The 51351-nt window shown below is 59.7% G+C and carries 53 protein-coding genes, 1 tRNA gene, 6 pseudogenes and 1 CRISPR repeat array; of the genes and pseudogenes, 35 read left to right on the top strand and 25 right to left on the bottom strand.

What is annotated here, in order from left to right:
* The 4 genes from A37A_RS18665 to A37A_RS19775 all read left to right on the top strand — a co-directional run.
* Positions 1 to 251, top strand: a 251-nt coding sequence (locus A37A_RS18665) for a zinc ribbon domain-containing protein (RefSeq protein WP_155996569.1), incomplete at its 5' end; no start/stop codon positions are given.
* Between the two features lie 244 nt (positions 252 to 495).
* Positions 496 to 1677 carry an ISL3 family transposase gene (locus tag A37A_RS0100375; protein ID WP_018289571.1) on the top strand — a complete coding sequence of 394 codons (1182 nt, stop codon included), beginning with the start codon at positions 496 to 498 and terminating at the stop codon, positions 1675 to 1677.
* A 30-nt stretch (positions 1678 to 1707) separates the two neighbouring features.
* Complete coding sequence (locus tag A37A_RS0100370; RefSeq protein WP_018289570.1) at positions 1708 to 2718, top strand: lipopolysaccharide assembly protein LapB; 1011 nt, start codon at positions 1708 to 1710, stop codon at positions 2716 to 2718.
* A gap of 152 nt (positions 2719 to 2870) precedes the next feature.
* A complete protein-coding gene (locus A37A_RS19775; protein ID WP_020493808.1) occupies positions 2871 to 3221 on the top strand; it encodes a hypothetical protein in 351 nt (116 codons plus the stop codon).
* Between the two features lie 72 nt (positions 3222 to 3293).
* Here the strand turns inward: A37A_RS19775 and A37A_RS21935 are convergent.
* Positions 3294 to 3624 (bottom strand): annotated as a pseudogene (locus A37A_RS21935) (AbrB/MazE/SpoVT family DNA-binding domain-containing protein).
* A 1087-nt stretch (positions 3625 to 4711) separates the two neighbouring features.
* Here A37A_RS21935 and A37A_RS0100335 point away from each other — a divergent pair.
* The 3 genes from A37A_RS0100335 to A37A_RS20950 all read left to right on the top strand — a co-directional run bounded on the left by A37A_RS0100335 (position 4712) and on the right by A37A_RS20950 (position 6430).
* Positions 4712 to 5116: a GNAT family N-acetyltransferase gene (locus A37A_RS0100335; protein ID WP_018289565.1), complete on the top strand. Its 405-nt coding sequence runs from the start codon at positions 4712 to 4714 to the stop codon at positions 5114 to 5116.
* Between the two features lie 435 nt (positions 5117 to 5551).
* Positions 5552 to 5674 (top strand): hypothetical protein, encoded by a 123-nt coding sequence (locus A37A_RS21665; RefSeq protein ID WP_255324838.1) that lies wholly within the window; start codon positions 5552 to 5554, stop codon positions 5672 to 5674.
* Positions 5675 to 5992: 318 nt separating this feature from the next.
* Positions 5993 to 6430, top strand: a complete 438-nt coding sequence (locus tag A37A_RS20950; protein ID WP_018289564.1) for a DDE-type integrase/transposase/recombinase — start codon at positions 5993 to 5995, stop codon at positions 6428 to 6430.
* Here A37A_RS20950 and A37A_RS0100325 read toward each other — a convergent pair.
* On the bottom strand, positions 6403 to 7791 hold the full coding sequence (locus A37A_RS0100325) for a dihydrolipoyl dehydrogenase (RefSeq protein WP_018289563.1): 1389 nt from the start codon (positions 7789 to 7791) through the stop codon (positions 6403 to 6405). The genes A37A_RS20950 and A37A_RS0100325 overlap by 28 nt on opposite strands.
* A 446-nt stretch (positions 7792 to 8237) precedes the next feature.
* Between A37A_RS0100325 and A37A_RS20945 the strand changes: the two genes are divergently transcribed.
* From A37A_RS20945 to A37A_RS21930, 10 genes and pseudogenes are all read left to right on the top strand, one after another.
* Positions 8238 to 8654 carry a Druantia anti-phage system protein DruA gene (locus tag A37A_RS20945; protein ID WP_018289561.1) on the top strand — a complete coding sequence of 139 codons (417 nt, stop codon included), beginning with the start codon at positions 8238 to 8240 and terminating at the stop codon, positions 8652 to 8654.
* A 77-nt stretch (positions 8655 to 8731) separates the two neighbouring features.
* On the top strand, positions 8732 to 9355 hold the full coding sequence (locus A37A_RS20940) for a hypothetical protein (RefSeq protein ID WP_231363703.1): 624 nt from the start codon (positions 8732 to 8734) through the stop codon (positions 9353 to 9355).
* On the top strand, positions 9356 to 9628 hold the full coding sequence (locus tag A37A_RS0100310; RefSeq protein WP_020493805.1) for a DDE transposase family protein: 273 nt from the start codon (positions 9356 to 9358) through the stop codon (positions 9626 to 9628).
* Positions 9629 to 9826: 198 nt separating this feature from the next.
* Complete coding sequence (locus A37A_RS0100305; RefSeq protein ID WP_018289559.1) at positions 9827 to 10183, top strand: hypothetical protein; 357 nt, start codon at positions 9827 to 9829, stop codon at positions 10181 to 10183.
* A 259-nt stretch (positions 10184 to 10442) separates the two neighbouring features.
* Positions 10443 to 12293, top strand: coding sequence for a cbb3-type cytochrome c oxidase subunit I (locus A37A_RS0100300; RefSeq protein ID WP_051076263.1), 1851 nt, complete (start codon positions 10443 to 10445; stop codon positions 12291 to 12293).
* 455 nt (positions 12294 to 12748) lie between these two features.
* Entirely contained in the window at positions 12749 to 12958 is a 210-nt protein-coding gene (locus tag A37A_RS0100285) for a hypothetical protein (RefSeq protein ID WP_018289555.1), read from the top strand.
* A complete protein-coding gene (locus A37A_RS0100280; RefSeq protein ID WP_018289554.1) occupies positions 12955 to 13266 on the top strand; it encodes a hypothetical protein in 312 nt (103 codons plus the stop codon). Before A37A_RS0100285 ends, A37A_RS0100280 begins: the two co-directional genes overlap by 4 nt.
* Positions 13220 to 13564: a hypothetical protein gene (locus A37A_RS0100275; RefSeq protein WP_155996366.1), complete on the top strand. Its 345-nt coding sequence runs from the start codon at positions 13220 to 13222 to the stop codon at positions 13562 to 13564. The genes A37A_RS0100280 and A37A_RS0100275 overlap by 47 nt, the downstream gene beginning before the upstream one ends.
* A 78-nt stretch (positions 13565 to 13642) precedes the next feature.
* Positions 13643 to 14209 (top strand): transposase, encoded by a 567-nt coding sequence (locus A37A_RS14760; protein ID WP_231363702.1) that lies wholly within the window; start codon positions 13643 to 13645, stop codon positions 14207 to 14209.
* Between the two features lie 27 nt (positions 14210 to 14236).
* Positions 14237 to 14818 (top strand): annotated as a pseudogene (locus A37A_RS21930) (beta-class carbonic anhydrase).
* A gap of 61 nt (positions 14819 to 14879) precedes the next feature.
* On the opposite strand, the gene A37A_RS0100260 reads toward A37A_RS21930, so the two are convergent.
* From A37A_RS0100260 to A37A_RS14745, 13 genes and pseudogenes are all read right to left on the bottom strand, one after another.
* The gene (locus A37A_RS0100260) at positions 14880 to 15101 is read right to left on the bottom strand and encodes a DUF2892 domain-containing protein (RefSeq protein WP_018289549.1); all 222 of its coding nucleotides are present in this window, start codon (positions 15099 to 15101) and stop codon (positions 14880 to 14882) included.
* A 336-nt stretch (positions 15102 to 15437) separates the two neighbouring features.
* Positions 15438 to 15830, bottom strand: a complete 393-nt coding sequence (locus A37A_RS20340) for a hypothetical protein (RefSeq protein ID WP_018289548.1) — start codon at positions 15828 to 15830, stop codon at positions 15438 to 15440.
* 475 nt (positions 15831 to 16305) lie between these two features.
* Positions 16306 to 17007 (bottom strand): hydrogenase expression/formation C-terminal domain-containing protein, encoded by a 702-nt coding sequence (locus A37A_RS0100250; protein WP_018289547.1) that lies wholly within the window; start codon positions 17005 to 17007, stop codon positions 16306 to 16308.
* Between the two features lie 1120 nt (positions 17008 to 18127).
* Positions 18128 to 19168: a group II intron reverse transcriptase/maturase gene (gene ltrA, locus A37A_RS14750; RefSeq protein ID WP_343122718.1), complete on the bottom strand. Its 1041-nt coding sequence runs from the start codon at positions 19166 to 19168 to the stop codon at positions 18128 to 18130.
* A 372-nt stretch (positions 19169 to 19540) separates the two neighbouring features.
* Positions 19541 to 21899: direct repeats of the CRISPR family, unit length 32 nt; unit sequence GTTTCAATCCACGCCCCCGTGAAGGGGGCGAC.
* Positions 21900 to 22110: 211 nt separating this feature from the next.
* On the bottom strand, positions 22111 to 22401 hold the full coding sequence (gene cas2, locus A37A_RS0100235; RefSeq protein ID WP_018289545.1) for a CRISPR-associated endonuclease Cas2: 291 nt from the start codon (positions 22399 to 22401) through the stop codon (positions 22111 to 22113).
* A gap of 9 nt (positions 22402 to 22410) precedes the next feature.
* The gene (gene cas1c, locus A37A_RS0100230; protein ID WP_018289544.1) at positions 22411 to 23445 is read right to left on the bottom strand and encodes a type I-C CRISPR-associated endonuclease Cas1c; all 1035 of its coding nucleotides are present in this window, start codon (positions 23443 to 23445) and stop codon (positions 22411 to 22413) included.
* Positions 23442 to 24122 carry a CRISPR-associated protein Cas4 gene (gene cas4 / locus A37A_RS0100225; RefSeq protein WP_018289543.1) on the bottom strand — a complete coding sequence of 227 codons (681 nt, stop codon included), beginning with the start codon at positions 24120 to 24122 and terminating at the stop codon, positions 23442 to 23444. Before cas4 ends, cas1c begins: the two co-directional genes overlap by 4 nt.
* A 3-nt stretch (positions 24123 to 24125) precedes the next feature.
* A complete protein-coding gene (gene cas7c, locus A37A_RS0100220) occupies positions 24126 to 25079 on the bottom strand; it encodes a type I-C CRISPR-associated protein Cas7/Csd2 (RefSeq protein WP_018289542.1) in 954 nt (317 codons plus the stop codon).
* Complete coding sequence (gene cas8c, locus A37A_RS0100215; protein ID WP_018289541.1) at positions 25076 to 26830, bottom strand: type I-C CRISPR-associated protein Cas8c/Csd1; 1755 nt, start codon at positions 26828 to 26830, stop codon at positions 25076 to 25078. Before cas8c ends, cas7c begins: the two co-directional genes overlap by 4 nt.
* Positions 26827 to 27495, bottom strand: a complete 669-nt coding sequence (gene cas5c, locus A37A_RS0100210; RefSeq protein ID WP_018289540.1) for a type I-C CRISPR-associated protein Cas5c — start codon at positions 27493 to 27495, stop codon at positions 26827 to 26829. The genes cas8c and cas5c overlap by 4 nt, the downstream gene beginning before the upstream one ends.
* 76 nt (positions 27496 to 27571) lie before the next feature.
* A complete protein-coding gene (locus A37A_RS0100205) occupies positions 27572 to 29836 on the bottom strand; it encodes a CRISPR-associated helicase/endonuclease Cas3 (RefSeq protein ID WP_018289539.1) in 2265 nt (754 codons plus the stop codon).
* Between the two features lie 236 nt (positions 29837 to 30072).
* Positions 30073 to 30216, bottom strand: a complete 144-nt coding sequence (locus A37A_RS20925) for a hypothetical protein (RefSeq protein WP_231363699.1) — start codon at positions 30214 to 30216, stop codon at positions 30073 to 30075.
* 33 nt (positions 30217 to 30249) lie between these two features.
* Positions 30250 to 30585: pseudogene (locus tag A37A_RS14745) on the bottom strand (transposase); the annotation flags it as partial.
* Between the two features lie 735 nt (positions 30586 to 31320).
* On the opposite strand from A37A_RS14745, the gene A37A_RS0100180 reads away from it, so the two are divergent.
* The 4 genes and pseudogenes from A37A_RS0100180 to A37A_RS0100165 all read left to right on the top strand — a co-directional run bounded on the left by A37A_RS0100180 (position 31321) and on the right by A37A_RS0100165 (position 34297).
* Complete coding sequence (locus tag A37A_RS0100180) at positions 31321 to 32529, top strand: ISL3 family transposase (RefSeq protein WP_026195554.1); 1209 nt, start codon at positions 31321 to 31323, stop codon at positions 32527 to 32529.
* Between the two features lie 96 nt (positions 32530 to 32625).
* A complete protein-coding gene (locus tag A37A_RS0100175; protein WP_018289533.1) occupies positions 32626 to 32931 on the top strand; it encodes a transposase in 306 nt (101 codons plus the stop codon).
* A 31-nt stretch (positions 32932 to 32962) separates the two neighbouring features.
* Positions 32963 to 33817: pseudogene (locus A37A_RS0100170) on the top strand (IS3 family transposase); the annotation flags it as partial.
* A 69-nt stretch (positions 33818 to 33886) separates the two neighbouring features.
* Positions 33887 to 34297 carry a DUF302 domain-containing protein gene (locus A37A_RS0100165; protein WP_040887547.1) on the top strand — a complete coding sequence of 137 codons (411 nt, stop codon included), beginning with the start codon at positions 33887 to 33889 and terminating at the stop codon, positions 34295 to 34297.
* A 1014-nt stretch (positions 34298 to 35311) separates the two neighbouring features.
* Here the strand turns inward: A37A_RS0100165 and A37A_RS21925 are convergent.
* A complete protein-coding gene (locus A37A_RS21925) occupies positions 35312 to 36079 on the bottom strand; it encodes an ATP-binding protein (protein ID WP_343122717.1) in 768 nt (255 codons plus the stop codon).
* On the opposite strand from A37A_RS21925, the gene A37A_RS0100155 reads away from it, so the two are divergent.
* From A37A_RS0100155 to A37A_RS0100125, 6 genes are all read left to right on the top strand, one after another.
* Positions 36051 to 36665 carry a hypothetical protein gene (locus A37A_RS0100155; protein ID WP_018289529.1) on the top strand — a complete coding sequence of 205 codons (615 nt, stop codon included), beginning with the start codon at positions 36051 to 36053 and terminating at the stop codon, positions 36663 to 36665. The two genes, A37A_RS21925 and A37A_RS0100155, sit on opposite strands and share 29 nt — an antisense overlap.
* An 18-nt stretch (positions 36666 to 36683) precedes the next feature.
* Positions 36684 to 37505, top strand: coding sequence for a hypothetical protein (locus A37A_RS0100150; protein WP_018289528.1), 822 nt, complete (start codon positions 36684 to 36686; stop codon positions 37503 to 37505).
* A 3-nt stretch (positions 37506 to 37508) separates the two neighbouring features.
* Positions 37509 to 38060 carry a hypothetical protein gene (locus A37A_RS0100145; protein WP_018289527.1) on the top strand — a complete coding sequence of 184 codons (552 nt, stop codon included), beginning with the start codon at positions 37509 to 37511 and terminating at the stop codon, positions 38058 to 38060.
* A 561-nt stretch (positions 38061 to 38621) separates the two neighbouring features.
* On the top strand, positions 38622 to 38843 hold the full coding sequence (locus A37A_RS0100135) for a hypothetical protein (RefSeq protein ID WP_155996362.1): 222 nt from the start codon (positions 38622 to 38624) through the stop codon (positions 38841 to 38843).
* Positions 38844 to 38849: 6 nt separating this feature from the next.
* Positions 38850 to 39185 (top strand): hypothetical protein, encoded by a 336-nt coding sequence (locus A37A_RS0100130; RefSeq protein ID WP_018289524.1) that lies wholly within the window; start codon positions 38850 to 38852, stop codon positions 39183 to 39185.
* The gene (locus tag A37A_RS0100125) at positions 39182 to 39811 is read left to right on the top strand and encodes a type IV toxin-antitoxin system AbiEi family antitoxin domain-containing protein (RefSeq protein ID WP_018289523.1); all 630 of its coding nucleotides are present in this window, start codon (positions 39182 to 39184) and stop codon (positions 39809 to 39811) included. The genes A37A_RS0100130 and A37A_RS0100125 overlap by 4 nt, the downstream gene beginning before the upstream one ends.
* A gap of 54 nt (positions 39812 to 39865) precedes the next feature.
* Here the strand turns inward: A37A_RS0100125 and A37A_RS14740 are convergent, their stop codons facing one another.
* The 3 genes from A37A_RS14740 to A37A_RS20920 all read right to left on the bottom strand — a co-directional run bounded on the left by A37A_RS14740 (position 39866) and on the right by A37A_RS20920 (position 42110).
* Entirely contained in the window at positions 39866 to 40777 is a 912-nt protein-coding gene (locus A37A_RS14740) for a Fic family protein (RefSeq protein ID WP_018289522.1), read from the bottom strand.
* A 367-nt stretch (positions 40778 to 41144) separates the two neighbouring features.
* Positions 41145 to 41750, bottom strand: coding sequence for a Uma2 family endonuclease (locus tag A37A_RS0100115; RefSeq protein WP_018289521.1), 606 nt, complete (start codon positions 41748 to 41750; stop codon positions 41145 to 41147).
* A gap of 12 nt (positions 41751 to 41762) precedes the next feature.
* Entirely contained in the window at positions 41763 to 42110 is a 348-nt protein-coding gene (locus A37A_RS20920; RefSeq protein WP_155996360.1) for a hypothetical protein, read from the bottom strand.
* Positions 42111 to 42216: 106 nt separating this feature from the next.
* Here A37A_RS20920 and A37A_RS0100105 point away from each other — a divergent pair, with 106 nt between their 5' ends.
* From A37A_RS0100105 to A37A_RS0100085, 5 genes are all read left to right on the top strand, one after another.
* Positions 42217 to 42513, top strand: a complete 297-nt coding sequence (locus tag A37A_RS0100105; RefSeq protein WP_018289519.1) for a DUF433 domain-containing protein — start codon at positions 42217 to 42219, stop codon at positions 42511 to 42513.
* 99 nt (positions 42514 to 42612) lie between these two features.
* The gene (locus A37A_RS0100100; protein ID WP_018289518.1) at positions 42613 to 42840 is read left to right on the top strand and encodes a DUF5615 family PIN-like protein; all 228 of its coding nucleotides are present in this window, start codon (positions 42613 to 42615) and stop codon (positions 42838 to 42840) included.
* A gap of 380 nt (positions 42841 to 43220) precedes the next feature.
* Complete coding sequence (locus A37A_RS0100095; protein ID WP_018289517.1) at positions 43221 to 44144, top strand: hypothetical protein; 924 nt, start codon at positions 43221 to 43223, stop codon at positions 44142 to 44144.
* Between the two features lie 224 nt (positions 44145 to 44368).
* Entirely contained in the window at positions 44369 to 44701 is a 333-nt protein-coding gene (locus tag A37A_RS0100090; protein ID WP_018289516.1) for a hypothetical protein, read from the top strand.
* Positions 44702 to 44722: 21 nt separating this feature from the next.
* Complete coding sequence (locus tag A37A_RS0100085; protein WP_018289515.1) at positions 44723 to 45265, top strand: hypothetical protein; 543 nt, start codon at positions 44723 to 44725, stop codon at positions 45263 to 45265.
* Positions 45266 to 45274: 9 nt separating this feature from the next.
* Here A37A_RS0100085 and A37A_RS0100080 read toward each other — a convergent pair whose 3' ends face one another.
* From A37A_RS0100080 to A37A_RS0100070, 3 genes are all read right to left on the bottom strand, one after another.
* On the bottom strand, positions 45275 to 45691 hold the full coding sequence (locus A37A_RS0100080; RefSeq protein WP_018289514.1) for a hypothetical protein: 417 nt from the start codon (positions 45689 to 45691) through the stop codon (positions 45275 to 45277).
* A gap of 240 nt (positions 45692 to 45931) precedes the next feature.
* Positions 45932 to 46174: a helix-turn-helix domain-containing protein gene (locus A37A_RS0100075; RefSeq protein ID WP_018289513.1), complete on the bottom strand. Its 243-nt coding sequence runs from the start codon at positions 46172 to 46174 to the stop codon at positions 45932 to 45934.
* A gap of 245 nt (positions 46175 to 46419) precedes the next feature.
* A tRNA-Gln gene (locus A37A_RS0100070) sits at positions 46420 to 46495 on the bottom strand.
* A 377-nt stretch (positions 46496 to 46872) separates the two neighbouring features.
* On the opposite strand from A37A_RS0100070, the gene A37A_RS20330 reads away from it, so the two are divergent.
* Positions 46873 to 47025 carry a hypothetical protein gene (locus A37A_RS20330; protein ID WP_196799596.1) on the top strand — a complete coding sequence of 51 codons (153 nt, stop codon included), beginning with the start codon at positions 46873 to 46875 and terminating at the stop codon, positions 47023 to 47025.
* A 143-nt stretch (positions 47026 to 47168) separates the two neighbouring features.
* On the opposite strand, the pseudogene A37A_RS14735 reads toward A37A_RS20330, so the two are convergent.
* From A37A_RS14735 to A37A_RS14730, 3 genes and pseudogenes are all read right to left on the bottom strand, one after another.
* Positions 47169 to 47837, bottom strand: a pseudogene (locus tag A37A_RS14735) (IS256 family transposase); the annotation flags it as partial.
* 76 nt (positions 47838 to 47913) lie between these two features.
* Positions 47914 to 49158, bottom strand: a complete 1245-nt coding sequence (gene ltrA / locus A37A_RS0100055; protein WP_040887543.1) for a group II intron reverse transcriptase/maturase — start codon at positions 49156 to 49158, stop codon at positions 47914 to 47916.
* Between the two features lie 541 nt (positions 49159 to 49699).
* A pseudogene (locus A37A_RS14730) lies at positions 49700 to 50173 on the bottom strand (transposase); the annotation flags it as partial.
* Positions 50174 to 50274: 101 nt separating this feature from the next.
* Here A37A_RS14730 and A37A_RS20915 point away from each other — a divergent pair.
* Positions 50275 to 50763 carry a hypothetical protein gene (locus A37A_RS20915; RefSeq protein WP_231363697.1) on the top strand — a complete coding sequence of 163 codons (489 nt, stop codon included), beginning with the start codon at positions 50275 to 50277 and terminating at the stop codon, positions 50761 to 50763.
* Positions 50718 to 51227, top strand: coding sequence for a hypothetical protein (locus tag A37A_RS20910; RefSeq protein ID WP_231363696.1), 510 nt, complete (start codon positions 50718 to 50720; stop codon positions 51225 to 51227). Before A37A_RS20915 ends, A37A_RS20910 begins: the two co-directional genes overlap by 46 nt.
* Positions 51228 to 51351 lie beyond the last annotated feature (124 nt).

Genomic DNA, 51351 nt, shown 5'->3' with positions numbered 1-51351 from the left:
CGGCCGGCATCGCGGTCGAATACGTCGATCCGGCCTACACGAGCCAAACCTGCTCGTCTTGTAAACAATTGGGCAGACGCACGAAGCATCGGTTCGTGTGTCCTCACTGTGGTCTCCGGGCGCATAGCGACTTGAACGCGAGTCGGAACCTTGCCCGGATTGGCGGAACGATGGTTCCGCCAAGGGCGGCCGTAAGCACGCCTAATGTTGGAGGTGCGGATGTTGGCAACCATGTCTGCGCTTCACGATAAAGCCTGCGACTTCAGTCGCGGGTTGTTTACTCGGCTCTTCGCTGAATGGAATGGGCGGAGGAGGCAGATTTGCCATTGAGGGATGGCAAGAAACGGTGTTCTTGCCATCCGTCTTCGACGGATTTTTTGATCGGGCAATCCGCCGTCAAGGAGGATCGACGAAGTCGAAGTGTCCTTGACGGCGAATCGCCAAGCTCGCGGCGTTTTACGGCTCTTTGGGCATGGACGTGAATAAGCATTTGCGATGGCCTTACAGTTGGGTCCGGAATGGAAGGTGACTCGAAGCGAGCTTTCTCCGGCGGATCCTACCTGGAAGAGCCGGCTCGATTTTCGAGAGGGCCATCGGTTCCCCTGTCCGGAATGCGGGCGTCCTTCTCCCGCGCACGACACGGTGGAGAAGCGGTGGAGGCACGTGAACTTCTGGCAATGCAAGACCGAGTTGATTGCGCGGGTTCCTCGGGTGGACTGTCCGGAGCACGGCGTTCGGTTGGCGGAAGTTTCCTGGGCCAGACCGGGGAGCGGGTTTACCCTGATGATGGAGGCGGTCATCCTGATGCTTTCCCAGGAGATGCCGGTTTCCCAGGTGGCCGAGATGCTCAAGGAGCAGGATACCCGGCCGTGGAGAATCTTGGAGCACTACGTGGAAAAGGCCTATCGGAAGGAGGATTGGAGCGAGGTGAAGCGGATCCTGGTCGACGAGACCAGCAGCAAGCGGGGTCACCGGTACGTGACCGCCGTTACCGACGCGGACAGCCGGAAGCTCCTCTTCCTGGTGGAGGGCAAAGGGAAGGAGACCTTGGAGGCATTTGCCAAGGAGATGCGGGAGCACGGAGCGGGTCCCGAGCAGATCGGGCTGATCTGCATGGACATGAGCCCCTCCTACATTTCCGGAGCCAAGGAGCACTTCCCCAGGGCGCAGATTGTCTTTGACCGCTTCCACTTCATGCAGATGGCGGGAGAGGCGGTCGACCAAGTACGCAAGGAATTCGTGCATCAGGGGCTGCTGCCGAAAGGAAGCCTCTGGGCGCTGCGAGGCAACGAATGGCCGCGGAGCGGGGAGCAGAAGAGTCTGCGCGCTTCCCTTTGCGCCACCTATCCCCGATTGGGAAGAGCCATCGGGCTGCGGGAGGCTTGGCAAGAGAGCCTTGCCCGAGAGGATCCTCAAGAGCTAAACTTTTTCTTGCCGCAGGCCGACCGCGGCCGGCTTGCTCCCTTTCGAAAGCTTTTCATGACGATCAAAAAGCACCTGGACGGCGCCCTTTTCCTCCACGGCCGCGTGCCCGGTCGCCTCATCGAGGCGACAGGCGGCCCTATCCGGCTCGCCAAGAGGATGGCCGTAGGGTTCCGAAGCTTCCGCGAGTTGCGGATCGCCGCTTTCCCCAAGGCCGGAAAGCCGAGGTTGAAGGTTTCCGCGTTGACCGCCTGAAACAGGGAGGATGCCCGTCGGAGAAGCATTATGCCGGTGAGCTTCGAGGTGGTCGACGGTCAGGAAGGGGGCTTCGACTATCCCAGCGATCCTTTCGACCGCGTCGTCGAGGCGCTCGATCGAGCGCTGGAGAGGCGCCGTCGCGGGGAAGTGGGCGATCGGCGATATGTGGCCGAGCTGGAACGGCTGGTGGAAGCCGTCCCGGATTTCATCGATGGGTATGCTCACTTGGGCTTTGCCCTGTATGACCAGGGGAAAACCAAGAAAGCTTTGGACATTTACCTCCGTGGGCTCGCTGTGGGTAAGAGGCTTATCCCGGAAGGCTTCGCTGGGCACATCCAATGGGCTCACCTGGGCAACCGCCCGTTCCTTCGTGCGCTGCATGGCGCTGCGCTCGGTTATGTGCGCCTTCGCAACCACCGAGATGCGGCCGGCATGATGGAGCGGCTGCTGGCCTACAACCCGAACGACAATCATGGCGTCCGCTATATGCTCGGGTCGGAATACCTTCGCCTCGGCGAAACGGACAAGGCGCGTGCGCTGTTGGAGTCGGAATGCGAGCACTTTCCTCCCTACTGCTATGAGCTGGCCCTTCTCCGTATGGAGGAGGGTGACTGGGTTAAGGCCGCGACCGCGTTGCGGCGGGGTTTTTGCGCCAATCCGTACATCGCGGAGATTCTCTGCGGCAACTCGGATCCCGCTCCCCTCGCGGTTTGGCATGAGACCAACTTCGCGGAGCCCGAAACCGCCAAGGAGTACCTGTCCGACTATGCGGATCGGTGGCGCCGCCGGCCGGAATTCGTCGCCTTCCTACGTTGGCTGTACAACCATTCCCGGGTGCTGTTCGAACGCGCCGCATTTCTCGCGTGCATGGAAGAGCTTCTCTGGAAACAGGACTTCCAACGGCGCAAACAGATTCTCGCTCGTATGGAGAAGGTAGTGGAGGAAATCGACGATCGGGTGTCCGAAGCGGTGGTCGCGAAGCGAAAGGATCGTGATGGCCGATCGATGTTTCCGTGGATGCATGCGCTCACGGGATAGCGGATAACGCTGCTTGAGCCGCGCGTTTCGTCGATAGCTCCAGCCAGCGCCTTTCCGCTACCGTCCGGACCATCGCGTCGATGTAGCGTCCTTGAATGAAGCGCTCCCCAAAAATCCGACCGGTGGCAAAACTGAAGAGAGGAGCCGCGGGAATGACGAGCAAACGAAGCAAATGGACAGGCCGGCGGCACGGAGCGGAGTTTCCGAAGACTCGGAAACGCGTCGGCTGGCGCCGCTCCCGCGGCCACCGGCTCGATGCAGAGGAAAGGGAGCGCAACCCGACACCTGGAGGGGGTTGGGTGCGAAGCCGCCTTCATCTCGAAGAATATGACGCCTTCTCCGTCCAGACGGCAGGCTGGTCCATCGCGGAGTGGCCCGCGCCCAGCGGGACCGGATGGGAATCGACGCGCCCTTTTTCGGCAGTTTGGGGTCCACCGCCGCAATATCCAGGGAAGGTCGCGCGGCGACGGCAGGGACACGGCGATCCAGGTTCGCTTCCTTGAGGCGGGTGGCTCGCCGCACTGGGTGACGTCGGAAGGACGCCGCGGGCCGGTACGCTGGGGTACGCGGGCTCTTCATTCGCCGCCCGGCCGGCTGGTCCAGGCAGCCGCGACGTCATTGATCTCCCCGATCATCAGCGGCTTCTTCAGCTTCACCCGACCGTCGAGGGCATCGAAAAAGCCATCAATCGCATCGGTCGGCCGTGTCGTCCGCATCGCCAACTCGCCAGCTGGCAGATTTTCAAACTCGACCAGTTCCCCCGGCTTGATCCCGAGCCGCCATAGCAAATCCCGCTTCAGCGTGACCTGTCCTTTCTGCCGTCACCGTCAGCGCCACCGTCGCAACCTCCTGTTCTCGGCAAGCGCAAGGACGCTTTTTCCATTGCCGACAAGGTGGAAGCCACATTGCGGCGGCCGCCGGATCGTTGCTTCCGGGACGCCGATTGTCTGACGATGCGAACGGGAACGAGCAAGCGAAGAGGGAAAACGCCTCCCGGCGTAACTCCGGAACGCGAGCTGCCCGCTCTGGTTGCGGCAAGATCCTTGTCCGACGGGGTTCCCTGGATCGCCCTGGACGCTCGGCGCGGAACGCGATCCCGCCCGCTTTTCTTCCAGTCGGAAGACCGGTCGGAAACCCGTAGCCGGCAGCGCTGCCTTATGCGGGCAGGGAATGGTCGATGAAGCTCTGCAAACGACCAGCGGTGGAGTCATCGATCTTGCTCCAAAGCCCTCGAACTCGAAACATGGCCCCACGGAAGAGAGCCGGCGAGCGACTGGAGAGGCGGACTGTCTTCCGTGCCCATGGGTAGCGAAGGGCCGCCTCGGCGATCCGTCGCACGTTCGCGATCGTGCCCGCCGGCGGGATGATCGATGCGCTCAGCCGCGACTACGAGAACATGACGACGATGATCTTCGGGGCGCCACCCGGATTCTCCCCGCGCAACAACAGGGCAGCGCTGTTCTGCTGTGACTAAAATAATAGATGCAGCTTAAATTCGGAGGAAATCTGTCTTGCCATCGGGGTTCACTGAACAGACGAGGAAAGGCCAGCAAGCCAGAAGGAGTATGGCCCCGCCAACGCCGCGCGACATTCCGGCGGCCACTCCTCCGACAATGAATGGGCTGACTCGCATAGCGTCAGGGTAACCACAGCGGCCCGCGCTGCCAGGCGAAATGTGGCTTTTGACGCGGCTTGCGAATTGATTCATAAATTTTGACACCGAAGCGGAGGGACGCGGGCGGGCAAAAGAGGGTCGTTGATTCATAAAAAATGACATCGAAGAACCACGGAGATCATGGAGATGAGTCAACAGGTTGTGGACGAGGTGCTTGGTCGGCTGCGCGAGCGATGCTCTTGGCAGGAGAGGAAGGGGAAGAGGCGGATACTCGAGGAGTTCTGCGAGCAGTGGAGCTATTAGCGCAAATCTGGGCGTGTACGGACCTTCCGGCCCTGGCAGAGTCGGTGACTCCACACCCCTGACCGGGAGACCGCCGTGCCGGTCGTCTACGCCCAGGAACCGGGACTGTCCGCCGAGGCCTTCCGCGACGTATTGATCACCTCTACCCTCGGCGAGCGTCGGCCGGTGGAGGATCTCGCTCGGCTAGAGCACATGCTGCGCAAGGCGGACCTCATCGTCACCGCCCGCGACGCAGGCCGCCTCGTCGGCATCTCTCGCGCGCTCACCGACTTTTCGTTCTGCTGTTACCTGTCCGATCTGGCGGTGGACGTCGCGTATCAGCGCCAGGGAATCGGCCGGCGGCTGATCGCAGAGACGCACGCGCTTGCCGGTCCGCTCGCCACACTGATTCTGGTGGCCGCGCCGAACGCTGAGTCCTACTACCCGAGGATCGGCATGACCCAGCACCCCTCCTGCTGGACGCTACCGCGAGCGCGCTGAGGCGGTGGTACGCCGCATCCGGAATGATGACGCCGGAGCACGGTAGGTGATCGAACTCGACCTGCTCCCGCTCTTTGCTCGACCGCCCAAATGGGCCATGTAGGCAGAACGAAGAACGCTTAACGTTCTGCTGCAGCAGTTGCGACATTACATAGCGGAAGTTCGGATAACGAGCGCGATGCCAACAACGAAAGCGCGTTGCCCCAACGGAGTTGGGGCTTGCTCATCGTTTGGGAATGCGAGTTGCAACCTGCCGAACGCCTCCAAGAGCGAATTCGGCACTTCCTGGGCCCACCGCGTTGGCCTACGTGTCAGGGTTCGCATGATCACCTTCTAGCCAATCGCCGTCCATTGCTGATCGGGCGTGCGGTGCTTCGGGAGGTTGCGGCAAGCTGAAAAGCCGAGGTAAAAGTATGAGAATCATCCTGCACAAGAATGCGAACGACCACGCCGGCGATCCGCACGGCGATTCTGGCGGGCAACGGGCAGCGATTACGAGTTGGCGACGGAGTTTCGCGTAACTCGGCGGACGATTCGTCGGTGGCGGAAGCGGGATAACGCCCGCGGACGCCAGCCATACCTCCCCATCATCTTCCGACGACACTCAATGCGGGACAGGAAGAGCTGGTCATCTACTTGCGTACGCAGCTCCGGCTGCCGCTGGACGATCTGCTGGCCGTCATCCGCGAATTTATCGAACCCTCCATGACCCGCTCGGCCTTGGGTCGGCTCCTGCGGGTGCCCTCGGCCCCTCGCGGTTGCCTCAACCGGAAAAACCGATCAATCCCACCCAATCCGTTAAAGTTTACCTGCCGGGCTATTTTCCTGTGGATCTCAAATACCTGCTCCAGATGGCCGACGAGACTTCTCGCCGTTATGTCTTCGTCGCCAAGGACCCGAGCGACCCGTTGGGTCTTCCTGGCGGTCAAGCGTGCAAAGACCCCAGCGGCCGCCCGCAGCTTCCTCCACGCGCTGGCCAAAGCGGCACCCGTCAAAATCCAAACCATCCTCACCGATAACGGCGAGGAGTTCACCGATCGCGTCTTCGGCCAAGAACCCAAGGATGCCACCGGATCCCATGAGTTCGACGCGCTCTGCCAAGCATTGGGAATCGAGCACCGCCTGACCAAGCCGAAGTCGCCTCGCACCAATGGCATGGTGGAGCGCTTCAACGGAAGATTGGCAGCTAAGGCCGACAGATTACTCGTTTTTTGTTCCGCAAAGCTCGAACCATATGGGACGGACTTCCCTCACAAGTCCCCATCGCGTGCTTCCATAGCCTCCCGTCAAAGCCCGACGGCACGCGCGGCATGATTGATTCCTTCGCTGATCATCGGATGCGGGAAGGCCATGTAGCTGAGGATCTCCGCGGTCGTGCCTTGCCGAACCGCTAGCGCCAGGGGCGCGATCAGTTGCGCAGCTTCGATCCCGGCGATCTGAGCGCCGATCAGGCGCCCCGTCTTCTTTTCGAAGAGCAGCTTGAGGAAGCCGTCTTCGCCGAAGATCTGGGCTCGCGTGTCGGTTTTGTATGAGTAGGTCGACGCGATGGTCGCCAGATTCTCACGGGCGGCCTCGGCCTCGGTCTGTCCAACCCAGGCTACCTCAGGCTCGGTGAAGACGGTGAAGGGGACCGACGGGAAATCCATCGTCTTGTTGCCGCGTCCTTCGCTGAGAATGTCGTCGGCGGCGACGAGGCTCTGGTAGACTGCGGAATGGAAGAGCATGCTCCGGCCGTTGACATCACCCGGAGCATAGATGTGCTCATGCTTCGTGCGGAGCCGGTCGTCCACGTCGATCTTCCCCTTCACCGGAAGGCCGAGGATCGAGACGCCTTCAGGAAGGACGGGCTCGCGCCCCGTCGCCATCAGCACGCAGTCCGCCTCGATCGACTTCGCCTCTCCCGCCTGCTCGTAGCGGACGAGGAGATCGCCGGACGCCCCCCGCTCGATGGCCGTGACCTTCGCGTTGACGAGGATGCGGAGCCGCTGTGCAAGAGCCGCGTGGAGGAAGCGGGCGATTTCGGGATCGACCCCCGGGAGGACTTCGCCCGTGACCTCGAGGACGGTGGCTTCGGCGCCGAGATTTTGGAGCATCGAGGCGGTTTCCAGGCCGATGTATCCCGCTCCGATCGCCACCAGCCGGCGAGGGAAGGGGAGATCGGCGCCGAGCCGGAAAAAGTCGTGTGAGGTGACGGCGAGCTCCGCACCCGGGATCGGAAGGACATGAGGTCGGGAGCCCGTCGCGAGGATCAGGTGCTTGGCGTGGTAGCGGTGGAGTTCTCCGTGCGCAGCGGCCACTTCGACCGTCCGCTCGTCGACGATGCGTCCGACTCCTTTGTGGAAAACCAACGAGGATGCTTCGATCTGGGCCCGATGCTGGGCGTAGCGGAGGGACTGGACCCGGTCCTTGTGGGCGAGAACAGCGCACCAATCGACCTCCGGCTTCGTTCCCCGCAAGCCGAAGAGGGGATACTTGTCCGGCCAAGTGCGGGCGAGGGAGGCTTCCCGTACGCTCTTCGAGGGAACGCATCCTTCCGCCAAGCAGTCGCCGCCCAGATTCCCGATCGGATCGGCCATGACGACCGATCGGCCGCTCTGGGCGAGACGAAAGGCAGCGGGATATCCGCCTCCCCCGGCTCCGAGGATCATCACGTCGATATTGGATTCGATTGTCATGTCATTGCCTCCAGCGCCGAAGTGCTCGACGTTTCGCGATTCTTCTACACAGGCTCGTAAGCGCAAGCCCAATATAGGGAAGAGAGTCCCTCGATCCAGGGCCTTTATGAACGGCCAAGTGATTCTGTGCCAGGGAGGAAAAAAAGGCTAAACACGAAGCGATTTTTCGATGCGATAGGCTCGATGAAACAGCTTTTCCATTTAGGAACAGCGGGGTAAAAATTGCCGGTTGCGAGCTTCGATTGCCAGTTCTCCCGAAGAAGTCGGATGGTTCGATGGGCAGTGGAAGGAACGCCACTATCTGGGGGCAGGGCGGTCGATGGGCGAGGATTTGTGCTAGGCCATTGCCCAAGATGGGGAGGCGGTGGCGCTGCTGGTTTGGAAGGCCGGCCTGCTACGCGCTCAAGGATTGGGATCAGTGGATTGGATGGAGCGCCGTATAGCGGATGGAACGGCTCAAGTTGATCATACAAAACCGGGGTTTTCTGCTGCTCACTCCCAAGGGGCAGGCGCCCAATCTGGCCTCCCAAGCTTTGGGAGCGGCCTTGCGGGCGTTGCCGGGGCAGTGGCGGGATCGCTTTGGCTACACTCCGCTTTTGGCCGAGAGCTTCACCGATCCGGAGGCATACGCGGAGACCTGCTACAAGGCGAGCAACTGGGAGGCGGTAGGCTACAGCCGCCATCGGGCCGATTTTTACCTGCCCAATGACCGGCCCAAGCGGCTCTGGCTGCGTCCTCTTTCGGCGCAAGCGCGGCAAACGTTGCGGGCGGCCCAAATTACCCGAAGAGTGCCGCGCCGGTTTGAGCGCGAGGCCCTCGGGCACGCTGCCGGTCAACGCCCAACAGCTCGAATCGTTGCTTGAGGTCTTTTGCAAAGCGCCCGATCCGCGCAAGAAGAACGCCCACTATCCGGTCGGGCCGGTGTTGACCTTGATTGGGCTTGCCGCTCAAGAAGGCCACCGGAGGCTTTCATCCGGTTCCCGGCTACAGTGTCTTCTACCAGGTGCCCACCCGCATGGATCCCGAAGCCTTCGCTTCCAGGCTCACCGACTGGTTGCGAGGACAGAGCGGCACGCTGCCACAGGCGCTGGCCTTGGACGGCAAAATGATTCGTCATCATAATGGCCTCCTGACCTTGGCTCAACAGGAGGATGGCGCGCCGCAAGCGGTGGCGGTCCACGACCAAAAGCAGGGCACGCCCCGTTGCGAACAAAGCGCGGCGGTGGCGCTGCTGGAAAAGCTGCCGGCCCTGGATGGCAAAATCATCACCGCCGACCCGTTGCACCGCCAGCGGCGCCAGGCCCGTCTCATCGTCGAAAAAGAGGACGATTACTTGTACGGGATCAAGGGAAACCAGCCTCGTTTGCTCCAAGAGGCTCAAGCCTTGGACGCCTTACCCGACCCCCCTTTTTACCGACAACCAAGCCGGTCATGGCCGGGTCGAAATCCGCCAGCTCCATGCCTTCTCCATCGAGCCCCTGGCCGTCGACTTCCCCTTTGCCCGCTCCCTGATCGTGGTGCGCAGCCAGCGCACGAAGAAAAAGGATGGTCTCACCAGCATTGAGTGCCGTTGCTACCTCTCCAGCGCGCCACCGGATCCGTATTCGTTCCAGAATGGTTGGGCTGGATCCGAGGACATTGGGGCGGAGCCGAAATCGGCAACCATTGGCGACGCGATGCCCGGATGGGCGAAGACCGTTCCCGCTCCCGCCAGCCCAACCTGCCGGCCGACTTGGCGCTCATCCGCAACGCCCTCCTCTCGCTCCTCTCCAAACGCCTCGGCGAACGATTCTGCTCCACCCCTCCACAATGTCTGGCCATCCTCGCCGCCGCATGAACTCCAAAACAAAAGACCCTGGCCCTCAAAACATGGCAGCAAACTCATCCGCAGCTCTTCCAAAAAACAGCTCGTAAGCATCCGAGACCTGACACGGCGAGTTTGACATCTCTTTGATGCGATTTTTATTCCCCTAGTGATCGGCTCGCTGAATCGGTCTAGGGTTGATCCATTCGCAGCAGGAAAAGAAAGGAAGGGATGATGCGTATCGGAAAAGGCATTTTGTGCGGGGCACTCCTGCTTTGCGCCGGAGTGATGGGTCTTCGAGCGGAGGAAAAGCAAGAGGTCACCGTCAAAGGGGAGATTGTGGATCTTTACTGCTACCTCGACCATGGGGCAGCCGGAGAAAAGCATTGGAGCTGCGCAAGGAAATGCATCAGCTTGGGATTGCCGGTGGGACTCAAGGGGGACGATGGCAAGCTCTATATACTCTCTGGAGAGCATAAGCCGCTAAAAGCCGAGGAGATCACCAAGAAGGAGTGGGTTACCGTCAAGGGCAAGCTGGTCAGCGCCGACGGTTATAACCTGATCGAAGACGCCGAAGTCCAGCCCTAGGCGTCTCGGCGACTTCCAGTCTGCTGGATCCAGGGTCCGTTTCTCGAGGGAAAGCAAGAAGGAGACGAGTCGCCTGCAATCGCAGCTTCGCTCGAAAATCGAAGAACGAGGATGAAGTTCCGCAGGAAACCGGAGAATACAAATTCGCAAAAGCGCGTGCCGTTACATTAACCTGGTTGTAATTACGTTTTGCTAGCGCTAAACTCTTTCTTAAGAAAGGAGCAGAATGCCCCAGGAAAAGAACGAGCATGGAGATCCGATGGAAGGATCGCAAGGCGTCGGAAGCACGGTCACCGCGCGGGAGTCTGGCCATCACGAACACCAGGTCGAACTTTCGTGGTGGAGGCGATACGTGTTTTCCACCGATCACAAGATGATCGGCATCCAGTACATGATCACCGCCTTGTTCGTCACCCTCTTCGCCTTTGGTCTGATGGTGGTGATGCGCTGGCAACTCTCCTACCCTGGAAAGCCCGTGCCGGTGATTGGTCCGCTCTTGACGGCGGTCTTCGGCGCCAACATGGCTCCCGGTGGCGTGATGACCCCGAATCTCTACAACTCCTTCGGCGCCATGCATGGAACGATGATGATCTTCATGGCGGTCGTTCCCGCGCTCTTCGCCGGCTTCGGCAACTTCATCGTCCCGTTGCAGCTCGGCGCGCCGGACATGGCCTTTCCTCGCCTCAACATGGCGAGCTTTTGGAGCTACTTCGTGGGTGTGGTGATCATGCTCGTGAGCTTTCTGGTTCCTGGCGGAGCGGCAAAATCGGGTTGGACCTCCTATCCTCCCCTGGCCGATATCGCCGATACGGGAATGGGCTTCGAACCGATTCTCAACGGGCAGACTCTCTGGCTGATCGGCATGGTCTTCAACATTACTGGATCGCTCCTCGGCTCGATCAATATCATTGCCACGATCATTCAGCTTCGTGCCCCCGGCCTGGAGTGGATGCGGCTGCCCGTCTTTGTCTGGTCCGAGCTGGTCACGGCTTTTCTCTTGCTCCTAGCATTTCCGCCGCTCGAATCGGCGGCGATCCTGCAGCTGATGGACCGGCTTTTCGGAACCAGCTTCTTCTCGCCCGACGGCCTTGTCGTCGGAGGCCGCCCCTGGCCGGCGAGCGGGGGCGGCTCGGCCCTACTCTGGCAGCATCTTTTCTGGTTTCTCGGTCATCCCGAGGTCTATGTGACGATTCTGCCATCCATGGGGATCGTGGGCGAGGTGTTCGCGAACAACACGCGCAAGCCCTTGTGGAGCTACAAGATGTTCGTCTATTCGATGCTCGCGATCGGCTTCATTTCGCTGCTTGTCTGGGCCCATCACATGTACATGACCGGCATGGGACAGAGCGTCAGCATCTTCTTTCAGGTTTTCACCATAATGATTTCGATTCCGTCGATTATACTGGGAACGGTACTCCTTCTTTCTTTGTGGGGTGGATCGATCCGGTTTTCGGCTCCCATGCTCTTCGCCCTTGCCTGGCTGCCGATGTTCGGAATCGGCGGCCTGACCGGCCTGCCACTCGGCTATAGCGCTTCGGACATGGTGCTCCATGATACCTACTACGTGATCGGCCACTTCCACTACATGATGGCCCCAGCCGCGCTCATGGGGCTTTTTGCCGGGATGTACTACTGGTTCCCCAAGGCAACCGGGCGGATGCTGAACGAGTTTTGGGGAAAGGTGCATTTCTGGATGACGATCATCTTCTTCAACGGGATCTTCTTCCCCATGCTGATCCAAGGGTACGCCGGAGTGCATCGTCGCTGGTACGATGGAGGAGCCGGCTGGCAGATGGCGCAGCCCGTGCTCTGGCTCAACCATGTGATGTCCATCTCGGCATGGATTCTTGCGCTTGGGCAGATTCCATTTATCATCAACTTCTTCTGGAGCATATGGCGAGGCAAGAAGGTCGAATCGGACAATCCATGGCAAGCGACTACTCTTGAGTGGGCCACTCCCACTCCTCCGGGACACGGGAACTTCCTCCATCCCGTGGAGGTCTATCGTGATGCCTACGAATATAGTGTTCCTGGAGCCTCTCGTGATTTTCTGCCGCAATGGGAGCGGGAAGAAAGCAGAGTCGCGGAACCAAAACTTTCCTCTGCATAACGGAAAACGAATCAAGGGATGGAACTGGAAATCCTGTACGCCACACCACGCAGCCGGATACGCGCTCGTACAACGCGAAGATCGGCATCTGGGTTTGCCTGGCTGCGGAGTTCATGCTCTTCTGCCGCCTCTTCTCGGCGAACATCTTCCTCCGCATGAGAGCGACCCATTGACCGCACCACCTGCTGAACGTACCGCTGAGGCTCTTTAACACCTACTTGCCGTAATCAACGTTGCCGCCTCCTACCTCCCTCTCGGCGAAGGAAACATCGGGGTCGGGCTGGTCGTCGCCGGAACGCAGGCGATCCTGGTCCTGGGAATCCTGATGCACTTTGTTTGGGAAAAGAAGGCTGTGCATTACCTCGTGGCCATTGCGCTTGGTTCACTGCTGGTGTTACTTGTGGTGTTTCTCTGGTGCTATATCGATCAACTCAACTCTGTAAAGTAGATCAAATATGTCGCTTCGACAGTTTCATCTCGTCTTCGTGACGGTCGTTACCTGTCTTTTTCTCGGACTGGGAGGTTGGTTGCTGAAAGCTTACTACGATCATCAAGAGGGATTGCTTCTCTGGTTGGGCGGGGGCTCTTTTGCGGTTGCGCTGTTGGTAGTCGTTTACGGGGCTTGGTTCCTGCGAAAGACTCGTCGATTGGGACTCATCGAATGAAATCGCGAATAAACAAGCTCCTGTCCGTAGGCGGAGGTCTCCTCTTCTTCGGGGTGCTTGGGTTCCTCGCGATTGGACATGCCTTCTATTGGTCGGCGCTGAATGTCCCTGCGCTTGGGCATGAGCCCGGAGACGCCGCAGCTTGGACGCTGGTGGCAACCGCGTTGATTCCGCTGGGAGGCGTGGCGCTGCTGATCGGGACGCTCTATCGGCGCTCTCGGAACCCCCCGCCAGCTTACGCGGAGTTCCTCGAAGAGGCGGATGAAGAAAAAGTCGATGCCGCTGGAAAACCGTCAACGCCGATTTAAATTGACCCATTGTTTTCGAAATCGCCGATCGAAATTGACTCTCTTGCATTTTGAAGATCGAGGAATGGGCTCGATAGAACGGGAGTGGGCTCAACCGATGGAGGATGCGGGTTGTTCTGGCGGCGGCAGCCAGGGCGGCGAGACCTGCTCCCACAGCCAGGTTGGCTCGGCCGCCATGAGTAGGAACAACTGTCCTGAAGTTGTTCCAACCGCTGGAAACAACCTCGCCCCTTGGTTTGGTCAAACGGTTGGAGAAGCGGCATTCTCGATCGCTTCCGGCATCCTTCTAAGCATCTGAGCCGATTTCCGCTTGGGCTCTTCGTTGAATGGAATGGGCGGAGGGAGCGGATTTGCCATTGAGGGATCGCAAGAAACGGTGTTCTTGCCATCCGTCTTCCGCGGATTTTGTGTCCGGGCGATTTGCCGTCAAGGACACTCCGACTTCGTCGATCAGGCACGCAAGCAGTTCGCGCGTCAGGGGCTGCTGCCGAAGGGAGTCCTCGGGGTGCTGCGGGGCAACGAATGGACGCAGAGCGGGGAGCAGAAGATTCTGCGCGCTTCCCTTTGCGCCCTCTACCCCAGATTGGGAAGAGCCATTGGGCTGCGGGAGGCTCTGCAAGAGATCCTTGCCCAAGAGTTAAGCTTATGGCTCCAGTGGGCCGGCCGCAGCCGGCTCGCTCCCTTCCGAAAGCTTTCCAAGACGATCAAAAAGCAGCTGGTCGGCGTCCTTGCTTTCCTCGGGAGCCGGGTGACCAATGGTCTCATCGAGGAGAAACGCGGCCTCATCCAGCTTGCTAAAAGGATGGCCAGAGGCTTCCGAAGCTTCCGGTACCTGAAGGATCGCCGCTTTCCTCAAAGCCGGAAAGCTGACGTTGGATCTTCCTATCGTAACCTCATAACCCACGAACAGCAGCGAAGAGGCACGATTTTTTTCTTTTTTTGAGACGCCACCTTCAGGGTAACTGTCCGCATGGCTTCCGCTCTTGAATCAATCCTGGATGCAAATCAGCGATATGCGCAAGACTTTGGGGAAAAGCGAAATCTGGCGATGCCGCCGTCGCGTCGTTTCGCTATCCTGACGTGCATGGACGCGCGGTTGGACCCCGCAAAGTTTGCGGGCTTGGACGAGGGGGACGCCCATGTGGTCCGCAATGCGGGAGGGAGGGCGAGCGAAGACGCGATCCGCTCGCTGGTGATCTCCTACAAGCTTCTGTGAACCCGGGAATGGTTTGTCATCCACCATACCGATTGCGGCATGGAGACCTTTTCCGACGGGATCATGCGCGGCTTGCTGGCCAAGAGCCTCGATCACGCCGTTCTGGAAAGCGACGGATGGCACGATCGAGGATCCGGCTCGGGCACGTCGGAAGGCCAGTATATCGACTGGTTGACGATTCGACACCAAGAGGAAACCATCGCGGAGGATATCCAGCGTCTCCGTCGGCATCCGCTGGTCCCCCCTTGGATTCCCATCCTCGGATTCCTCTACGACGTCCGCTCCGGCGCCTTGCGCCCAGTCGGGGCGGCGATCTCGGCCGGGAGTGCTTACTAGCCGCTGTCGGCGTGGGTCTTGACGGCCAGCCGTCGGATCGCGTGAAGCGCTCCTCTACCCCTTAATGGGACAACGCTTTATCCTTCTGCTTGGTCGCGCAGGTGTTGATCCTCAAGAGGCTCCAGACCGGGCAGAAGCCCGTAAGACCGGTGAGGAGCGGAAGCAAGCCCACGACTCCCCACCACTTGGCCGCTCCGGGGAGCGTCAGGGGCAACAGGATGAGGAGAAAGAGACCCGCGCTGACGCGAAGAATGCGCTCTGTCTTTCCTTCATTGATTGTCATATTTAGTCCTTTTTTTAATCTATGCCGGAAAGCGGCTCAGAGCAACCGCTCCGCCTTATCTCCAGAGTGGGTCGTTTCACAAAACGAAAACAATCGTAGTTCAAGCGCGCGGCAAGAGCCGCGGCGGTCGCGTCAATCCGAATCGAACGGAAATCTTGCTCGATCCTGCCTCAGGAGGACCTCTTGGGTGCGAAAACTCCTCGCAAGCGAATCAACTTGAATCTCTCCCGAGCGGAAGCTCGCGCTGGAGAGAAATGGGGGCCAGCAACCTCAATGAGGTGGATGAGCCTGTTCCCGGGTTCGATGATGAGCTGAGAGTCAGAGGAGAAAATGCGTTCAGGGATTCCCGGTTTCCAACTCCTTGGCGTACTTTTCCAAGACGGTCGCGTCGGCCTTCATCAGGTCTGCCTTCATCCGCAGCTTGCGCGCCGTGGCTTTGGGGTTCTTGGTCTCCGCCACTTCTCGGATGAACTGATCCCAATTTTCCCCCATTCCTCCACCCATGCCACCCATGCCACCCATGCCACCCATTCCGTGGCCCATGCCGTGCTTCATCCCCTCCATCTTATGGCCTTCGTGCTCGTCTTGATCGTCGGCGGTCTGCTCTGTGTCGCCCTTCTTGGATCCCCCTTGGTGTTGCGCGTGCAGGGGGAAAAGAGAAAAGCCTCCCAGCAAGCCGAGAGAGCAGAGCAAGAGCAAGGATTTCGTAGACCATGTATTCTGTTTCATGAATGTTTTCCGCATGGAGCCAGCGGGTAGTCGCGCAGATCTGCGCGCCATTCCAAAAGCTCCACAATTCTTTCGTTCGTGTCATTACATCACGGCCGCCGGCGCAAAGCCAGCGTTTCCCTCTTTGGAGTCGATTCAGAAAATGGAAAATAGAACACGTTAAGCCGTTTGCACTGGCCGTAGCGGTCTGAGCTTGTCAGCGCCGATCTTGGCGCTGCTGCGCCAGGGGGAATCGCTGGTCGGATCGATGTGCGCCCAGCCCAGCGGCGAAAGATACGGTGGTAGCCGCTCGTCGGTCTTCTTGCCTGTGTCGCACAGCGTCTGGACTGCCCGTTCCAGGTAGCCCCCCGTGTCTGACTTCCACCAAAACGAGCTACACAGCCTCCCTCGGTGACCTGACAGAGGAAAGTGGCGTACCACTTTTGGCTGGATAAGGGCGGTGGATTGCTGCGGCGCAGCCGCCTTGCGCAAGCCCCTATTCCAGCAACCTATCCCTGTAAGGCTGGAGGAGGCGCTGCACACGGCGGGCGCTCACCGCGAAGGTGGACGGCGGAAACGTCAAGGCGGCGGGGTAGCGACCGATTTCCAGAAATGAAGCCATTTCTCGGCCTTCCTGGGTGCGCGCTTCGACGCGCCAGAGATCTTGCCATTGTGTGCCAAAGAGCCACCAGCGGTTGCGGCCCTCCTTCCACCAACCGATGAGGGGCGGCGGACCGAGAAAGGAGGCGAGCCGCCCGTAATCGAGCGGGAGGAAGGGATGAAGATGCAAGTTCACACTCCCAGGCATGCCCTCCCGCTCCCACTTTCTTTCTTTTTCCAGGAGTTCTTGGCGGACGGCGGAAATGGCGACGGACTCCGATGAAAACGACGTCAAAAGAAGCCTCGCTTCGGGAAGATCCGCCATCCGGTCCACGGCAAAAGAAGGCAGCACCCCCACATCGATCGTGTCGGTGAAATGATCCTCTCCCGTTTTTTCCTCCGTGAACCAGACCCCGCTCAGCATGGTCCTTACTGCGGTCCGTTCCGTCTTTCCTGTGACCTCTATAATCGCGGCGCCCTCTCCGAGGGTCCTCAACAGCAACTCCTTTTCGTCTGGAGTTAGGTTCGTCAGAGGAATCGAGTGGGGCGGCTCCCACAAGCGCTGGCCCTGCAGCACCCGCTCGAGCGTAAGGAGCACGCGTTTGATGCGAGGTGAAAGCCTTTCAGGCGGGAAGGATGGACGGTCTTTTTTGCCGGCTGGCTCAACCGCACGCGGCGATCTTCTCGTGGAGTGCATAGGACATTGCGGAAAGCAAGGGAGTCCACATTCCCACGCGAAAAAACGCTTTACGGGCTCCATTTCCGGCGGAGACTCGAGGCCACGCGTCGGGAGGCATAAAGCCATCAACACGAAGGAACTGGGGCTTCATTTGCGAAAGCCAAAACAGCGAGCGTCACATTTTGTGAGCCGCTTCGAAGAAACTGCAAATGAATTTTATTGAGGAACATATCCTCGGGAGAGGTAAGGGGAGGTGCCTAGCCGCTGTAATCGTATTTCCTAGATAGTGGGTGACTTCCGGAGCAAACATCCCGAGAGGAATCGACCGTCCTCCTTTCGGGAACTTGGTCCGGGCAGGCGGAAGGCGCCGTTGGCGTGAGCGTGGGGCAAGAATTGTGGGCGCAAGTGAAATCTGTGGCACGGATCGAGTGAGCATCGAATGAAGTGCTCCCTAAAAATCCGACCAGTGGGTAAGCTAAGAAAAGGAAGCCACTGGAATGATGGAGAGAACAAGCAAACGGACGGGTGAGTGGCCCCGGGGAGTTGCACCCCGAGGCTCTCGTAGAACCGTGCTTGAGCGTCTCCGCTCACACGGCTCCCATCATGGAGCCACGCCGCACGCCCAGCTGCCAGTGCGCCCACAGCTTCGGATCGCGTCTCGAGATGCGCGCGACCCAGTGCGTCGCCCTGCGTAGATGTCCGCGCAACACGGCTTTGCCTCACTCATCGGCTCCTCCCATTGCTGGTTGACTCATTGAATTTGGCTCCATAACACAACCCCTTCGCTCCATCCCGTTTCGGGGACTTCATCACTACTACGAGTTGTTCCGCCCCTGGTCTCCGCTTCCGTACTCTCGCCCTCGTGGTTCTTCCACTTGCGGCTTCTCCGTTCGCATCGGAGTCCCAGGTTCCCACGTTCCGCTTGACCGCCCCCGACAAGCTGAGGCCACCTCAATGCCGGATGCCGCTTCGGTCCGTAAACAGGCACCGCCGAAGCTCGTCCCGCGTTAACGACTCCCCTGCGGTTTCGACATCGTCCCTATGCTTTCGACATGTCATCAGTGGTTCCCTTTCGGTCCTCTTCTTGCCAGTCACATGACCTGGTTCTTCCCAGGCTTTTTCCTTCTGTGCTCACGACCAGGGCTTTTGGCCTCAGCCGCCGAAGGTGGTTTAGAACCTGCTCCTGCCAGCCGGTTCCAAGGGGTCCGCCCTCATCAATCAAGCAGTTACACACATTGAGCCCTCCTCGGCCCTTTGCGCTCGTGGCGCACAAGTCATCGGCATATCGGGCGAATCGGTGCCCACGTCGGGTCAGCACCCGGTCCACATCGTCCAACAGAACATTGGCCAGCAGCGGGGACAGCGGGCCGCCTTGCGGCGTGCCGTCGTCCCGCGCGACCACCACGCCGTTCAGCATCACGCCGGCTTCCAGGTATCGGCGAATCAACCGAAGCACGGCCTTGTCGTCGATCCTCTTGGCGAGGCGATCCATCAGAATGTCGTGGTTTACACGATCAAAGAACTTCTCCAGGTCAACATCGACCACTACCTGGTAACCGTCCTGCGCATAGCGCTGTGCTTGTCGCACGGCGTCGTGCGCGCTCCGCCCCGGGCGGAAGCCATAGCTGAACTCGGAGAATGTCGGATCGATCCGTGGCTGCAGGACTTGCAGCAACGCTTGCTGAATGAGCCGATCCGTGACGGTTGGGATACCCAATTCCCGGACGCCGCCTGTCGGCTTCGGGATTTCCACGCGGCGCACGGCTTGAGGCCGATATACGCCATCCAGGATTTCCTGCCGAATGCGCGGCCATTGAGTCTTGAGATACTCAACCGTCTGCTCGATGGTGAGGCCATCGACGCCAGCACTTCCCTGATTGGCCTTGACGCGTTTCCACGCCTCGACCATGTTCTCGCGCGAGAGGACCTGCATCAACAGGCCGCCTCGCCCCGGGCCTTTCGGTCCGTGATCCGCTGGCCGAGCTTCATCGCGCCTCGGGGAGGAATTGGCTTCACCCCCTCCTCCAGCGACGCGCCCAGGTTGCCCTGGCTTCTGATGCGATGCCCTTCCAAGAGTCACGGCGTCCAGCCTTCCTTCTCGTTCGGTCCTTCGCCTAGGTTCCCAGGCTACTACAACCTCTGCTGACTTCTCGCTCCGCGTTTCCGCGTCCCCCTCTCAGGCATAAAGCGAGATCTCCCCAGGTAAGTACGCGATCCTTCCTCGCGCGACCGCCAAATCTACGCCGCTTCTCCTTGACCACGAAAGCTTCGCGGTAGAATGCCCGCTCGCCTTGATCTGCGTCGCCTCCTATTTGGTTCTTGTCCATCGGCCCGCGATTTCATTCCATGCTTCCTTCCCACGCTCGGTCACCCTTGCGCAGTTGCATTTCCTTTCGCTCGCTGTGGTCAGCTTGCGGGAGGACTTTCACCTCCAAGACCGCGCCCATGCTGGGCGCACATCCACGCCCCCGTGAAGGGGGCGACACCCTCATGACCACGCTTCCTCCCGTCCCCCAAGGTTTCAATCCACGCCCCCGTGAAGGGGGCGACTCCACGGCCACCCTTCTCTGGCGCTTTCCTCTGCGTTTCAATCCACGCCCCCGTGAAGGGGGCGACCGCCTCTAGCACGTAGCCACGGCGCAAACTTGATGTTTCAATCCACGCCCCCGTGAAGGGGGCGACGCGTTCAAGAACCACGACAGGGGCGACCGAAGTGGTTTCAATCCACGCCCCCGTGAAGGGGGCGACCTAACCACTTCCGAAAGGTAGCCATTATTGATCGAGTTTCAATCCACGCCCCCGTGAAGGGGGCGACCTAACCACTTCCGAAAGGTAGCCATTATTGATCGAGTTTCAATCCACGCCCCCGTGAAGGGGGCGACTTTTCTAGGGATTAAAACCAATCCTCTTAACACGGTTTCAATCCACGCCCCCGTGAAGGGGGCGACACTAGCTCCCAGGAATCCAGAATGCCACCTATCAGTTTCAATCCACGCCCCCGTGAAGGGGGCGACACGCATAAGACGCGCTGTTGGTAACGTCGTACAACGTTTCAATCCACGCCCCCGTGAAGGGGGCGACGATTACCAAGTCTTCTCCTTGCCATTCTATGGAGTTTCAATCCACGCCCCCGTGAAGGGGGCGACCGTGGCGGACGACGCGAATGCGACTGTGTTTCCGCTGTTTCAATCCACGCCCCCGTGAAGGGGGCGACGCAACGGCCGATTCCAGCAACGGACCTTGGCAAGAGGTTTCAATCCACGCCCCCGTGAAGGGGGCGACTGGCGTTGTACGGCGGGTAAATCGTTTGGAGGTATTGTTTCAATCCACGCCCCCGTGAAGGGGGCGACGATAGGCGCCAGGATCGACATAGCTTCCGCGCCGGGTTTCAATCCACGCCCCCGTGAAGGGGGCGACGCGCGCAAGAGTGCGGGTGGCGCACTGTGCCTTGGTTTCAATCCACGCCCCCGTGAAGGGGGCGACCGGTTCTGGCAATCGTCTCGCAGCGGGCATCGTCGTTTCAATCCACGCCCCCGTGAAGGGGGCGACGAGCGCTTGCGGAAATCTTGCGCACAATAGACGCGTTTCAATCCACGCCCCCGTGAAGGGGGCGACTCGGAACGCGAGTCATGGTGCGGCCATACGGCGTGTTTCAATCCACGCCCCCGTGAAGGGGGCGACCGGTAGACAAGCAGCGTTGGTGCCCATGCGCGATAGTTTCAATCCACGCCCCCGTGAAGGGGGCGACTCTCTCCTCGTTTCGGCTGCAGGAGGTGCTCCAAAGTTTCAATCCACGCCCCCGTGAAGGGGGCGACCAAACCTCTTCAGTTATCTCGTGATCATCCATAGGTTTCAATCCACGCCCCCGTGAAGGGGGCGACCATCTTGTCCATCACATCATCCCCGCATCATGCCCGTTTCAATCCACGCCCCCGTGAAGGGGGCGACGCGAAGGCCAAGGGCACCTGAGCCTCCATTAAAGGTGTTTCAATCCACGCCCCCGTGAAGGGGGCGACCCTCTCTTCGGCCAGTGGGTTGAAGAGTACAAGAAGTTTCAATCCACGCCCCCGTGAAGGGGGCGACTAGCGTGGCCGCAAAAGCTAGGCATCACTACAGAGTTTCAATCCACGCCCCCGTGAAGGGGGCGACCGCTGCTCACGACACCTTGCTCAGAATGGACAGGTTTCAATCCACGCCCCCGTGAAGGGGGCGACGGACGGCCGGTGCGCAGGTCGTGATCTCGTCGAGGTTTCAATCCACGCCCCCGTGAAGGGGGCGACTGCAGATTGTTGAGAAAATCCGATAGCTCCAGCATGTTTCAATCCACGCCCCCGTGAAGGGGGCGACCGCAGCAGTTGGGTCTTGTTCCGCCAGAAGCGCGGTTTCAATCCACGCCCCCGTGAAGGGGGCGACCTAACCGCAGGCGGCAACTTGTTCTTCGATTACCTGTTTCAATCCACGCCCCCGTGAAGGGGGCGACCCAACCACGGTTCCCTTGTTGGACGATCTCATGAAGTTTCAATCCACGCCCCCGTGAAGGGGGCGACCCGGATCGTCGGGGTGGCCCAGGTATTCGGCGAAGTTTCAATCCACGCCCCCGTGAAGGGGGCGACTGGTAATCCTCGTTGTCAATCTTCGCCGTGGTGAAGTTTCAATCCACGCCCCCGTGAAGGGGGCGACCGGAGGCGGAGGCAGGGAAGACGTTGTTGCCGAGTTTCAATCCACGCCCCCGTGAAGGGGGCGACTGAGCCGACACGGTATCGACAAAAGCAACACGATGTTTCAATCCACGCCCCCGTGAAGGGGGCGACCGCCTGTAGTCTAACCTTTTGTTGCTAAATAGGAAAGCGCCCAGAATCCGCGAAACACTACAAAACCCGACACATGTACGTCGAACGCCGCATCGAACTATCCACAATCTTCACGTTTTCAAAGAACTACGGCCAGTGCGAACCTACTAGCGTTCTGCGGCACGCTTGAGGTTCGCGCCGATCTTTCTCGACCCGCCTTAACCTTAAAGGGTCATACGATCAGCGTGCCGCCGAGATCCGCAGATGGTCTCGCGCCTACATGCTCGACTTTCCGCTGCCAGTTGGCCCCTAGATAATAGTAGCGCAGGCTGTCGAATTCCGGCTTAATGGTGCTTTCCAGCCGTGACTTCAGCTTAATCCATTGCGCGGGATCGACCTCAATCTCGAAGACTGAATATTGCACGCGCTGCCCATAGTCGCGGCAGATCTTGGCAACGGAGCGAAGACGCCCGGCACCACCGTCATCCGAAGTGCAAACATCGTAGGTTACGAGCACGAGCATGGCGAAGCGCTATTTCCAGAAATACGGAGGATAGGCGTCCAGATCGCCGCGCAGATGCCGCGCCAGCATCTGCGCTTGCAGATAGGGGACGAGGCCCAGCGGCACCTTTTCGTCTAGAAAGGGATGCAGGCGTTCTTCCTTCTTGCGTTCCTGCCAGGCGGTCAACACGGTGCGGCGAGCATCGTCGGACAGCAGGACGACCCCGCCGTCGCGGGTCTCGAAATCCTTGGCGCGCAATTGCCGCCGGTTGATCAGCGACAGCGCAAGCCGGTCGGCCATCACGGGGCGCAGCTCCTCCATCAGATCCAACGCCAGGGACGGCCGCCCCGGCCGGACACGATGCAGGAACCCGACGGCGGGATCGAGTCCGACGCTTTCGCAGGCTGAGCGGCAGTCATGGGTGAGCAGGGTATAAAGAAAAGAGAGCAACGCATTGATCGGATCGAGCGGCGGGCGCCGCGAACGGCCGGTCCAGCGCAGTTCCGTATCCGGCGAGCGGATCAGATGATCAAAGACCGAGAAATAGAGGTTGGCTGCCTCACCTTCAAAACCGCGCAGCAGGTCAAGCGAATTGTCTGACAGTTCCGCGCGGCGGATGCTCTGCGCCATCCGTTCGATGACCGCCGCAATCGCGCGGCGGTCGGCTTCAACATAATCATCGCCATAGTCGCGCAAGCAGCGCATCAGCACCGATCGCTGGTTCATCATCTTCCCGATTACGATGGAGCAGGCGATATTTGTGGGCGCGTCCAAGCCTCTGTATTGCGACAGGCGCAACAGCACATTGCCTGTCACCGGTCCTTCAAGGCGAGCCTGAAAGCGACCGTTGCGGTCGAGAAACACCAGCGTGATGCCAGCCGCCGCAGTCGCCGCCATCAATGCTGGCGACACGCAGATGCTGCCGAATGTCACGATGGAGGCGAGCATGTGAAAGGGCACGCGCGCCCGCTCCGCGCCATCCACCTCTGCCACCAGATTTTCGCCCTCCTTGCGAAGCGAGGCACCATCGGTAGTGACATAGACGGTGTTTAGCAGCTTTTTCACGGGACTGTATCCTCGGAAAGCAGATTGTCCACCATGCGGTTACGCCAGGCCTTGGTCGGTTTTGCCACCACATCCGGACGACAGAGTTGGTTGAGCGAGCAGGTATGGCAACGGTTGCGCTCCGTCGTCGGCGGCGGAGTTCGGCCGGACGCGAAGACCTCAGCGAGCGCAGCGATCGTTTCTTCGGTTAGCGATCGCAGATCCGCATCGAAGGAGATGGCGACCCGCCGCTTCGTCTCGGCATAATAGAGCGCACCTTCGGGCACCGCCAAGCCCGTCATTTCCTCGATACAAAGCGCCTGTGCGCAGAGTTGCACCTCGTCGGCGCGGTGCGGCTTCGGCTTGCCGCGCTTATATTCGATCGGATAGGGCACCTCTCCCTCATGGCCGCCCTTGAGCGGATGAAACTCGACCACATCCGCAACGCCGGCAATGCGCAGCCTCCGGCAGGACAACGGCAACGCCATGGTCCGACGTATGCCGCGCGCCGTGCGACTGCCGCCCTTGTCGGCTACCGCATGCAGCACCCGGCCTTCGGCTGTGGACCGGTTTTCCGCCCAGACCCGCTCCAGATGAATGAGCGCCGCCTGGCGCAGGCAATAGACAGCGTGCTGCAGGGCGGACAGGGGAATGGGCTCGCCCGTATCGTCCCGCTCCCCCGGAGCGGTTGAGGCCATTGCTCAGAGCCTCTCAATCATCTCGACGCCGGCGGGCAGGTTCTCTCGATCGATCTCGATCACATAATCGGAAAACTTTCGCGCCGGCGGCTCGTTGACGATGCGCTTGTCATCGATCGCCCGGAATGCACCGTCGACGTTGCGGCCGATCTTCACTAGGTCGAACAGGACGTGCGCCGGCGCTTTGCCGAGCGCGTTCTCGTGCCTGAAGGCAATCAGCTTGCGGGTCGACATCTCGCCGCGCGCCGCCGAGTGGTCATGCTCGAACATATTCGCCATCGCTTCGAACAGCAGGTCGACATCCTCTTGCGAAAAGCCCGTTCGCTCGGCGAGCTTGGCCGAAATGAAGACGTGCGCGACATAAAGCCCATAAGGCACAATGTGCTTGCGTCCCATGGTGCGATTATCGATGCGGTCGTTGCTGTCGTTACCCTGGAGCTTCTGCTTCTTTTCCGACTCGTTGGTGGCAGCCATGCGGGTAATGGAGATTTCCATTGGCATGATAGGCTCGACGGAGACCACAAATGTCACTTGCACCGGCCCCGTGACTTGGCCGCAATTGACGCCGGTGGACATGACCGCGCCGAAGGTGCGCACGTCATAAAAATTCCGGCACATGAACTCCATGAGCTTGATCGCCTCGGCATCGTTCCTTGGGTTGAGCTTGGCCTGTTTGTCCACCTCCGGATCGTCGGGTCGCAGCGCACGATAAGCCTTGCGCTGCTGGTCATTTAGGATCGCGCCCTCCTCGACAAAGATATGAAAACCCTCCTGACCGGCCCTGACCAGTTCGACATAGTTGCGGATCTTGCGCTTTAGGCTGACGTCGGATACCAGACCCTTGCTGGTCTCCGGATCGAGCCGCGGCAAATTGCCGGCATCGGGGTCTCCGTTCGGGTTCCCGTTCGTCACATCAAAGATCAGAGCGAGGTCATAGCGATTGGCGAGTGTGGTCATTGTGTCGTCTCCCTGGTGTCCGCAGTCTTAACCACCTTCTTGAAGAATTCGTTGCGTTGGTGATAATAGCCGAGGCCGAACAGAGCCTGGTCCTCTACAGGCAGTGAGGTTGGGAATGGATCGCCGCCCGGATTCATCTTGGCCATGATGGCAGCGATCCGTTCTTCCAGATAGATCCGCAGGGCCGGCGACTCCTTTCCGATCTTAGACAGATGATTGGCCGAGCCTCTTTCGAGCAGGGCGAACACCTTGCGCGGCTGGGCCGACGCCCCGCCATAAAACTTATCTTTGATTGTTGAATTGGCTTTTGTGCCGATCGCCTTCGTTTGCGCATACTCGTAAACCGCGAACAGGCGACCGAGCAAGTAACCTCTGTTTCTGTTGTCGGGGTCGAACGCCACGGGAGCCTCCTTCTTGTAGTTTCGATTGAGAACGGCTTTCAGCATGCTTGCGCGCAACGCGTTGACCTTGCCATCGGCGCGGATGCGCATGAGAATTCCCGACATCATGGTCAGCGGATAGTGAGTGCCGAACAAGATGGCGCGCATCCATTCGCCGGCCAGATTGGGCGGAATGTTTTTGTGCTCGCCCAGCACCGCCAGCTCCAACAGGTATTTCTGCAGGGGCGGATATGGTTCAGCCGGCGGCGGCTCGATGCGCATGTCCTCAATGTATCTCTGATAGTTCGCGGCTAAAACGCCAAAGTCATTCTCGAAATAGAAGCGGATCGACAGCCGCGCGGCATTGGGAGCTAAGCCAAGGACGTAAAAACGCACGTTATCGGCCAACTTGGGTTCGACATCCTTTAGTAACTCGCCCTTGCGGATGCGCTCCAACTGAATGCCTACCATCTTGGCCGCCGCCGCCGTTTCTTCCGTCTTCGGATCGAAGAAGGCCGCAAACAGGTTTTCGACTTTCTCCGCCTCGGCCGAAGAGGCATCCGCCCAGAACACCGTGGTGGCGTCGCCGATCTGCACCCGGTGACCACTATCGCGCTCCAGAAAACGATTGAGCGCCGCAGTATAGGCGAACGCCGCGACCTCCGAGACGGGGGCATTGTCGCCCTGATCGTGGCCATAGGAGGCGAAGGCGGGTAGGTTGAAGGAGACTAGCGATGCGCCGGAAGGCTGAGCGTCCCAGACGCCCTTGAGCAAGGGATGGAGGCGCGCCACCGGCCCCCTTTGGCCGGTCACGAGGCAGATCTGCTCGTTGCCTTTATCTTTCGCCGCAACCCGCACCAACAAGGCCTTGGCGGCCGGCCGATCATGCATCCGAATATTCTTCAGGCGATCGCTTTCGAGGGCGAAAACAACATTTTGGTCTTTGATGTCGTCCTGCCATAAGGGCGGAACGAATTGATCAGGAGTCCATCTTTCCAGAAAGCGTCGCAGCGCCAGCAATCCTGGATCTGTCGTTTCGCGCAGAATGTCGATATGATGCCTTACGAAAGCGTCATGTTTCTTTGCCGTGTGCTTGTCATTTTTAGCCGTCACGCCCAATGCATAAGCGGTATTGTCCCAGAAGGTATTGGGGGAGATGCCCGACGTTCGGTTTGCCCGCTGGGGTACCAACATCGATTGGGGGTGTTTCTTGTTGCCCTCCACTTTTCGCCAATCGGTGACGTTGGCAACGGAGCCATCCTCGTTCAAGCCGACAATGATTCCAATGTTCTCCCACGAAAACCCGAACGGTGGCTTATCGGCATCAGGCAGCCGGTCATAAGCATCCGCCAGCGATGCCAGAAAGCTCATTTAAGGATCTCGGGCGAGTTTGGTCCTGGCACCTTGACGAGTCCGTTCTCAAGAACTGCGCGAAAAAACCACGGGGGTCGATTCCTGGCCTGGTGATCGATATCCCAGAGCATGAAGCCGAGATCGCGGCTTTCGGGTATCGTTTTCGGCATCTCGGCATCCGGCGGGATCAATTCGAAGTAGGCGACGAATTCGCGGGTGCCGAGACAGGGCTGGTGAAAACACTGGCCGCATGCGGCGCGGCGGTTGAAAATATCAAGATGCTTGCCCTCGTTGTCCCCGAGGCCAGCCCTTGCCGTCAGTTCGAAATGCGCCTCTATGACGTAGGCGGGCTTGACCAATACAGTTGAGGCGCGCTGCTGGCGATCGCCGTCGACCAGCAGTTGCAAGCCCTCGAGATCGCCGCGCTTCATGGCCCTCTTTACCTCGCTGGCGGGCACCTTATGCCCCACTTCGTTGCGACGGATCGACTGGAACCGAATCTTCTCGAGGACATGGATGGCATCCACCACCCAGCGGATCGCCGGCTTCCAGTGGATCGCTTCCAGGACGCCGCGTGCAGCAGATGGTGTTATGACGTCATAGGAAACTCTCTCGGCCTTCATCTCCGGCCGGGTGAAGCAGGCGTAATCACCCCAGACTTTTAAGCGTATTCCATAAGCCATACAGTCCTGCCGCGTTCTGTGGCTCAACAATTGGTCGCCCGAAGATCAAGCAACTGGTCTGCCGGACTGGACTCGCTCAAACCACCATGCTCTCCATATCCAGATAATCCGCATCCTCCCACAGCAAGCCGACATCCTCCCGATACAAGCTCTTCGTCTGCAATACAGCAAACTGGTTGCCCCTCAGGTCCGGGCTGACAAAAGCGACGTGCCCATTGCATATCAGCAGATCGCGCGCCTTGGGTAGAACCTGTACGCAATACGCCTGCAACTTTCTGGCGAGAGAGTAAGAGGAAATCTGTTCGACATCAAGCTCACTTACAACCCTTTTCGACTTGTCGTCACCGACGACGATCACTGGCACCATGCCGCTTTCGATCATGCGGAAATCCTTGGCCGCCGAGCGGAAGGCGAAATCCGCTCCGATCCGCCCGTTGAAACGGACAAACCTGCTGAACCGCTGCAAAATCTTCTTTCCGTCCAACCGTTCTCCAATCCTCCAATAGACCTCGCTAAAATAGTCCTCGATGGCATCCAACGACGCCAAGTCTTCATGCCGCTCGATCATGCGCTGCATATCGTTAACAAGGCTTCGGATCTCTGCGGGCGGGGGATAATCCGGTGCAGAGAAGACGGAAACAATGCTCTCCTCCGCCGGATTCTTGCCCTCGCGGTTGCAACGGCCGGCAGCCTGGATGATCGAGTCCAGCCCCGCTTCGGCCCGCCACACCCTGGGGAAATCGACATCGACTCCCGCCTCGACCAAGCTGGTGGCGATCAGCCGGCATGGCTCGCCCTCCCGCAGCCGGCGACGCACTTCGGCGAGAATCCGCCGCCGGTGCGCCGCAAATTGCCTGGTGCTCAGATGCACCAAGCCGGCAAGGCCGGCCGCCTTGGCCTCACGGTAAAGATCGAGCGCATGCCTACGACTGTTGACGATTACCAGCGCCTGAGGCACCGCCCTGATGGCCTCGATCAGCGCGCGATTGTCCATCGGCCCCACACGGACAATCCGCACGCGCCGTAGCTTTTCGGCGAGCCCATGCGGATCCGGCGCCAGCTCGCGACCCTCCAGCGGCAGGCCGCCGTCCAGTTCGCGCCGGTCGAGCGCCGGCTGCGTGGCGGTACACAGCACGACGGAGCAGCCGTAGCGCAGCGCCAGTTCGTCCAGCATGCGGATGCACGGCTTGAGCAACTGACGTGGAATCGTCTGCGCCTCGTCCAGGATGATTACGCTGTTCGCGATATTGTGGACCTTGCGGGCTCGCGACGGCCGCGCCGCGAAGAGGCTTTCGAACAGCTGCACGTTGGTGGTGACTACGACGGGCGCAGCCCAATCCTCCATGGCCAGCTTCAGCTTGTCCCGGCTGTCGCTGGTCTCCTTGGGATCGGCTTCCTCGTCATCAATGGCTGAGTGATGCTCCAGGACGTTGTCGTCGCCGAGAATCTCCCGAAAAATCTCCGCTGTCTGGTCGACAATCGAGGTAAACGGAATGGTGTAGATGATCCGGGTGTGGCCGTGCGCCCGGGCATGATCGAGCGCGAAACCTAGCGAGGTCAACGTCTTGCCGCCGCCGGTTGGCACCGTCAGTGTGAACAGACCAGGCTTTTGGGCGGCCTTGCCGCGCACATGGGCGAGGATATCGGACCGCAGCCGGTTGATCTCCGCCACGGCATTGCTCCGGCCCCGCATGTAGGCATCGAAGCGTTTGATGAATTGCGGCAGAAGCTCTTGTAGTGACGGCCATGATCGATCAACCTGCCGGTTTTCCAGCGCGGAGTAAAAAGCTCCCGTATCCTTGAAATCCGCATCCACTAGACAGGAGAAGATCATGCGAGTCATGACCGAGAAAATAAACGCAGCGTCTTGTCTGTCTTGTGGTTTGTGTTCCTCTATAAAGTTCGGAACAAGTCCGCTTGCATCCACGGAAAGCTCCGATGCCCATACCGGATCGAGTTCCGCCGTCCACTCCTCGACGCGACGATTGAGGCAAGCTGCCGTTTCATTTAACCGATCCGGCAGACCGGCGTGATGGCCAGCGATGCAATAGGCGATTAGATCGGCAATGTTCCTATCGCACCCTTTTGCCAGATCGCCTAAGAGAAGCGCCGCGCCCGCCGTAGAATGGTCGACCCGGACGTTGGCACCAGCTAATCGGCTTTGAAAATCCGCTGTGTATTTCCCTAGATCGTGCAGCAGGCCAGCGAGATAAGCAGCTTTTTCCAGCCGGAGCGGTGCCGCCATCTCCGCTGCAAGCGTCGCCACAGCCATCAGATGTTCGCGCAGCGGTTGCCAATCGCTCGTGTCGCCCGGAGTTCCTGAATGTGCATAGTAGTCCATGTCGAGTTAATCCCAACCTGCAGTTGCGCCGACGCAGACTTGATTCCGGTTCGGCAAATGCAATTTTGAACATGCAATTTGTTGGGATGCAACCCGAACTGCGCTACCAACTCGGCGTCCGTCAAGATCGTCCAGCGGCAGCCGGAGCTGCGTGCGCAAGTAGATGACCGGCTCTTCCTGTCCCGCATTGAGTGTCGCCAGAAGATGATCGGGGGTATGGCTGGCGCCCGCGGGCGTTATCCCATCTTCCGCCACCGAAGAATCGTCTGTCGAGTCACGCGAAACGCCATCGCCAACTCGTAATCGCTGCCCGTTGCCCGTTGAATCGCCGTGCGGATCGCCGGCATAGTCGTCGCATTCTTGCGCAGTGTGATCCTCATACCTTTACCTGCCTCCTCGCTGTTTATTGTGGGTTACGTGGCCAAGGCGGGAACATCCAACCTCAGCTTTCCGGCTTTGAGGAAAGCGGCGATTCGCAAGCACCGGAAGCTTCGGAACCCTCTCGCCATCCTTTTGGCGAGCTGGATGAGGCCGCCTTTCGCCTCGATGAGACCATTGGTCACCCGGCTCTGGAGGAAAGCAAGGACGCCGTCCAGGTGCTCTTTGATCGTCCTGGAAAGCTTTCGGAAGGGAGCAAGCCGGCTGCGGTCAGCCCACCGGAGCCAAGAGCTTAGCTCTTGGGGATCCTCCTGAGCGAGGATCTCTTGCAGAGCCTCCCGCAACCCAATGGCTCTTCCCAGTCGGGGATAGCCGAACCTCCCTCTGCACTGATTTGCAAGTAATGGCAGCAGAACGTTAAGAGTTTTTCGTTCTGCCTACACGGTTCATTTGGGTGGGCGAGCGAAGAGTTGAACTGCATATCTCGAAAGGCGAGGCTGTGCGTCCACTCAGCCATTGAGTAGATGGGACAACGCCCCCCCAATGGTCCGGTTGATCCGGGTGATACAGCCAGCTCTTGCCCGCCAGCGCGCCAGCCTCAGCCGCTATATCCCAGTTCCTCGAGATTCTTGGCAATCGCGCCGCATCCAACCTCGCCGCCGCGATCGTCAATGACCTCAGGGAGCTTGGGTTCGGGGACATCGACCAACGTTAATTATGGCTGTCCAATTCTCTCTGTGAGAAACGTAGCGTTTATCATAGATCCTCAAGACCAACCGTAGTAAACAACCCGTGACTGAAGTCGCAGCAGGGTCTTTTTTTATGAACGGGGAAGTGATTCTGAGCCAGGGAGGGAAAGAATGGCTAGACATCAAGCGACTTTTTCGATGCAATAGGCTTGATGAGACAGCTTTTCCGGCTCTTCGCTGAATGGAATGGGCGGAGGAGGCAGATTTGCCATTGAGGGATGGCAAGAAACGGTGTTCTTGCCATCCGTCTTCGACGGATTTTGAGTCCGGGCGAATTGCCGTCAAGGACACTTCGACTTCGTCGATCCTCCTTGACAGCGGATGGCCAAGTTCGCGGCGTTTTCCGATTCTTTGGCCATGGACGCGAACAAGCTTTTTGCGATGGCCTTACCGTTGCGTCCGGAGTGGAAGGTGACTCGAAACGAACTTTCTCCGGTGGATCCTATCTTGAAGATTTGGCTCGATTTTCGAGAGGGGCATCAGTTCCCCTGTCCGGAATGCGGGCGTCCTTCTCCTGCACACGACACGGTGGAGAAGCGGTGGAGGCACATGAACTTCTGGCAGTACAAGACCGAGTTGATTGCGCGAGTTCCTCGGGTGGACTGTCCGGAGCACGGGGTCCGGTTGGTGGAAGTTCCCTGGGCCAGACCGGGGAGCGGATTTACCCTGATGATGGAGGCGGTCATCCTGATGCTTTCCCAGGAGATGCCGGTTTCCCAGGTGGCCGAGATGCTCAAGGAGCAGGACACCCGGCTGTGGAGAATCTTGGAGCACTACGTGGGAAAGGCCTGTCGGAAGGAGGATTGGAGCGGGGTGAAGCGGATCTTGGTCGACGAGACAAGCAGCAAGCGGGGTCACCGCTACGTGACCGCCGTTACCGACGCGGACAGCCGGAAGCTCCTCTTCCTGGTGGAGGGCAAAGGAAAGGAGACCTTGGAGGCATTTGCCAAGGAGATGCGGGAGCACGGAGCGGATCCTGAGCAGATTGAGCTGATCTGCATGGACATGAGCCCCTCCTACATTGCCGGAGCCAAGGAGCACTTCCGCAAGGCGGACATCGTCTTTGACCGCTTCCACCTCATGCAGATGGCGGAGGAGGCGGTCGACCAAGTACGCAAGGAGTTCGTGCGTCAGGGGCTGCTGCAGAAGGGAAGCCTCTGGGCGCTGCGAGGCAACGAATGGACGCGAAGCAGGGAGCAGAAGAGTTTGCGTGCTTCCCTTTGTGCAGCCTACCCCCGACTGGGAAGAACCATTGGGTTGCGGGAGGCTCTGCAAGTGATCCTCGCCCAAGAGGATCCCCAAGAGCTCCGCTGGTGGCTCCAGTGGGCCGACCGCAGCCGGCTTGCTCCCTTCCGAAAGCTTTCCAAGACGATCAAAGAGCACATGGACGGCGTCCTTGCTTTCCTCCAGAGCCGGGTGACCAATGGCCTCATCGAGGCGATCAACGGACTCATCCAGCTTGCCAAAAGGATGGCCAGAGGCTTCCGAAGCTTTCGGTGCTTGCGGATCGCCGCTTTCCTCAAAGCCGGAAAGCTGAGGTTGGATCTTCCCATCGTAACCTCATAACCCACGAAAAACAGCGAAGAGGCGCTTTTCCATTCAGGGTGAAGTGCTCCCTAAAAATCCGACCAGTGGTTAAGCTAAGAAAAGGAAGCCACTGGAATGATGGAGAAGACAAGCAAGCGGACGTGTCGCCGGCACAGCGCGGAGTTCAAGGCCAAGGTGGTCGTCGCGGCGCTGCGCGAGGACAAAACGATCAACCAATTGAGCACGGAATTTGGGGTGCATCCGGTCGTGGTCGGGCACTGGAAAAAGCAAGCGCTGCTGGCTTTGCCCGGATTCTTTGGCCGGCGGCTGGAACGCGAGACCCAAGCCGTCGAGTCGCGGGAGCGGGAGCTCTTCGAGCAGATTGGACGGCTGGAGGTGGAAAACCGCTGGCTTAAAAAAAAGTTCGGCCCTCTCACTTGAGGCTCGTCGCGCCATGATTGACAGTCGAGGGAAGCTATCCGTGCGCCGCCAATGCGAGTTGCTCGGGCTGGACCGCAGCGGGCTTTACTACCAGCCGGTGGGTCCGGATGCCGAGGAGATCGCGTTGTGTCATCGCCTGGACGAGCTTTACACGACGCATCCGTTCTACGGAGTGCGGCGGATGACCGAGGCGCTGCGGCGCGAAGGCTCCACCGTGAATCCCAAGCGGGTGCGGCGTTTGTTGCGGCAGATGGGGTTGCTGGCGGTCTATCCGAAGCCGCGATTGAGCCTGTCGGCATTCGGGCAAAGCGTCTTTCCGTATTTGCTGCGCGGGCTGGCGATTGAGCGACCGCATCAGGTCTGGGCTATTGACATAACGTATGTGCGGCTGCGTGGCGGCTTTGCGTTCCTGGTGGCGTTGCTCGAATGGTTCAACCGCTACGTGCTGGCTTGGGAACTCGCACCGAGCCTGGAGACGCTGCATTGCTTGCGCGCCCTGGAGGCGGCATTGGCCCGAGCGGGCTGCTCGGCGCAGATCGTCAACAGCGATCAGGGGAGTCAGTTCACCAGTTCCGAGTGGACCAGTGCCGTGCAAGCGGCGGGGATGGCGGTCAGTCATGATGGGCGTGGACGAGCCTTGGACAATGTAATGGTCGAGCGGCTCTGGCGGACGGTGAAGTATGAGGATATTTACCTCCGGGACTACGGCAACCTGCCTGAGGCCCGGGCGGGCCTGGACGACTACTTCCGGTTCTACAACAGGGAGCGGCTGCATCAGGGGCTCGATTACCGGACGCCCTTGGAGGTATTGGAAGAAACCCCAAGAACGAACCGGGAGGGGACTGGCAACGGCTCGTTGCTTCCATCCCCTCTCGATTCAAAATAGGGAAGGAAGAGACGCTCAAAAATTAGTCTAAAAACCGCTTCCATTGGTCGGACGTACTGGGAGCACCTCATGATTAGGCAAAACCCTTTGCCGACAGGTCTTTTTCATTGGCGCTCGCCTTACGGGGTGCCCGAAACGGTGCGGCGGTTGAAAGATGCCCTCGCGGTTCAGAGGCTTATCATCTTCGCCCATTTCGATCATAGCCGCGCGGCGCAAGAGGTTGGATTCCAGATGCCGCCGACGGAAGTCCTGGTTTTCGGCAACCCGAAAGGCGGCACGCCGCTGATGCTCGCAGCCCCCACGCTGGCTATCGACCTACCTAGCAAGATTCTGGTTCGCGAGGGGGACGGAGGGACTGTCGAGGTTTTTTTCAATACCATGGCCTATCTGAAGGAACGCCACTGCTTGATCGATATGGATCGAGAGGTGGCTGCCTTCGATCAAAAGGTAATCGAAATCATTCGGTCATCCCTAGGTTGACCCATGGGGCCATCGGCGATGGCGGGAGAAGTCGTTCTCGCCTCCATTTCTCGTGCGCCGTAAAAAGGATGCATCGCCCAGTGGGGAGGGAGTTATCTCCACCCGGCAACTCTTGTTCCAGCCGGAAGCACCCGGAGCGGCTGCTGGGGCAACGTCTCTGGTACAAGCCTCTGAAGTTTCTTCGAAAAGCCGTCCAAGCCCAAACATGGCCCCACGGAAGGGAACCAGAGACCAACCAGCAGGGGCCCGACCGCCCCGTGACAACTCATCCGCACCCGTTATGCGTCCGGGCGATCCGCGGCCCCATCGTATACATGCCCGTTTCCGGGGGCCGTTCTGAATCGCAATCGGTAGAAGGCGTTCCGCTGGCTCGAATAGGTGGCCGCAGAAGGCCGCCAGCCATTTGGATCCGTCCTCCCGGCATCCGGTTCGGATGTTGCCGGCTGCCTGGGCCTGCCTGCCGATCCGCGATCCCCAATCGCCGGTGCATCGGACGTGCCCCCGGTCACCCGATAGTCCGTGAGTGTTTCGGCTCGCCCATCGGGGCGTTCCCGCAGCCGGTGTGTTCCGGGCGCGTGATTGATGCAGCCGCACGTCGTCGTTCGACGTGCGCCCAAAAGGTTGCGCCCCTTCCTCTCCGGTCACGGGACCGCTGGGTCGCCGCCCGGGCTTATAAGGGTCTTCCGTAGCATCCGCCGGCAATCGCGCGTCTTTCGTGCTGCGGTCCCTCATCACGGGTTGCCTCATACCCGGGCCTTGGCGCTCGTTCGGCGGCTGGTCGCGTAGGCCGTCGCCTCCGACTCGGTCGTCCTCGCTCGTTCCGCCTTTAGCCTTTGTTACCCGGTGTGCCGCCTCCTGCTCGGACGCGCCTGCTACGCTTCTTTGAGGTTGCCTCGTTCCGTCGCGTTGCGCCCGTTCGTCCGGTTCGTGGCCGCGCATGCTCGGCTCCGCCCCGGCTCGTCTTCACCCTTCCCGACACCCTGCGCGCTTCTCTTCCCGGGGGCGGGCGGAGCCTCATCGTTTCCGTTTCCGCCCGCCCCCTCTCTTGGGTTTTTTGCGGGTGTTGGAGATGAATAAGTTACAAAAGGATGTGTGCACACCAAAACCCGATAAAAATAGGCGGTTCAAGCGGGTTGTGGAATGGATCGGCGCATAAGGGAGAGAACTGATGCAGAAGGGTGCGGAACGTATATGCCGGGAACAAAAACTGAGAAAAGAGAGGAGAAACATGATGCGCAAAGGAGAAACGGAGGCCAGCGTAGGAGCGAGGTGACGAAAAGGGGAGCTGAAGGAGTACGAATTCGATAATTGCTCCCCAAACGCCGTCGTGCGGGCTGCGGTGATCATCCTGCGGCAGGCCGGCTGGAAGCGGCAGGAGGCCCGGCGGTAGCTGGAGCAACCCTGTGTGGTGGTTAGCGACATCAGCAAGCGATCCCCTGGGGAAGCGTGGAATGACTCCGCTAAGCTGGGTTTTGAACGGTTGCCGCAAAGGGACCGGTGGGCCGCTACCGTAAGCATCGCAGCGCGCCGTTTCTTCGTGAGCCGATAGATCTCCCCAAGAATCGTGACCCGCTGGCCTTGGCGGGGAAGACGATCGAGGATCGCAGTACCCTCCGCCGCGTCACCGGAGACGGTACCCCATTCGCTCGCGCTCCGCTTGCTGGTGAGTTGCTGCCTGCCTCGTTCGCAGCGGCGCGCGATCAACTGATTCCGACGGGTTGGGGAATGGATCGGCGCATAAGGGAGAGAGACGATGCGGATGGGCGTCGAGCCAATACGCATGAGACAAAAACCGAGAAAAGCGAGTGAAAAAATGATGGACAAAGGAGAAACCGGGCCGAACCGAAATCACAAGAGGGAGCAATACGAAGGCGAAAGATACTCGAAAAGCGCCGTCGTGCGGGCAGCGGTGATTATCCTGCGGCAGGCCGGCTGGAGGTGGAAGGACATCCAGCGGTGGCTGGAGCAACATCCTCGTTTCCCAATCACGATCTCACTCAAACAACTCTGGAAGATAAAGGTGCCAAGCGAGCCCTTTACGGGCGCTGCGTCTGACGATTCGTTGGCGGTGGAAGCCAGGCGTGCTGCCAGATTGCAGTCGCTTCGCAGGTCACCGCTTGACGACCACGCGAAGTGGATCTGCGAGATGGTTGCGACTGCCGTGAGCATCCGGGAGATCCATCGCAAGCTACAGGAGCGCTGGAAGGCAGATAGCGGCGCGAATTGCCCCAGCTATCAGCAGCTACAGCGCTACATCCAGAGGAAAAAGAGAAAGATGAACGCGAGGCTGTCCGTACCGGAAAACGTCTCCGAAGGATCAGCGCATAGGAAGCATAGGTTCAATGATCCGATGGATCTCTACCGGTAATGAACACAGGGAGGATAAATGAGACGTATCGTGACGCCCTACTGCTCAAGGGGCAATGTCGGCAAATCGACCGAGGCCGCCCTGCGGGGCGCCTGGATGGATAACCTAGGCATTCGATGGAAGGGATTCGACCTTTCGCCGGATCGGCGAACGTTTGTCGCGGCGTCGAGCGCCGTGGAGGCCGTCCACATCCGGCTCGACGAAGAGCCGCAAGGGGAACTGTTGCGGGTGCTCGCCCGGATCCTGCGCGACCAGGATGCGGCCGTCTTCGCGCTGGACCCAATGGTGAACATGGCCCCGCTTCTCGAGGAGACCCTGCTGAGCAAGGAGTTTCTCGAGGAAGCGGCAGAGGCTGGAATGAGGATCACGCTGTTGCTCTTTCCCATGGACGACCAGGAGATCATGGCGGAAATCGACGGGGCGGTGCAGCGTCTGGGAGAAGCCGTCGACTACGCGGTGATCCGGAACCGGCACGCGGCTTCGAAGCACCAGATGCTCGAAGGATCGGAGCTGGAGCGCGACCTCGAGCGGCTGCGAGCCCCCACGATCCTCCTCGGAAAGCTCCTCACCGACACCAAGAACATCATGGCTGCGGTTGCCGAGGAGTGGCGCGAGAACGGAGGAAACGGCGTCTTCTCCTACGCGGACGCCATCGCTTCTTCCCAGATGCCGCGCATGCATAAGTATCTCATGAACGACTGGATGAGGAGGGTATGGAGGCAGTACCAGGAGCGGTCCGACGTCTTCCTTCCGGAGGCCGTCCAGCCGGATCCGGGAGAAATCGCACGTCAGGAGCCTGCGGCGAGACGGAGATCGTTTAATCTTTCGAACATGAGGTAACCCATGATCAACGGGAAACGCGAACAATCGAGAATTCCGGAGTCCGAGGACATATCGCCCGCTCAATTTTGGCAGGAGGCGATCAACCTTATGCCAGAAAAATACAGGAAACTCGCGCAAAAGACCTACGAGAAGCTCGACTCGGAAGACGCGCGCGACACGATAGGCGAGTGGCTCGTGCTAATGCACGCGCATGCCGCATGGGTCAACAGGCGCCTCCAGGAATCCGACCTACACGCCGAGGAAATTGCGATCGCCGCAGCCAAGAGGTTGCCCAAGGAAGCGCTCGATACGCTGGCGGCCGTCAAGGCGGGCAAGCTTTCGGAGCAGATGGAGCGTGCGACCGAGAATGCCGGCAAGTCGGCGAAGCAGATTTTCACCTACTGCCGGATCGCGGAGGACGCCTTGCGCAAGAACAAGGAACTCCTCGAGAATGCGCTCGCCGATGCAAGCCGTCTCTGGCGCTGGTGCTTGCTTCTGGCCGGGCTCGTAATCGGTATGCTCCCATCAGCTGTAGAAACCCTGGTTGTGGCCATTCAGCATTTCCGCCAATGAAACTACGGTGAACTGCTGTATGCGCCATCTCGCTTCCCGTTCCGTCGGTTGCGCTGTTTCGGCCACAAGTGGAGGCGGAGGCGAGTCGTCTTCGTTTAAGCGGCGGAAGATTACGACGAGGAACAGCGCTAAGGGGTGCGATAGCCCCGACGATCCGTTCCCCATGAGCGGACCAATCTCGCCCGAGGAGGGATAGAGCCGGGAGCGGCAACTGAGGGGTGGCTCGGCATATCGAGGGAACCACGGCGTCCTTCCTCTGGCCGCGCCCCATTTGCTCGATCGATACGACCCGTCCGCCGAAGCACGGGCTTACCGGCAAAAGCGCCTGCTGGTAGCCATTTGCGACGGCTCGGTCAGCTTCTGCATATTCTCGTCGTGCAAGACGATAACTTGTATTCGGTCGAAGCCTTTCATCTGGAGTTTCTCCGCCATCTAGCCAAGTCACTTCTTCCCTGACGCTAGGAGGTGAGGGGAGGCTGTAACCTTCGCTTCTTTTTTATCAGCGCGCGGTTTTCGGAGGACATCGAAAGCGATGCGGATACTTCGATCCGGAAAGAGACCTTGGAGGCAAAGGTACGGAAGATTCTTTCATCGCCTTCCTTCGTGCTGGCGCTGGCCGTCCACCGAATGCGTATTCTTTCGATTTCCGCGCCCGATGAGGACGGGGCGTCACAGAACTGGAAGATCGCTCTGCGGAAGGGACGGTCCGTTCTCCGCACCGGGATCGAGTTTCTCAGGACGGGGAGCGAGCCAGGAGCGGTCGCCGAGACGGTGGCTCCGTAGATTGTCGTGACGCCCAACATTCCTCCCCTGGTCGTATCCCATTACATCATCGATACAGCGATCGAACAGAATATCCGGGCGCTGGCCCGAAGGAGCCAGCCGCAGGCCAGGGACGTGTTCGATCTCGACTTCCTTCTGATAAAGCGGGGAAGGCCGCTGGAGGCGTCCTCGGAATGGACGGCGGCGGCCAAGCAAAACTTGTCCTCGATCCGCTACTCGGACTTTGCAGCGAATGTGCTGTCGTTTCTGGATTCGAGTGCCCGGCCCGGATTTTCCTCCGAGACGGCATGGGAACGGATGCGGAAACACGTGGAGGAGGGATTGTCGCCGGAGGGACGATGAACGCAATTCGGGTGTACGCCAAGTTGTCCTCCCTGCGTTGGCCGCTCTTCTCGACGCGGGATGCGGCGGCGATCTGCGGGATGACGATCAAGGCCGCAAGCAAGGCGCTATCTCGTTTCGCCGCAGAGGGCCTTCTTACGAGAATGGTCCGTGGTTTCTGGGTGGTGATTCCAGACCGGCTTAGCGACCTGAGCTTGGCCGAGCCGTTGATCGGCATGCCTTCCTATGTGTCTCTTCTGTCGGCTCTTTCGTTCCACGGGATGATTACCCAAGTGCCTCAAGATGTCTATTCGATGACGGTCGGGAGAAGCCGCAAGATCGATACCCCAGAAGGAGTTTACGCATTCCATCACTGCGAGCCCGACTGGTTCTTCGGCTTCGATCTTCCCACCGAAAACCCCTGGCTCAAGATCGCGACTCCGGAGAAAGCGCTTCTGGACGTATTCTACCTGCGGCGCTTCACCCGTAGATTGGAATTCTCCGCCTTGCCCGAGGTGGATCTGCCGAAAGGTTTCTCCTGGAATCGCCTGCGTTCCTGGGCGAAGCGGAAGGGGCTTCTGGCCCACGTCGACGACTTTGAAAGAAAGCAAGCAGCCAGCGAGGGCTGTCTAGGCCATTGCCTTTAGCCAAGTGAACCGGCATCGCCGGCTCCATGGAGCGATCGTAGGTTTTCCGGCTGGTTAAAGATTGGGAAAAAGCGTTCCCAGCACGTTGACCGGGAAGGCCAACCTGATCGGTCCTTTCGGAGTTTTGCTACGCAGGAAGCCGGCAGTCTCCAAACAGCGGACCACGGCTTGCGCGGTCCTCGGTGAGACGCCGAGAATCCTGCTGGCTTCGCCCCGGCGTATTTCCCCGCGCAGGAGGACGTCGCGCAGGAGGATGGAGCTGCGTTTTGGCATCTCGCGGGTCTCCTCCCGCAGGCGAGCATAAGCCAAGAGGCGTGTTTCCAATCGTTCCGAGTCGATCAATGAGGCCATGAATGCTGTCTGGTCTGTAGCAGTATCCAGCATGAAGCGGCAGAGTTCGGAGAGCCGCTGCTCTGAAAGCGCGCCTCGGCCGTCCGCATCGTGGAGCCTGGGAGAATCGGCGGCGGAGAGAGCCGCCTTGCATTGGGCATTGCGTCTGGCCACTCCCCGGCAAAGCGTCCACATCCCCACGCCATCCAGGCCGGATTTCCGGAGCCAAGCTTCGGTAAAAAGGCGGATCACGCGGCCGTTGCCATCTCCAAGAGGGTGGATCCAGGCCAGCCGATGGTGGGCGGCCGCCATCGCAACGAGCGATCTTGGAGACCCGTCCACCAATGGGCCGAACCGTTCGCGGAATAGGGTCAGAAAATCCGAAAGCTCCTCGGGCCTTGGGGGCGTGTGCGTGCCGATCCTGACATTGAAATTGCGCACTTTCCCTTCCGGGACCGGATGAAGCCTTCCGCGCAGGTCGCTTACCTTTCGCAGCGTTTCCGGAAGACGCGCGTAGAACTCTCCATGGATCCAGCAAAGGAATTCGGGCGAGCAGACGTCCTGGGACGGCATGGAAAGCAGCTTTTGCTCCATGAGCTTCTGCGTTTCCAAATGAGCCAGGTGCATCAGCTGCATGTCCCTCCGCTCCGGGGCGTCTGGCATCTGAAAAGCGTCCTGCGAGAGCGGCTAGAGCGTCCTCCGGGATGGTGCGGTAGCCCTCGATCAGATTGGAGTAGTAGCCATTCATGGCCCGAGCGATCTTTGCGATCTCCTGCGCGGCCGGCGGACGCAGAGGCGCGGCAAGCTTCGCGCTTCCCGCCATCAGGCGTGCGGCAGCAGCTTGAAGGGAACCGTCCCGGTCGTCGGGCAGCAATGGCTCGATGGCATGCACAATGCCAATCTTCCGCCGAAAGTGGTCGGTACGCTTTCTGAAAAGCTTCCCGCCTATGCCGAGGAATTTGAAAGCAACGAAGCGGCCGGCAATGAGTGCCTCGGCCAAGACTTAGCGCGACAAGTCCGAGCCTTTCCTCTGGATTGCCAGGGTCTGCCGGATCTTCGGCATCTCCAGGGCGAATCCGGGCAGCAGCGGAGTCGTGAGGGTGTCGTCGAAGCTGCGGATCGCAACCGGTTCCGCCGCGTTCTCGGCGAACCGCAAGATCCGAACCGTTTGCTGGTGTCGATCGAAGATCCAGTACTCCCGCACGCCCGCCTCGCGGTAGATCTCCACCTTGTCCACGAGGTCGATTCGGCTGGTGGATGGAGAGAGGATTTCCACCACCAAGGCCGGGATCACGTCCTTCTGGACGTTCGCCTCGACATTTGCACGTGCCAGCTGGTCGTTCGGGATGTAGCAGAGATCCGGGACTACGCCTTCGCGGTCGGCGTCCGTGATTCCAGGAAAGCAGAAGGCGATGTTGTTCATCATGATGCCAGACGGGTGGTCATCGAGATAATCATCGATTCTGCGCCAGACCTCATAGACCATCCGGCTGTTGCCGAAGCTTTCTTCCGTCATGACGAGATTCCCGTGGATGAGCTCCCAATGCTCGCCTTCGGGAGTGGCAAGCCAATCCTTAACCGTGTAGGGGCCTAGAGTCGTCGTGGGCATGGGGAGTTCTCCTTACCTCGCTTTCGACGATACGCCGGCCCCTGGAGCGGGGCAAGTTCTGGCTTGCGCCGAGGGCGTCGTCCGGAAACGGCAATCACTCGTCAGCCGGCCGGCTTGTTTTCCCGCCCCAGCCGGATTTACCGTTCGGACGTGAGCGCTCCCATGCACTCCGCCGACGGCATCCCCGCTCTTCGCGAGCAGCCGGAGTGGGAGAGGGGTGTTGAACGTATTCCTGGCCGATTCCGGCGGGACGGAGGAGATCCGAAGCAGACTCTTGAGATCCGGTTGCGCGTTGAAGCGGAAGACCGAAAGCGGCTGCGATGGCAGCAGCCGCCCCCGCGAGTGCGAGAACGCTGTCACGCAAGCGAGAGCCCCGGAGAGCCGGATCTCTATTCCCGAGGACCTCGGACCTTCGCCAGGTAGGATCAGGCAGATCGGGCGGGCGAGAAATTTCGGTGCTAACAAGATGAGTACCGTTTCAGGGCATATCGAGATCACCACCGGAGTGGCGCTAGGCAAGCCCCGGATCGCCGGACACCGGATCACCGTTCAGAATGTGGTCATCTGGCACGAACGGCTGGGACTGACCGCCGACGAGATCGCTACCGAGTATGGTCTGTCCCTGGCCGACGTGTACGCAGCGCTTACCTACTACTACGACCACCGTGACGAGATCGATCAGTCGATCCGAGCGGATGAAGCGTTCGCCGCCGAGATGCGCGACCACACTCAGTCGATCCTAAAAGCGAAGCTCGGCGGCTGAGTCGATCCAGTTCTACCTCGATGAGCACTTGCCGCGAACCGGTAGCGGATAGGGTTGCGCCGACGCGGGGCGGAGACTCTCCGAACCCAGGAAGCTGGAATGCTGGGAGCGAAGGACGAGCAACATCTAGCCTTCGCGCTGAGCGAGGGACGAGTCTTTGTGACACAGGATGCGGACTTCCTGCGCTTGCATGCTGCCGGCCAGCCGCACGCCGGAATCGTCTACGTTCCACACGGGACGCCAATTGGTACGATGATCCGGGGACTGATGCTCATCCAATTCGTGCTGAATCCTGAGGACATGAGGAACCGCGTGGAGTTCCTATGAGCGCCCTCTGACGCCTGACCAGGAAACTGCTGTCAAGCAACTGGGCAGAGGAGTCTTTCTGGCTGTCGGAATCTCTTGCGCGATCGGCAAGGACGACGTGAAAGGGGCGAGCGGTCGATCGGCGATTCTGACGAGGGCCATGGGGGAAATCCAAGGCAGAGGCGCATTCCCGTCTTGCCCGTGGTGATCGGAGGACACCATTGGCCGGGATGCGAGGGAAGCGGCTGAAGAACGCCGGGTCTGGACCGTGACCAGAAGGGCGCGGGAAACCGCTCCGGGAGCCGATTCAGCCGTCGAGGCGTTGAACCGCGGTCTGCTTCTGCTCCCCATTTCCCGCAGGCGGGTTGCTGGGACCGAACGGGAAGGGTACGGTAGCCCGGATGGCCGATGAGTGGGACGAGAATAGCGTCGAGGAAACGCTGCAGTCGTCTTTCGCGTCGCGAATCGAATGGAGAGGCCTGTCGTTATTTCTTCCGTTGAGAGGGGGGAGCCGTTGGCACACCCTTGACCGGCATCAGTTGCGGGAAATGCTCCAGTCGACCGGCGACCCGCTCGCGCTTTCCGAACAAGACGAGAAGCTGCTGGTCCGGACGGACGCTCTGGCGGTCGCGAAAGAGAAGGAGACTGTGGAAACGAGCTGCATCGCGATGATGGTCCGCGAGAATATCCGCGCGGAGAACGTGCAGCGGGCGGCCAGGCGGCGTGATCTCTTCCGGCTGGTGCTAGAAACCGCCGTCCGCTTGGGCGATGCTCCGGTATTGCGCTGGGTCGACGGGCCGCCCAAGGAAAGCCTCGCTCTCATCGTCGGCCGGCGGATCGATGAGAGAGCAAGGAAGGAAGCCGAGCGAAACCATGTCTTGGTGGATCTCGTTCATTTGGATCACGATCAGGATTTGCCGCCGCTGCTGCGGACCATCCTTCGGGCGCGGCTGCTTCTGGCGTATGCCGATTCCGGTCCCGAGGCGGCGAGGCGGTTGGAGGGACGAATCGAGGGGGCGCTGCAGGAGATCCGGGAAATTTGCCGGGATGAACGCTTCGTGCTCAACTGCGTTCCCCACATGGCCTTCGAGGAGTATCCGGCCGCAGTTGTCGAGGCTGCGGCAGAAGCCGAAAGGACCGGTGTGCGGATGGCCCCCGGAGACGTGCCCGAACTCTGCCCGTGGAGCGCCGGGGAGGTCCTCGACTGCCGGGAGCGGGTGCCGAGGAGCGAACTGGAATCGAGACGAGGCCCGATGCGCGAGCAAGGTCTCTCTTGGCTGGAGCTGGGCGGGAAGGACGATGCCCTGTGGCGGTTCGCTTGGTAGGAAGATTGCCGAAGGAGGTATCCTATACCGCAAGAGCATGGAGACTGCGTTGCGCATGGCCGATAAGGCCTTTCGTGGACGATACAGAGTTGCTTTTTGGCGCTTCCCGGACAGCTTTGTGGCCACGGAGAAAAACCTGCCGGTGTTTCTCCGCGTGCTGCGGGAATGGGGAGGGCGCGATACATGGTTTTTGGCTGCAGAAATTGAAAGGGAGGCCGGACTGGATGCCCATCGCCGAATTTCGGAAGGAAATCTTCGCTCTGCTCAAGGCGCATGGGAGCCCGGAAAGTTATGCCGCCCAGCCGGCAGTCTCTCCGCGCTCGCAGGGCACGGCGGGATTCTCGGAGGATAGCGATCTCCTCCAGCGCGCAGAGGCGGCCGTCGAGGACGCATTCCGCCAAGATTGCTCCGCTCTCGATTCGGCCGGATACGATCTCGAGGTCATGTCCGATCAGCCGTCGCTCAAGCGGGTCAAGGTCCGAAAAGGAGCCGACAGCATCAGGATGGAATGGGCGCGGGACTCGGCGATCCGCTACTTTCCGTTCCAGGAGGATTAGGAGCTCGGTTGGGCGCTCTCGATGCCGGATCTGGCGGTCAACAAGGCGCTCACGATGGCGGGCCAAGGACAGCCGGCGGATGTGGTCGAGATGATCTTCTTCCACAAGACTTTCCTCCCTCTCGCCGCCATCGTCTGGGCTGCGAACGGGAAAGATCCGCCGTTGGCCCCGTATCTGATGCTCGACCTGATGAGAAGGCACCCCCGGATGGGAGCGCCGGAGCTGGCTCCCTACTTTCCGGTTGGAAACGTGGACATGCCGAAGATCAAGATGGAGTTCCTCGGCATCCTCGACGAGGTCAAAGAGTTGGTCCACCGGTTTCCTCCGGAGGATCTCGGCTGCCTCTACCTCGAGCCGGGATCGCGCAAGCCGGTGATGCCCGACTTGTCGCGGATCGGCGATTACATCCGGTGTCAACCTGCCGTCGGCGGCGCGTGGCCGGCCATAAGCTCCGCTCCCCTGCTTTTTCGGCAACCCCCCGCGGTCGTGCGCTCATTCCTCTCCCAATACCGGAAGCCGTCGGAACGGCTGGAACCGGATCGCGCTTGGGATCTCGCCCGATAACCCGCCCGGCTAATTCCGGGAGGTGGACTTGGACGAGGAGCTGGTCCCGGACGGCCGCCCGGCGAATTGCTTTAGGAAATCGTCGAGGGTCTCCCATTCCTTTCGTCCCTCCTCCTTGGGGGTCTTGTCCGTCTCCCCCTTCGCCTTCCGGCCGACGATCCGGCGCCAGGTCCAGGCCGCCTCGCTCCGCAGCGCCAGCGCAAGCTCGTGGGCCTTTTGAACGGCCCAGATCACCGTGTGCGCGAGGTAGACGATCCCGGCGAATCCGGCCAGCAGCACGACCGCCAGCTCGGCGACATGGACCAGGTCGACGAGGACGTTCGTGAAGGATACCGGATCGCGGAAGCCGCCGACGACCGAGCGCAGCAGCCCGATGTAGCTGTCCACGATCCAGGAAACCAAGTGTTCGATCCAATATTGCTTCATTACGTTTAAACTACTTCGCGGTATGCGCCGATCGTCCGGAACCCGAGACGGAAGAGGCTCCCGGCGGACGGGCTTCGCCTCTTCAGGAACGGGTGCCGCGCCCTCGGGCGGCAGGTGGACGGCAGGAGCGTCCCAGCCGGCCGGATGCTCCAAGGGGAGGAGCGCGGAGGGAAGACGCCGGTCGTGGCGGCCCCACCGCCGCTCCTACGGGCTGGTGCCGCCGCAATCCGCCACGGCGGGCTAGCGGCCCGCCATCCCGTCGTAATAATCCGTCCACTCCTTGAGGAACCGGATCACGTCCTTCCGCAGGAAGCGGACCGAGCGCCGCGTGGGCCGGAAAGCCCTGAGGAGCCCCTTCGCCATCCAGTTGTCGATCGTTCCGATCGAGACGCGTAGGATTTCCGCAAGCATCCGCTTGGTCATCACGGCCGGGAACTCTTCGATTTCCAACGGAGATTCATCTTTGTCCTTTGTCGTTTTCATGGAGTTCTTATGCGCCGATTGGCACAGGAAAGGGAAACGACGCGCAACTTCTGGGCGGTCGAAGGAATCTATAGCTATGACCAGATATAAACTGGCATCTGAATTCAGCGTAAAACCCAGTTAATCCCATATAAACCCATAAAAACCCACTTAAAGGTTCACGGAGCTGTTTTTCTTTGCCCGAAAGTGCGTCTAGCGGGTTTGAGGAAAGAGGGCGAATCCCAGAGGGAATCGGCTGATTTAGGTGGCTGCCGCGCTAGGACTCGAACCTAGAACACCCAGATCCAGAGTCTGGTGTGCTACCAATTGCACCACGCGGCAGTGAGGCTGATCTTGGAAGTTGTAGGCGAAAACCGTCCGCGTGGCAAGAGCGGGAGAGGCGTTCAGCCTGCATATCTCACAAAGTTCCTACCCGCCGCGCGGCAAATGGGCCTGCCTGCAAGACGGAGTGCCGGTTTTCCCCCGGAGTGGTAGGACGAGACATGCTGCGACGAGGGAAGACTAAGTCCTAACGAAGCAGCCGGGTCGATTTCGCAAGCCGCAGGAGAAGGCTTGTGAAACATGCAGGCTAGCTGTCAGGGTTCGCATGATTACATTCTAGAAAATCGGCGTCCATTGCGGATCGGGCGCGCGGTGCTTCGGGAGGTTGAGCAAGCTGGAAAGCCGAGGGAAAGGTACGAGAATCCCCCTGCAGAAGAATGCGACGACTACGCCGGCGATTCTGGCGGGCAACGGGCCACGCTTACGAGTTGGCGGCGGCGTTTCGCGTGACTCGGGAGACGATTCGTCGGTGGCGGAAGGGTAGTGTCCGCTTTTTTGTGTGCGGGTCGATTTTCCGCTTTGTTGTCTAACAGTAAAGAGAGTTGTTCGCACGCCGTCAACTCGGACCGGCGAGACCGCTTCTCCAAAGCGGGCTCTAGCCGGGCCGGTTGTGAATAACCCGCTCGCGGGTTATTCAAGGCGTGGGAAGCAACTCTCCACTTTTTCATGGCTTTTAGGCCGCTCCCGCCAGGAAGAATCGCTCCCCGAACTGGATGGCAAATTGCCTGGCCGCCAGGTTCCAGGCCGGCGCGGGATGTTTCCATTTCTTGGTGACGTTCCGTAAGACCAGGAAAATCAATTTGGTCGCCGCTTCATCATTGGGAAAGTGTCCTCTGGTCTTGAGGACCTTCCGCAACTGCATGTGCAGGCTCTCGATGGCATTGGTCGTGTAGATCATCTTTCGGATCTCCTGCGAGAAGGCGAAGAACGGAATAACTTCTTCCCAGACTCTTCGCCACATCTGGACGATGGTCGGGAGTTTCTTCCCCCACTCGCCGGCGGCGAACTCTTCGAGTCGCTTGGCGGCGACTTCAGCGGTTTCCGCACTGTAGATGCGCTTGAGTTCCCCTGCCACCGACCGGCGCTCCTTCCAGTTGCACAAGGAGAGCGAATTGCGGATCAGATGCACGATGCAGGTCTGAATCTGCGCCTGGGGGAAAACGGCCGTGATCGCGTCCGGAAACCCCTTGAGCCCGTCGACGACCGCGATCAAGATGTCCTCCGTCCCGCGATGCTTGAGTTCGTTCATCACCGCTAACCAGAACTTGGCTCCTTCGGTTTGCTGGATCCAAAGACCCAGCACATCCTTGGTGCCGTCGCGCCGGAGTCCCAAGGCCAGATAGGCGAGTGGCGCGGGGCATTCCAGCCCCGCGCTCTCCCAGAACCGGACGTGAACCTCTCGATTCATCCGGCTCCCATCATCCAGCCACAGGCTTCAGAGTCCAATGGGCGAAAAGGCTCGGTTTGCGGCGCTTGAGCGATCGCAGCCATGCCCATTGCTTCATTGTATGACCTCTCAACCGTTTGTATTTACGTTGCAGCCACCGCACGAGGAACGCGTCTATCGTGCGGAGCTCGTCGCGAAGCTGTGACGGATAAAACTGCCCGTAGTATTTGACCCATCCGATCAGAACAGGGCAAACCCACTTCGCGATGGTGTCTAAGTCCAGATCACTGCGCCAATGCAATCGCCAGGTGCGCACACGTCGCCGCATCTTGACGGCAGCTTTCCTGCTGACCGCCGGCATGAAGCTGATGAAGTGCTCACCTCGACGGTTGATCGCTAATCTCGGCCTGAATGTAAACCCGAGAAAATCGAACGCCCGTTCAGGGTAGACTCCCTTACGATTTGCGTCGGCGCAATAGATGATCTTGGTCTTATCCGGATGCAATCGCAACCGGCACTCCGCCAACCGCGTTTCAAGCGCCAGACGCAGCTCTTGCGCTTCTGCTTCGCTTCGACAACGGCAGATCACGTCATCCGCGTAACGTTCGAACTGCACGTCCGGATATTCCCGGCGCATCCAGAGATCGAACGCGTAGTGAAGGAAAAGATTCGCCAAGATTGGGCTGACAACAGCCCCTTGTGGCGTTCCCTTTTCCCGATGGACCAATTGTCCATCAGGCCTGCAAACCGGCGCCCTCAGCCAACGCTCGAGGTAGAGGAGCACCCATTTGCAGTCCGTGTGTCGCCGCACTGCCCGCATCAAGAGTTCCCAATCGATGTCATCGAAAAAGCTCTTGATGTCGAGATCGAGCACCCAGTCATAGTCCCAGCATCTCCGCCGGGCCATGCTCAGTGCATCGTACGCCGATTTATTCGGCCGATATCCATAGGAGTCCTTATCGAACTTCGGCTCCAGGATCGGTTCCAAAAACCGCTTGACGACCATCTGGGCGATTCGGTCGGTGACCGTTGGAATGCCCAACGGCCGAGTCTCTCCAGCATCGCCTTTTGGTATGTCAACGCGGCGCACGGGAGGCGGGAAGTAGCTGCCGGAACTCATCCGATTCCAGACCCGATAAAGATTATTTTTCAAATCCTTTTCAAAGTCCTCGATCGATTGTCCATCGACTCCTGCCGCGCCTTTGTTGGCCTTTACCTGCTTGTACGCTTCCCACACATCGCGCTTCGTTATACAAAATGGCTTGGCTTCAGTCATGCGAGTCCTCCCCTTGCGGGTTGCCCACACTTTGAAGCCGGATGACGACGCCCCTTCGGTCCAGTCCCATTACAAGACCTTCAACCCTCTTACGGGCATCTCCGCCCCTGTGTCCCGCATCGATACTCTGACCCTTATGGCGGCTGGCCACTTGGGCTTCTCTCTTGGCATCGGGACGACAGGTTCCTGCGTTCCTTATCAGAGCCAGACTCATGCTCACGCCGCCTTCATGCCGGACGCCGGTTGGGCAATAAACAGGCGCTTCCCAACCCTTGCTCGCAGGATAGCAGTCTTGATCCTGGTTTCGACGTCGATCTTGAACATTACGACACGTCCTCAGCGGTTCACTCACGTTCGTCTTCATGAGCCATACCTGACGGGGTAATCCCCGCCTTTTCCAGCAACGCTCACCACGAGAGCTCTTTACCCTCGCAGCTTGTGGTGGTTTGAAGACTGCCCCTGCAGGCCGTCTTCGGAGGACCTTCCTCCATCTCCGATAAAGCTAACCTGCTCCACTGCGAAGTCAGGTTCCACAGCACACGACCGCCTTATTTCTGACCGCTCCCTCATCCCGGATCTTGACCCGCAAGGCATCGAAGAACACCACCGGATACATCCTCGCCAGCGGCCGGCTCTGCCACTCGAGCACATCGTCCATCACCGAATCGGTCACCGTGCTGATCAGATCAGCAGAAACCTCCACCTTGTACTGCTCTTCCAAAAACCCCTGGATCTCCCGCACCGTCATCCCTTGGGCATACATGGCGATGATCTTGGAATCAAAGCCCCCAAACCGCCGTTGCCCCTTGCGGACAAACTGGGGCTCGAAGTCCCCGGCTTGATCACGCGGCACCTCGATTTCCAGGCACCCATCCTCGCTCACCAAGGTCTTTCTGCTGGTCCCGTTGCGATGGTTCTCCCGCCTCTGGCCCGCTCCGATCTTGGACGCCTGGCCCTTCTCGTAACCCAGATAGTGGGTCATCTCCGCTCCAAGCACCCGCTCGTAAAGCCGCTTGGTCAGCTGCTCCATGATTCCTCCCGGACCGACCAGATCTTTTCGGCTTCCGGTAGTCCTTCATCAGCTCTTCAATGATCGCCGCACTGATCCCAGGCTTCTTGGCCTCTCGGCCCTGCGCTTCCTGCTCGTTGTTCGTGGTCACTTCCCTTTCCCTTTCCATTTTCATCTCCTTCTACTTCGGTTGTGACCCACACACAAATTGTCGGACAGGCTCGGTCGGAAGCGGGATAACGCCCGCGGAAGCCAGCCACACGCCGCATCATCTTCCGACGACACTCAATGCGGGACAGGAAGATCTGGCGATCGAGTTGCGCACGCAGCTCCGGCTACCGCTGGACGATCTGGTGGACGTCATCCGCGAATTTATCAAACCCTCCCCAACCCGCTCGGCCTTGGGCCGGCTCCTGCGGGCGCCCTCGGCCACTCCCGGCTGCCTTCAACCGGAAAAACCGGCCAATCCCACTCAACCCTTTCCAGTTTACCTGCCGGGCTATTTTTCTGTGGACGTCAAATACCTGCCCCAGATGGCCGACGAGACTTTTTGCCGTTATGTCTTCGTCGCCAAGGACCCCCGAGCCACCCGTTAGTCTTCCTGGCGGTCAAGCGTGCGAAGACCCCGGAGGCCGCCCGCAGCTTCCTCCACGCGCTGGCCAAAGCGGCACCCGTCAAAATCCAAACCATCCTCACCGATAACGGCAAGGAGTTCACCGATCGGGTCTTCGGCCAAGAACCCAAGGATGCCACCGGTTCCCATGAGTTCGATGCGCTCTGCCAAGCATTGGGAATCGAGCGCCGCCTGACCAAGCCGAAGTCGCCTCGCCCCGATGGCATGGTGGAGCGCTTCAACGGAAGACTGGCGCAGATCCTCCGTACTCATCACTTCCAAAGCTCCCTCGACCTGAAAACCACGCTCGACCGCTACGCCTGGCTCTACAAACGAACACCACCCTCAAAACATGGCAACAATCCCATCCGCAGCTCTTCCAAAAAACAATACGCATGCATCCGGGACCTGAGAGCTAGTACATCGCGTCATAATTACGTGACATAACAGTGCAGACTAGTACATCGCTTCATAATTACGTGACATAACAGTGCAGACTAGGTATTATGGCTTTCATTATGGGAGCCATTTTAACTGCATTACCGATTCGTGAAGAGCAGAGAGAAGTGTT

Origin of the sequence: Verrucomicrobium sp. 3C (assembly GCF_000379365.1) — a bacterium.
Classification (GTDB): Bacteria; Verrucomicrobiota; Verrucomicrobiia; order Methylacidiphilales; family Methylacidiphilaceae; genus Methylacidimicrobium.
Note: the sequence above shows the minus strand (reverse complement) of the source record. Positions and strands in the feature narration are given on the sequence as shown.

Bases quoted from the DNA above. Each gene is read 5' to 3' on its own strand.
- A37A_RS0100375 (WP_018289571.1), top strand. From the start codon at position 496: ATGGCCTTACAGTTGGGTCCGGAATGGAAGGTGACTCGAAGCGAGCTT.
- A37A_RS0100370 (WP_018289570.1), top strand. From the start codon at position 1,708: ATGCCGGTGAGCTTCGAGGTGGTCGACGGTCAGGAAGGGGGCTTCGAC.
- A37A_RS19775 (WP_020493808.1), top strand. From the start codon at position 2,871: ATGACGAGCAAACGAAGCAAATGGACAGGCCGGCGGCACGGAGCGGAG.
- A37A_RS21665 (WP_255324838.1), top strand. From the start codon at position 5,552: ATGCGAACGACCACGCCGGCGATCCGCACGGCGATTCTGGCGGGCAAC.
- A37A_RS20950 (WP_018289564.1), top strand. From the start codon at position 5,993: ATGTCTTCGTCGCCAAGGACCCGAGCGACCCGTTGGGTCTTCCTGGCG.
- A37A_RS0100325 (WP_018289563.1), bottom strand. From the start codon at position 7,791: ATGACAATCGAATCCAATATCGACGTGATGATCCTCGGAGCCGGGGGA.
- A37A_RS20945 (WP_018289561.1), top strand. From the start codon at position 8,238: ATGGAACGGCTCAAGTTGATCATACAAAACCGGGGTTTTCTGCTGCTC.
- A37A_RS0100305 (WP_018289559.1), top strand. From the start codon at position 9,827: ATGATGCGTATCGGAAAAGGCATTTTGTGCGGGGCACTCCTGCTTTGC.
- A37A_RS0100300 (WP_051076263.1), top strand. From the start codon at position 10,443: ATGGAAGGATCGCAAGGCGTCGGAAGCACGGTCACCGCGCGGGAGTCT.
- A37A_RS0100285 (WP_018289555.1), top strand. From the start codon at position 12,749: ATGTCGCTTCGACAGTTTCATCTCGTCTTCGTGACGGTCGTTACCTGT.
- A37A_RS0100280 (WP_018289554.1), top strand. From the start codon at position 12,955: ATGAAATCGCGAATAAACAAGCTCCTGTCCGTAGGCGGAGGTCTCCTC.
- A37A_RS0100275 (WP_155996366.1), top strand. From the start codon at position 13,220: ATGAAGAAAAAGTCGATGCCGCTGGAAAACCGTCAACGCCGATTTAAA.
- A37A_RS0100260 (WP_018289549.1), bottom strand. From the start codon at position 15,101: ATGACAATCAATGAAGGAAAGACAGAGCGCATTCTTCGCGTCAGCGCG.
- A37A_RS20340 (WP_018289548.1), bottom strand. From the start codon at position 15,830: ATGAAACAGAATACATGGTCTACGAAATCCTTGCTCTTGCTCTGCTCT.
- cas2 (WP_018289545.1), bottom strand. From the start codon at position 22,401: ATGCTCGTGCTCGTAACCTACGATGTTTGCACTTCGGATGACGGTGGT.
- cas4 (WP_018289543.1), bottom strand. From the start codon at position 24,122: ATGGCCTCAACCGCTCCGGGGGAGCGGGACGATACGGGCGAGCCCATT.
- cas7c (WP_018289542.1), bottom strand. From the start codon at position 25,079: ATGACCACACTCGCCAATCGCTATGACCTCGCTCTGATCTTTGATGTG.
- cas8c (WP_018289541.1), bottom strand. From the start codon at position 26,830: ATGAGCTTTCTGGCATCGCTGGCGGATGCTTATGACCGGCTGCCTGAT.
- cas5c (WP_018289540.1), bottom strand. From the start codon at position 27,495: ATGGCTTATGGAATACGCTTAAAAGTCTGGGGTGATTACGCCTGCTTC.
- A37A_RS0100205 (WP_018289539.1), bottom strand. From the start codon at position 29,836: ATGGACTACTATGCACATTCAGGAACTCCGGGCGACACGAGCGATTGG.
- A37A_RS20925 (WP_231363699.1), bottom strand. From the start codon at position 30,216: ATGAGGATCACACTGCGCAAGAATGCGACGACTATGCCGGCGATCCGC.
- A37A_RS0100180 (WP_026195554.1), top strand. From the start codon at position 31,321: ATGGACGCGAACAAGCTTTTTGCGATGGCCTTACCGTTGCGTCCGGAG.
- A37A_RS0100175 (WP_018289533.1), top strand. From the start codon at position 32,626: ATGATGGAGAAGACAAGCAAGCGGACGTGTCGCCGGCACAGCGCGGAG.
- A37A_RS0100165 (WP_040887547.1), top strand. From the start codon at position 33,887: ATGATTAGGCAAAACCCTTTGCCGACAGGTCTTTTTCATTGGCGCTCG.
- A37A_RS0100155 (WP_018289529.1), top strand. From the start codon at position 36,051: ATGCGGATGGGCGTCGAGCCAATACGCATGAGACAAAAACCGAGAAAA.
- A37A_RS21925 (WP_343122717.1), bottom strand. From the start codon at position 36,079: ATGCGTATTGGCTCGACGCCCATCCGCATCGTCTCTCTCCCTTATGCG.
- A37A_RS0100150 (WP_018289528.1), top strand. From the start codon at position 36,684: ATGAGACGTATCGTGACGCCCTACTGCTCAAGGGGCAATGTCGGCAAA.
- A37A_RS0100145 (WP_018289527.1), top strand. From the start codon at position 37,509: ATGATCAACGGGAAACGCGAACAATCGAGAATTCCGGAGTCCGAGGAC.
- A37A_RS0100125 (WP_018289523.1), top strand. From the start codon at position 39,182: ATGAACGCAATTCGGGTGTACGCCAAGTTGTCCTCCCTGCGTTGGCCG.
- A37A_RS14740 (WP_018289522.1), bottom strand. From the start codon at position 40,777: ATGCAGCTGATGCACCTGGCTCATTTGGAAACGCAGAAGCTCATGGAG.
- A37A_RS0100115 (WP_018289521.1), bottom strand. From the start codon at position 41,750: ATGCCCACGACGACTCTAGGCCCCTACACGGTTAAGGATTGGCTTGCC.
- A37A_RS0100105 (WP_018289519.1), top strand. From the start codon at position 42,217: ATGAGTACCGTTTCAGGGCATATCGAGATCACCACCGGAGTGGCGCTA.
- A37A_RS0100100 (WP_018289518.1), top strand. From the start codon at position 42,613: ATGCTGGGAGCGAAGGACGAGCAACATCTAGCCTTCGCGCTGAGCGAG.
- A37A_RS0100095 (WP_018289517.1), top strand. From the start codon at position 43,221: ATGGCCGATGAGTGGGACGAGAATAGCGTCGAGGAAACGCTGCAGTCG.
- A37A_RS0100090 (WP_018289516.1), top strand. From the start codon at position 44,369: ATGCCCATCGCCGAATTTCGGAAGGAAATCTTCGCTCTGCTCAAGGCG.
- A37A_RS0100085 (WP_018289515.1), top strand. From the start codon at position 44,723: ATGCCGGATCTGGCGGTCAACAAGGCGCTCACGATGGCGGGCCAAGGA.
- A37A_RS0100080 (WP_018289514.1), bottom strand. From the start codon at position 45,691: ATGAAGCAATATTGGATCGAACACTTGGTTTCCTGGATCGTGGACAGC.
- A37A_RS0100075 (WP_018289513.1), bottom strand. From the start codon at position 46,174: ATGAAAACGACAAAGGACAAAGATGAATCTCCGTTGGAAATCGAAGAG.
- A37A_RS20330 (WP_196799596.1), top strand. From the start codon at position 46,873: ATGCGACGACTACGCCGGCGATTCTGGCGGGCAACGGGCCACGCTTAC.
- ltrA (WP_040887543.1), bottom strand. From the start codon at position 49,158: ATGACTGAAGCCAAGCCATTTTGTATAACGAAGCGCGATGTGTGGGAA.